We start from the raw sequence: 57,671 nt of genomic DNA, 5'->3' as shown, positions 1-57,671 counted from the left end.
GGCTGTGGCAGGTTTTTAGGTTTAAAAAGCAAAAAAAGGCGCCTGCCGCAGCAGGTGCCTTTTTATTAAGTAGTTGGTTTTAACCCGTTTTATTTAGTCAGCATAGACACAATGCTGGTGTATTCCTGGCCGCGTGCATAATCCATCGCGGTATAACCCAGGTTGTCTTTTGTATTGCGGTTGGCGTTGTATTGAACCAGCAGGGCAACAATATCGTTGTGGCCGAACGTAGCAGCGAAAATCAGGGCTGTTGCGTGCATGCAGTTGGTTTTGTCGGTATCGGCACCGGCAGCCAGCAGCATTTTAACCGCAGCAGTATTGCCTTTCAGGCTGGCGAGCATCATGGCTGTATTGCCTGCTGCATCCTGTGCGTCGGGGTTGGCGCGGTACTGTAACAGCATTTTTACGGTAGCAGTGTCGTTTTTCAGTGCAGCAGCTGCCAACAGGGAGTTGCCGTTGCTGGTAATGGTGTTCGCATTCAAACCAGTGCTCAGTTCGTAACGCAGGTTGCTGGTATTGCTGTCTTCTGCAGATTCGAGCAGAACACTCTGGGCAGATGCAGCTTTGATAGCGGTAACTGAAACAAAGAGGATGAAGAGCTTTTTCATTGTAAATGTTTTTTATGTTGTTATAGTGTTTTCGGAAGAACCAGCCTTGTTGTTGTTTGACGACGTAAAATTGCAACCTGCGCTGCTTCTTTTTTCTCCCCAATCTTCGCGGGATATACCCCCCAATTTTAGGGGGGATACAGCCGGTACGGGAGCGCAACTCCTTATTTTATTGACTATTTATCCTTTTATATGAAGATTGCGCTGATTGATGATCACAGAATGTTAACCGATTCTGTCAGGAATGTGCTCTCCCTCGACCCGGCGATAGAAGAGGTGAGAACCTTTATCAGCGCAGCCGTATACGTAAAAAACAAAGACAGCTTCTGGAACCCCGATATTATTATTACCGACCTGCTGATGCCCGGTATCACCGGCATAGAACTGATTGAAGCGGTTAACCGCGGGGCTGGCAAAGCACCGCTGCCGAAGTTTATTGTGCTTAGCTCCATTACCGATGTGCAAACCATTAAACAGGCCATACGCGCCGGCGCCATCGGTTACCTGTCGAAAGACACATCTATCGAAGAACTTACCGAAGCCATACATGCCGTGCACAGCGGGGAACAATACATTGCAGCCAAGCTCAAAAACAGTCTTATCAGCAATGTATTTACCGAAGAGCAGGTGGTATTGCATTTATCACCCCGTGAAAAAGATGTGCTGGAGCTGATGTGCTCGGGCAATACCGTAAAAGAAGCGGCTTTTAAGCTTAACCTGAGTGTACACACGGTACAGAGTTACCATAAAAACATCATGAAAAAATTCAAGGTAAACCGTACAGCCGATCTCATTGTATTCGCCATGCAGAAGGGGCTGTACAATCCTACACTGAAATAGACCCGGATAAACCAAGCAATTGCAATGATTACCAGTAACGTGCATGCCAACAATCCTTTACTCAGGGGTGTCTCCATCCTTGTGGCAGACGACAGTTACCTGAACATTCGTGTGGCAGGCAAGTTTCTGCAGCAATGGGGTGTGCAAATGGACTATGCGCTGAGCGGTAAGGAAGCAGTTGAAAAAGTGCGCGATCATGCGTATGCACTGGTGTTTATGGATCTGCAGATGCCCGGCATGAGCGGACTGGAGGCCTGCTCTGCCATACGCCGGTTGCCGGGTAAGGCGCATGTGCCCATTGTGGCACTTACGGCCGATAATGCCTGGGAAACGCAGGCCGAGGCGCTTGCCGCAGGCATGAATGCCTGCCTGGTAAAACCTTTTGAACCGGATGAATTGTTCAATATGATCTCCATGTATATGTAAAACCACTTTCCCGATTGTATTCACCATTTAACCGAACTGCTTTGAACAACCACAGTACCCCTGCTGCCCCCGCGGCCCTGTCCGCAGCTTCAGAAGGCATACCTACACCCGGCGATGCGCTGGGCGAAGAATTGCTGCTCAACAACCGCGACCTGGCCATTACCTGCACCATCGCCGGTTTTGTACTGGCGGTTATCAGCGTATTGTTTGTGCATTTTCAGCCGCAGGCAATGGCTTCGCAGGTACAGCAATGGTACCTGTACCTGCTGTATGCGCTGCTATTGTTGTTTACCACAGGGTGGCTGCTGCTGAAATTCCTGCTGGGCAGCGACGATACGCCGGAGCAGAAAAACAAACGTACCCGGCGCTTCTTTATTTATGGCTATGTAGCCGTGCTGCTGGCTGCCGACCTGTTGATTGCCACGCTTGCCACAGACATCACGGGTATGTGGCTGTTTGCCTGCTGGTATATATTTACCCTTATTACCCTGCCTTTTTTCCAGGTGGTAAAACCGCTGGTGCACCTGCTGCTGGCGCTGTTGCTGCAGGCCCTGTCGGTACTGGTATTGCGGCAGGCAGGCATGCAAAGCTGGCTTGTTCCCTGGCTGGCTGGCAGTTCGGTGCTAATGGGTGCTGCCTACCTGCTGGGCAGCAGGGTGCACCTTGCCATTACCCGCCAGGTAATAGCCGCCCGGTTAATGCGCGAAGAATATGTAGATATACAGTTCAAACTGCTGCAGAATAACCAGCTCATCCGCAAAACCGTGCACGACCTGCGCAATCCTGTAGCCAGCATACAGCTGCTTACCGAATACATGCTTAAATATTCCGCTACCGGCGATGATGAACTGAGCGGTAACCTGCAGTCTATTCTCGAATGCTGCCAGCAAATGAACGGCGCACTTACCGATACCATCAAACAGCGGCACGAAGCAGGTACCCCCTAAAATTGGGGGTGTTAAACCGGGGTAATAGGGGTGAGGCGGGCAACTGCGGGGATATTACTTTTACAGCATACCCAATCCGCAAATCCCAAAGCCTTAAAGTATGAGAAAGATCAAAGCCGCTATTGTTGATGATGAGATACATAACATTGCCATTATCCGCAATATCCTGGAAACACAGTGCGAAAACGTCAGCATCGTTTTTACTGCCGATAATCTCGAAGAAGCCCGCGAATTTCTTACCGCTAAAGAAGTGGATGTGCTGTTTGTGGATATAGAACTGCCAGAAGGCAGCTCGTTTGAATTGCTCGCCACCATCCCCAATCCCAAATTCGAAGTGATTTTTGTTACCGCTCACCAGGAGTATGCACTCAACGCCATTAAAATGGCAGCGATGGATTATATCCTGAAACCGGTAAATGCCGGCGATATTGTAAAGGCCATTCAAAAGCTGCAGGAGAAAGAAGAATTTGGCGGTCTGACCAAGATGTTCAGGAACCTGATGCAAACCCAGAACGCCTTCTCTAAAATAGTAGTGCATGTAACAGATGGGTACGATGTGGTAAACGTAGAAGATATCGTATACGTAGAGGCGCTGGACAGCTACAGCAAACTGCGGCTCATGAAAAACGAATCGTACGTCACATCCCGTTCGCTGAAAGAGTTTGAAGAGTTGCTGACGGAAAAAGGTTTTTACCGCATCCACAAATCGCACCTCGTTAACCTGCGCCACATCATGAAAATTATAAAAGGTATTGCACCTGCAGTAGTAATGGCCAATGGTGCCTGTATACCCATCTCAACCAGGAAAAAAGAACAGTTTTTTGCTGAGCTGAAGGGAATTATCGCTTTCTAGCTATAACCCCGGTTTTTCTTGCAGGCCTGCAACCCCTGTCCGGTTGCGGGCTTTCTTTTTTGGATGGTTCGATTGTTTGATGGTTAAATGGCTCAATGTCCTTTGGACTGATAGTCTCGACTGTCGACTGTCGATTCTCGATGGCTTTCTGCCTCACTGTCGACTGTCGATTCCCGATGCATTTGGGGACAAACTGTCTTTTTTTTATTTTTGCCTTACCAAAACACCTGCAAGCGCCCGTGGCATCGGCGGTTAGCAACCATCAACCGGCGGCCCTGGGGCTTCGTAATGGCATAATATTCAGGAACGTACAATTGATATTTATTAAGGATTATGGATGTAGCGCGTTATTTAGACAGGATCAATTTCAGGGGAGAGATTAAACCGGATATAGCTACCTTAACAAAATTGCACCAGCACCACGTTTTTCATATACCTTTTGAAGCACTGGATGTATACTATGGTATACCGGTAATTTTAAACGAACAGCATCTTTTCTGTAAAATTGTTGAACACCGGCGGGGTGGGTACTGCTACGAGGTAAACGAACTGTTCGCCCGCCTGTTGCAGAAACTCGGTTTTGCCGTGCACCGCATTTCGGGCCGCCTTGCCTCGGGCAATAAATTCGGCCGCGAATTTGAACACATGGCCCTGCTTGTTGAAATTGACCGGCAGCAATGGCTGGTAGATGTAGGCTATGGTGATTTTGCCCTGCAACCCCTGCTCATAACGCACGGCCACATACAAAACGATGGCCACAACGAATACCGCATACAGCACGGCGTAGTAGCAGATGGCGCCACCTACTGGCAGACCGGTAAATGGAACAGTATCAAACTGTGTTTTGTAACCGATTATATTTTTACCACCACTCCCCGCAGCATCACGCATTTCGAAGAAATGAACCGCTGGAAGCAAACCTCCGGCGAATCTAAATTCAGGCGTACTGCTATTTGTAGTATTCCCACGCAAAGTGGCCGCGTAAGCCTGGTAGGTAACCGCCTTATCATTACAAACAATAAAGAAAAAGAAGTACAGCTATTGCATAGTGAAATCAGCAAACGTGTTGCCCTGCAGCGGTACTTCAACATCCATTTCCCGGTAGATGAAATGACGCATCCCGGCGGGCTGGCCAATGTGCGGCAGGCCGTATAACTGCGGAAGGATATAAAAGCAAAAGCCACTTCAAAACGAAGTAGCTTTTGTTTACCAAACAACCAATGAACTATATGCTTGGTAAAGGCGGCAGGCATGCATTACCGGGTCAATGCGGATGATATGTACAACAAGTTCACTGTTTTGTCAATTGCTTACTGTGCTGCTTGTGAATAGTTTTGAGGTAGATAAACAATCATCTATTTTGTACTGGTAGCCGTTCATCGCAGTAGATAACATTGCGTTGACCGGCATTTATTTATTTTAGCGCACTCAACCAACCAAACACTTAAGTATGAAGACCAGGCTAATCCTGCTTTTTGTTTTCGCCACCGCCGGTAAATTGCTGTACGCACAGGATAGTATAACCGTAAGGGCGCACCCGAGGTATGACAGTGTAAGCAGGGCACACCGGCACTTCTTCGGCGAGAATTACCGTAAAGAATATGCAGCACTCACCACCGTACCTGTTATACATCTTTCTACAATCAAAGGTGGCTTAACCGTAGTAAAACAGGGTGGCGGGCACCAGTCACGTTCGCTGCGCCTGGTTGATAAAAATGGAAAGGAATGGGTACTGCGCAGTGTAGACAAATACCCGGAGGTATTATTGCCCGAGGTATTGCGTCAAACCTTTGCCAAAGACCTGCTTACCGATAATATGTCTTCGCAGCATCCTTTTGCTGCATTGGTAGTACCGCCGCTGGCAGCAGCAGCAGGCGTACCGCACAGCAACCCGATGATCGGGTATGTGGCTGCCGATCCTGTACTGGGCGAATATGCCCCCACGTTTGAAGGTACTTTGTGTTTGCTGGAAGAAAGAGAGCCTGATGGCAATTCAGACGATACAGACAAAATGTATGCAAAGCTGCAGGCCGATAATACGATCGGGTTCGACAGCTCCCTGTTTTTACGCGCACGCCTGCTCGATTTGTTTATCGGCGACTGGGACAGGCATGAAGACCAGTGGCGCTGGGTGGCAAAGAAAACACCGGATGGTAAAAAGTATATCGCTGTGCCGCGCGACCGTGACCAGGTGTTTTACATTAACAGCGGCGTAGTGCCCGGCATTGCAGATGCGAAATGGCTGTTGCCCTTTTTACAGGGCTATGGTCCGCAGATAAAAAATCCTGCCGGCTTTATGTGGGAAAGCCGCAACATGAACGGCCAGTTCCTGTGCCAGTTTACAGAAGCAGACTTTATGCGCATCACGCACGAGTTTCAGGCTGCCATGACCGATTCGCTGATAGAAGCTGCCCTGCGCAGGTTGCCTGCCAGCGCGTATAACCTGCGCCACGACCAGTTTGCACGCGACATGAAAGCAAGAAGGGAAAATTTGACTGCTGCCATGCAAAGCTATTATCGTTTTTTAAACAGAATTGTAGACATCCGCCTGTCAGATAAAAACGAAATGGTGGCCGTTACTGATGCAGGCAGCAAAGGCATGCAGGTAACCATTTACCGTTTAAATGCAAAAGACCAGCAGAAAGAGCAGTTGTTCTCCCGCGCATTCGACCCGGCTGTAACACAGGAAGTGCGCCTGTTTTTAAGCGGTGGCGACGACAGTGTATATTTCAACCGCAGCACCAATGCCATTAAACTGCGCGTTGTGGGTGGCCCGGGTGAAAAGAAATACAATGTCGCTGCACTGGACGGTCGCACCAGCTTATACGATACCAGGCAGGATGCCTTTTTTTACGGCAAACCCAACGAACTGCACAAGCACCTGCATGGTGATACCAGCTTTCGCCACACAGATCTGTATAACTTTACCATGCCGCTTGCACTGGCAGGTATCAATGCCGATGATGGCTTTTTGCTGGGCCTTGGTTTCAGGCATATACAGAAAGACGGCTTCCGGAAAACACCTTATTCCGGCTTGCAGCAACTGCTGGTGTCGCACTCTTTTTCAACAAGAGCCTACAGCGTAAACTACCGCGGTGAATGGATGCAGGCCATTGGTAAAGCAGATATCGTGCTGCAGGCTGTAATAAAAGCGCCCAACAATACCATCAACTTTTTTGGCCAGGGTAATGAGACAGATTTTGTCAAGTTCAGTGGTTACAGAACGTTTTACCGCGCCAGGTTTAATACCTATGCCTTTGCACCTGCACTGCGCTGGCGCCTGGGCAAGGGAACTTCCATCAGTGCCGGCCCTGCGGTACAGTACTATCACATGAATACCGACGAGAACAAGTACCGTTCGGTATATGTACCTGGTTTAATTCATTCCTACGACAGTTCAACTGTTGGGGCAGACAGGTGGCATGTAGGCGGTATCGTAGCGTTTGAGCGCGATAAACGCAACAGCGTGTTGCTGGCTAAAAGCGGTACCTTATTGCATATAGCCGCTGCCGGTTATGGCGGCGCCAACGATGCTTCAAAAGCATATGGCCAGGCTACGGCAGATTTCTCTTTTTATGTGCCGCTCGGCACACAATCGCTGGTACTGGCCAACCGCACCGGCGGTGGCGTAACCGTAGGCAATGCTGCTTTTTACCAGTCCCTGTTCCTGGGCGGACAAGGCAATTTGCTGGGCTACCGCCAGTATCGTTTTGCCGGTCAGCACAACATATACAACAACCTGGAGCTGCGCTGGAAACTGGCGAATGTAGGCAGTTATATATTGCCGGGTGAATTTGGTTTAACCGGCTTTTATGATGTTGGCCGCGTATGGGAAAAAGAAGATCATTCCGATAAATGGCACAACGGCCTGGGCGGCGGTGTGTACTTCTCGCCCCTGCAAATGGCCATGGTGAAACTCGTGGCAGGTCATTCAGACGAAGGATGGTACCCTTATTTTACATTGGGAATGCGGTTTTAGGCGCTACAGGTTGAACGTTTCTGGTTTAATGTTTAACGTTTTCCTTGGCGTAACCCCGGTTTGGCGGCATGCACAATGGAGTGTATGCCGCTTTTCTTTGCACGATAAATGCGCTAAGATTGTCTAAACGGCCGATTCCCGATGTTCTCCAAATACGCACGACTGATGTCTCAATGTCGTTTAGTTAACAGCTCTTTGTGACCTTTGCGGGTTTTCCCTCTGTGTTTCTTTGTCTATAGGACTCCTTCGGAGCAGTAAAAAATGTCTGCCACGCTTAACTAAACAAGATCGGCTAACGTATGCCGGCGCACGTTGCTCCCGGCTCTCCGAAAATGACTACTTTTGCCCTTTAAATGAATTTGCGTTGAGTGCGTCCGTATTATTAATCACACCGCCTTTTACCCAGCTGAATACCCCTTACCCGGCTACAGCTTACTTAAAAGGCTTTCTGAATACCAAAAACATTACTTCCTTCCAGAGCGACCTTGGCATTGAAGTGACCTTGTCTTTGTTCTCGAAACAGGGACTGGCGCAGCTGTTTGCCGGTATCAACGGTAAGGAAGCGCCTGAGGGCGGGTATTCAGACAACGCCAAACGCATGCTCGCCTTGCAGGATGATTACATTCATACCATTGATGGTGTGATACTTTTTCTGCAGGGCAAAAATCCCACACTGGCACACCTTATTGCCAAACGTGATTATTTACCCGAAGCATCCCGCTTTGCGCAGCTCGATGATTTAAACTGGGCTTTTGGCTCAATGGGTATGCAAGACAGGGCCAAGCACCTGGCTACCATGTACCTGGAAGACCTGAGTGATTTGATGACCGAATGCGTGGACAAACACTTTGGCTTTAGCCGTTACGCAGAAAAGCTTGCACGCAGTGCCAACAGCTTTGATGAGCTGCACCAGGCCCTGCAGCAGCCTTACACTTATATTGATGAAATCATGCTGCAATTGCTCGCCAATCACATGAGCAGCGTACAACCCATGATGGTGGCCATTTCTGTGCCCTTTCCCGGTAACCTGTATGCAGCCCTGCGTTGCGGGCAATGGATAAAACAACAGTATCCCGGTGTGAAAGTGGCCATGGGTGGCGGTTTTGCCAACACCGAACTCCGTTCACTGAAAGATGAGCGCGTGTTTGCCTGTTTTGATTTTATCACACTTGATGATGGGGAAGCACCCATTGAAAACCTGCTGCAATACCTTATGGGTACTAAAACGCAGGATGAGCTGAAACGCACGTTTGCCCTGGTTGATGGCAGGGTTACCTATATCAATAACGCAGCCTGCAGCGATTACAAACAAGGCCAGGTAGGCACACCTGATTATGGTGATTTTTTGCTGGACAAATATATATCAGCCATTGAAGTGGTGAACCCTATGCACAGCCTGTGGAGTGATGGCCGCTGGAACAAGCTTACCATGGCGCATGGTTGTTACTGGGGTAAATGTACTTTCTGTGATATTTCGCTCGATTATATCCGCCTGTACGAGCCGATTGCAGCGCAGCTGCTCTGCGACAGGATGGAAACCATTATTGCGCAAACTGGTCAGAATGGTTTTCACTTTGTAGATGAAGCTGCACCACCTGCGCTGATGCGTGCACTGGCACTTGAAATTATACGCCGCAAACTCACCGTGACCTGGTGGACGAATATCCGTTTTGAAAAAAGCTTTACACGCGATTTATGCCTGCTGTTAAAAGCATCCGGCTGTATCGCTGTCTCCGGCGGACTGGAAGTAGCGTCAGACCGCTTGCTGGGATTGATAAAAAAAGGGATCACTGTTGCGCAGGTAGCACGGGTTAACCGCCATTTTACCGAAGCTGGTATTATGGTGCATGCTTACCTTATGTACGGTTTCCCTACACAAACTGCCCAGGAAACCATCGACTCGCTGGAAATGGTGCGCCAGATGTTTGAAGCAGGCATCCTGCAATCAGCTTACTGGCACCAGTTTACCATGACGGCGCACAGCCCTGTAGGACTGGAACCGGAAAGGTTTGACGTAGTGCGTGAAACGCCTACCGATGGCCCGTTTGCAAACAACGACCTGGAACACAGCGACCCAACAGGCGCAGACCATGCCAGCTTTGGCTATGGCTTAAAGAAGTCATTGCTGAACTACATGCACAATGCCTGTTTTGATTTTCCATTACAGAAATGGTTTGACTTTAAAGTGCCCAAAACAAGCGTACCGCCTGACTTTATTGTAAAAGCGCTCTCCGAAGAAGAATATGCGCAAGCCAAACCTGCTACCAAAATGGTATGGCTGGGCAATCAGCCGCAGGTAGAACATTATACCAAATCGAAAAAAGGCAATCACTGGGAAATGACTTCACTCACTTTCCAGGGCAGAACCAAATCGGTAAACATCAGCGTAAACCAGCCGCAGGGCATCTGGTTGTGTGATATGTTGCAGAAGCTCGCAGCATCCAATCTTAAAACCTACACCTGGCAGGAGGTAAAAGAAAACTACGAAGCCGCAGGCCTGGAAGATTTTGAATTGTTCTGGGACAATAAACCGGTGAATTCGCTGGTGAAATTCGGCCTGCTGCGTTTATAAAATAAAAACCGGGTTCAATAACAGTTCAATTGTTCCACTGTTCAATAGTTTCAAAGTTCAATAGTTCCAGCATGCCAAATTGAACACTGGAACTTTTTAAACGCACGAAGTGCATGAAACTTTTAAACCTTTGGAACGCGCGCAGCGCATGGAACGAGTAGCTGTTAAGGCAACTTCTTAAGTGTTGCAGTTTCTGTGTCTGTGTAGGCAGTAACACCTGTCACTGCACCATTTGCGTCACGTATAAATGCCCATTCAATAGCGGCATAATCCCAATCAAACACATCCTTTTTGCGGTAGCCAAGTTCACTGAGCGGTATACCGCCATCTTTTGATTCCAGCAACAACCGGTTGTTCTTTGTGCTGAACTGAAACATTTTTTGTTTGTCTGTTACATACTTCCCTGCATATTGCTGTAATGCATCGCCAGCCAATGGCTGCGGTGCTGCAACGCCGCTTATGCGGGCATTGATAAAGAATCGCTCCTGTCCTTTTACATGGAAGTCATCAGGCTGCATGCCTGGTACAAAACGCGTTTGCCAGCTGCTGTCAGGATAAATAAAATCGTATTGGTGAGGCGCCAGCGTAACCTGCACCGGCATATGAAACGAAGGCTCTTCTGCCTGCCAGCGATAATGAAGCGTGATGCCGTTTGGCTGAGCGGTTACCTGCACCTGCAGCTCGGGTAAATCGGTATGCAGCAGGTATTCGTTAAAGAAATACGTGTAATCGGTATGTGTGGCGTTGTTAATGTACCGGATAATGTCATCCGCAGTTACGGTTTGATACCGGAACTGTGTTTGCAGTCCACGCATAAGGTTAAACCAGCTACTGTCGTTGTTGATCACATGACGCAGGGTATTCAGCATTAAATTTCCTCTTGTGTAAATATGATCAAGGTCGTAGAAGAAATGGTTTACATCACGCACACCCGTAACCGGTTCCTTGCGGCCAAATTTTTGCTGCCGGTAGTAAATGGCGGTAAAGGTTGGGCTGTAATGCTGAGCGCTCATCAGCACGGCCGCGAAATCTGCAAAGCCTTCGTGCACCCAGAAATCTGCAAAATCTTTCACACTGATATTGTTGCCCCACCATTCATGTGCAGTTTCGTGCCACATGGCTTCAATATGCTCGTGTGGATTAAAATGTTTTGTCTCTAATGCGCCAACACTAACAGCGCCCTGGTGTTCCATGGGGTATACCGATTCCATTAATGTAAAGCCATCGCGCGCAAAAGGGTAAGGACCGAATGCTTTTTCATAAAAGCGCAGCATGGGTTTTACATAGCCAAACAGCTGCTCCGCATTTTTACGGTGCTGCCGCAGGCAGTAAAACTGCAGGGGAAGAACAGTGCCGTCGCTGTGTTGCAGGGTATCTGTCCAGCCAACATAGTCACCGATGTTCACCACCACATTATAATTATTGATAGGGTAACTTACTGCCCAGTTGTACTGTACCTGGTTACCTGCTACCGTTTGCTTGGATAACAACCGGCCATTGGATACTTCGGGCAGTCCTGCCGGCAGGGTTACGGAAATATGCATGCTGTCCGGCTCATCGCTGAGGTGATCTTTATTGGGCCACCATAAGCTGGCGCCTGATCCCTGGCAAACGGTTTCCATCCACAGCAGGCCATTTTCATCATGTTTCCAGAAAATACCGCCGGTCATGGGAATACTGGAATCCGGCACTTGTGGTTTGCCGTGGTAAAACACGGTAATACTGCCCGTATCGCCGTGGTTTACGTTCTGCGGAAACTGTACATACACGGCATCGTATGCTCTAGTGTAAGTCAGCGGCTTTTCTTCAAACAATATTTTTTCAATGGTCATATTGGCGAACAGGTCAATCTGCAGCCTGTTGAATGTGGTTACTGCTTTATAACGCATCAGCACGTATCCGCCAACAGTATGTGCACCCGTATCAATACGAACATTGAGGTGGTAGAAGGTAACATCATAACAGCTGCGCAGGGGAGTTAACATGCCGCGGAGCGTGTCGCTGTAGCTAAAGCCATTGTCCCTGTTGCCATAGCGGGTAATCAATGAAGCATCATCGGTTAAACCGGTTTGTTTAATCCAAAGTGTTGTATCTGCGCTGGTCTGCAAGCCGCGGATACTGCCGTCAGCTGCGCGTACAAATTGCAACGCTGCGCCGGTGGTTGAATCGGCGATAGCAAACCGGTCTGTTGTAACCGGCGCCAGGAAATGTGCACGGCTGCCATCAACCGCACAGCGCAGCCGGGTGTTAAACAGGCCAACCCTGATAGTATGGCCTGCGCTTTTTGAGGCGTAGGTGCCCAGGTATTCGTTCGGCTGGGTAAAGGCGGTAATGGTGCAGAAAAACAGGAAAAAAACGGGGAACAGGTACTTTGGCATATGGTGTTGTTTTGCCCGGTGAAGTACGTGCGGCGGTGGTTGCTAACCTATGCAAATCCGGATTTGCATACTAATTTTCCTGTTTTTGCAGGTGGTTTTGGACGAATTCCTTGGGGGTACACCCGGTGTGCAGCTTAAATGCACGCTGGAAAGTAGCCTGTGAATTAAAGCCGCAATCAAAGGCAATACCCGAAATGCTGAGGTGTTTGTTGGCGGGATCGAGCAATCGTTTTTGCGCTTCACCGGTGCGGCAGCTGTTGACAAATTCGTTGAAGCCCTTTTGCATGCGCTGGTTTAACACGGCGGAGATGATTTTAGGATTGAACTGGATTTTTTGTGCCAGGCTTTGCAGGGTGAGATCCGGATCGAGGTACAGCTTGTCCTGTTCCATCGCATATTCCAGGGCCGTCATGCAACGTTGAATGTCGGCTTCGGGAATACTATCAATAAAGGTAGTTGCCGCCGCTTTTTGCTGTACGATGTATACAATTTTAATTTGCTGGTACCCGGCAAATGCAATCCAGTAGATAAAAAAGGCGAGGTATATTTCTATCGGGTAGTATTGCCAGTAGTAGACTGCCGGCCAAAACCGCGGCATTACTATCGTACCTAACCACATTACACCCAGCACTGCCATATTCCACACAAAAGCGGTGAGCCACCGGCGGGCCATGGTAAATTCAGTTGCAGGCAAATGAGTATTGGCAGGAGTGAACCGCCTGAATAATAACAGCGTGCGTACCATGAATATCCAGAAATACACTACGCTCAGCGGTTCTGCGAAAGCGCCATACCAGGTATCCAGTGCCATGGGATGCATGCGCAGACCATGCCCGTGCAGAAAAAGCCATACATCTGTCCAAAGCAATACCCGCAATGCCAGCATGATCCATACCGGCAGAAAGTACCATTTAATGCGGGCAGGCTTTTGAGGGTATATAAAACTGTAAATGTAGAGATATACGCAGGGGCCCAGGCCAAAGATGGGCACAAACGTAAAGAACTGGAATGCGATGCTGTTGGTATTGGTGCTCCAGTTCAATGTTTCAAAACCATTATAGGCGAGAATGAGCATAAAAAACGCCAGGGCGTATTGCTGTAAGCGGCTGTGCGCCCTGCTGAACAGCAGTGTGATACCCAGCAGCAGTGCCTGTATGGCACCAAGTAAAACAATCAGCGAAAACAGGCTAAGCGACATAAGTGTTCCGGTTGCTGCTGTAAGATAACTAAATCCGGGTTCAATACAGTTCCGGCGTTCAATAGTTTCAAAGTTCAATAGTTCAATGTTCAATAGTTTCAATGTTCAAAAGTTTCAGCGTTCTCCGAAGGGAAAAAAGGCAAAGTGAACGCTGAAACCTTGAACGCGCGCAAAGCGCATGGAACGCACGAAGTGCATGGAACGCGCAAAGCGCATGGAACGCACGAAGTGCATGGAACGCGCAAAGCACATTGAACGCACAAAGTGCATGGAACACGCAAAGCGCATTGAACGCGCAAAGCGCATTGAACGCACGAGGTGCATGGAACACGCAAAGCGCATTGAACGCACAAAGTGCATGGAACGCGCAGAGCGCATGGAACGCACAAAGTGCATGAAACGCGCAAAGCACATTGAACGCACGAAGTGCATGGAACACGCAAAGCGCATGGAACGCGCAAAGCGCATTGAACGCACGAAGTGCATGGAACGCACAAAGTGCCTGAAACGCGCAAAGCGCTAAAGCGGCATCCTGATGACCCGGGCCGCATTGCCTCTCTGCGTATGCGTGTGCTGTTCCCATTGTTGTTGCGCGCTGGCCAGTTGCTGCTCCAGTTGCCAGGCCGCGAGCTTTTGCAGCAGGCGTTCTGTGGCCAGTTTTTTATTCTGGTGTTGTGAACGTGTGTCACTTGCCAGCACGCTGATGCCCGATGCCACATGTATGGCCCATACGGCCGATTCGGTTTTGTTTACATGCTGGCCACCCGGCCCGGAGGCGCGGCATGTGGTATAAACGATGGTGCCGGGTGGCACTTGCTGTGCTGCGGGTTTAAACACCTGCAGACTTACAAACCAGTTTTTGCGCTTGTGCATGCGGCGGTAGGGGCTTTGCGCCACCCATTGCACGCTGCCTTCCCAGCTGGCTGCAAAAGCTGCTGCGGCGCTGCCTTCCAGCCGCAGCAAAACAGACTGCAGGGTGCCGTTGAGCTCTCCGGGTGTTTGTTCTGTTACAGTAGCGGTAATGCCCTGTTTATCTGCGTCTTTTATCAATAGCGGCACCAGCCTGGCAACAGCCCTGCAGCATTCTGCAGGGCCGCGGCCGGCCGATACCTGGATAAGGATTGAATTGTGCATTGTTATATGTTTTAATCTTTGTTCATGCGCACAATACGTGGCATAAATTTCCCCTGAACAGTTACCAGCTGCTGTTGCTGCTGCATTACCTGTTCAATGTTTTTATAGGCTGCCGGTGCTTCTTCCGTGCTGCCGCCGATCAGCGTTACCTGCTGTTGCGACAACAGTTTATTGAGCGCAGAACGGGTAAAGTTTGCTTTGGCGCTCTGCCGCGACATGGCCCTGCCTGCACCATGCGATGCAGAGTACAATGATTGCGGATCGCCTTTGCCGCAAACAAGATAACCGGCTGTGGTCATGCTGCCGGGTATAATGCCTGGTTCATTTTCATGTGCAGGCGTAGCTCCTTTGCGGTGCACAATGGCATTGCTGCCATTGATGGTTTCCTGCCAGGCAAAATTGTGGTGGTTGCTGATGCTGTTCATCACCTGCAGGCCCAGTGTTTTAGCCATGCTGGCGTGTATGCGTTCATGACAGGCAGCGGCATAATCGCCTGCCAGGTTCATGCTCAGCCAGTATTCCTGTCCGGCTTCGCTGTTCATATCAAGCCATGCCAGGTGCTGCGCATACGAAGGCAATTTGCAGGTGTCGCGCGCCAGTTTTGAATAATGCATGGCAATGGCTGCGCCCAGTCCGCGCGAGCCCGAATGCGAAAGCAACGCCGTATACTGCCCCGGTGTAATACCCAGCTGGTTGCCTGCGTAAATTTCGATGGTGCCGAACTCTACAAAATGATTGCCGCCCCCTGAACTGCCGAGCTGCCGTGCAGCTTTACCGTGCAGGCTTTTAAGCAGGGGCGTGGCTGAAAACGCATTGCTGTCGAGTACGGCATGCTGCTGTTTTGTTTCAAGTCCGCCTTCCATACCAAAATGCGTGTGTGCACGTATGGCTTCTTTCACCTGGTACGCATAGCGCTGTACATATTTTTCATTTTCACTAAAAATAGTAAGCGCCATACGGCAGCCGATGTCAACACCTACAGCATAGGGTATCACTGCATTTTGTGTGGCCAGCACACCGCCAATGGGCAGTCCGTAGCCGCCATGTGCATCAGGCATCAGTGCACCCTGTATGGCAACCGGCAATTGCAATGCGGTATGCATCTGTTGCTTGGCGCTGCTTTCTATGTTTACGCCGCCGTATACCTTGCAGGGTACCATGTCGTTTTCGTTGCGCAGTGCATATACGGTGAACTTTTTTTCTGTTGCATCACCGCAAAAATGCTGCGCCAGTTTACCCCAGATCATATCGGTTGTATAAAGCGCGGGTTGCGCCAGTATCTCCTGCAAACGTTGTACAATGTGTGTTTTGCTTTCGTGTTTGCAGTGTTTGGCAATAATGCCGAGTGCAATGCTGCGGCCAATATTGGATGTATAGCCGAGCTTGCTCAATTCTTTGAGTTGTATTACAGTTTTCATATACTGTGCTGCATACAATGGCGCATGCGTATTGCAACGCCGTGTACGCGGTTTACAGGCAGGGCATAGCCCAATTATGCGCATGCAGTCAGTGCATTGCCATACCTGTTCTGTTACGTAAAATGGATGAAAATTTCCGGCGTGAAGTAAATGCGGTTACTGTGCGTAACCTGGCCGGCTTAGATGATATGTGTGTATTGTTCCAGCATATATAATACCCTCCGCTTGCAGTTAAGGGTTATTGAATAATGTGCCGCAAAGATGGAATAATTTTTCTTTTCACCAAATTATAAAATAATGTAGCTTTAATCACTCCCCGTGTAAAGCTGTTTTATTAACCCCTAAATCTACGCAAATGCGAAAAGTACTTGCTCTGGCGCAATTTTTTTTTCGATGATAAGGATTGTCACATGGCAGACAATATCTGCAAACTTTTTTTAAAGAAGATGACATTGACTGGGGTCATGCCCAAAGCAAGTTCGTGATGTTTGCATCCGCATTTAAACAGATGCAGGAAAAGATCAGGAAACGTGCAGGCAGTACAGCCCTTGCCGCAAAATAGACTTAGTTCCGGATTTCTCCACTACAGCGCACCCGTTAATGCGGGGGCGCTTTTTTATGTATTCAACTGCGTTTCTTCTGTAGCTGCATCGTTTAAATAAGCAGCCGGTATCTGCCTGGCAGATTTGATGTGCAGCTGTTTCATCTGCTCTGCCTGTTGCACCACATTGCCGCGGCCTGTAGCCAGCTGCCGGAACGCATCATCATAAGTGCCCTGCAATGTGCCCAGCACTTTGCCTATCTTCTCAAAGTTGTCGATAAAGCCCGCAAGTTTATCATACAGCTTACCTGCACGCTCTGCTATTGCTTCTGCATTTTTATCAATGGCGTCGCGTTTCCACATATCGTAGATCAGTTTCATGGCCAGTGTAAGATTGGCCGGACTGATCAGCAGTACTTGTTTTTTATAGGCGTAATGCTGCAGTTCAGGATCGTGCTGTAATGCCGTGATATAAGCCGCTTCAACTGGCATAAACATAATCACCATATCCAGCGAATCATTGATCTGGCTATAATTTTTGCTGTGCAGCCCGTCAATATGATTGCGGATAGATTGCTGCATGTTCCTGAGATGTATGGGCATCAGTGTTTCGTCCTGCTCGCGGCATAACTGGTCATAATGCACCAGTGATACTTTTGAATCGATAATGATGATGCGGTTGTCAGGATATTTGACTAAAACATCCGGCCGTATGCGGTTGCCCTGTTCATCCTGCGATGTTTCCTGTGTAAAATAATGAATGCCTTTCTGCAGGCCGGAGTAGGAGAGTATGGATTCAAGAATCAGTTCACCCCAGTCACCCTGTTTCTTGGTGTTGCCGGTTAATGCAGCCGTCAGTGCGCGTGCTTCTTTGGATAAGGTTTCATTCAATGTCATCATGTGCTTTACCTGCTCGCGCAATGAAATCCTGTCGTCAGATTCTGTTTTGTAGGTCTTCTCCACCTGCTCTTTAAAAGCAGTGAGATTGGCCTTCAGCGGCGCCAGTAAGGTGTCGAGTTCTTTCTGTTGTGTTTCGTTAAACCGCTGCGTTTTTTCGTCAAGGATATTATTGGCCAGCAGCGAAAAATCTTTTTTAAGTGTAGTGCCCAGCTGTTCCAGGTCCTGTTTTTGTTGCTGGTACAATTGCCGCTGGTAATGCAGCTTTTCTTCAAGGGCGGCCAGCTGGCGGTGTGTTTCATGAAGGGAGGTATTGCTTGCATCGAGCTGATGCTGCAGGTGTTGTTTGTCCTGCTGCAGGGTTGCTTTTTCGCGTTCCAGCACAGCGGCAGTTGTGGAAAGTTGTATGTTCAGTTGCTGCTGCGTTTGCTGCTCTGCTGCATGTATTTGCGCCTGCTGTCGCAGTTTGTTGTAAAAAATAAACCAGGTAAGCAATATGCCGGCCAGCAGTGCGGCTGCTGCGGCAAGTACAGTGATCATCATAGCGTGGGCATTAATAGGGCAATATACTTAAAATGGCGCTAGCTGCGAAAGCGACACCATATACACATAAAACGCTGCCATTTATGCGAGTAACCGTTACAGTTTATTTGCATAAAAGCTTTTGCATACTTTTATCTCATACAGTACAATTTTCAATCGTTGTTTCGTTCGGCATTTTAGTTTTGGTTCCTTTTAAAGAAATGCGCCCCGCCTCTTCAGGCGGGGCCTTTTGCAAAAAACAGCGTATTTTAGAACAGGCCTAACAGGCTGCACAACAAATCTTGCCGCAATGAAACATCTATTCTTCCTGCTGCTGTTATTGCAGCTGCTACAGGCGAATGCCCAGGACAATATGCCAACCTACCGGCCGCTTTTTCATTTTTCTACTGATTCCAACTGGATCAATGATCCCAATGGTCTCGTATACCACAACGGGCAGTATCACCTGTTTTGCCAGTACAATCCCTTTGGCGACAAATGGGGGCACATGAGCTGGGCGCATGCGGTGAGCAACGATTTGTTCCACTGGCAGCAACAACCGCTGGCCATCCCTGAGTTCACCAATCCGGATGGCAGCACCACTATGATTTTCAGCGGCTGTGCCGTAGCGGACAGTCTTAATACTTCCGGCTTTGGCACAGCGGCACAGCCGCCCCTGGTGGCCATGTATACTGCGCACATTGAAAAAGGCGGCAAGGTGCAGTCGCAACAGCAGCAGCTGGCTTACAGCACCGATGATGGCAAAACCTGGACGCGTTATGCAGGCAACCCGGTGCTCGACATTAAAAGCACCGAGTTCAGGGATCCCAAGATATTTTGGTACACGCCAGGCAAACAATGGATACTGGTACTGGCCAAACCCGATGAATACAAAGTGCGTTTTTACAGCTCTCCCGATTTAAAGCAATGGACCTATCTCAGCGATTTCGGCGGTATCGGTGACATCAGTGAAGTATGGGAATGCCCCGATATTACGGAAGTGCCGGTGGAAGGCACTGCAGAAAAAAGATGGCTGCTTACCTTGTCCGCCGGTCACGAAGTAAAAGGCTACCGCGCCATGCAATACTTCACCGGTGTATTCAATGGCAAACAGTTCATCGCCGACCAGGCACCATATCCTTTGTATGTTGATTTTGGTAAGGATTATTATGCAGGCATTACCTGGAACAATATACCTGCCGCAGACGGGCGTGTTATTATGCTTGGCTGGGCCAATGACTGGCGTTATGCCAATGATATACCCACCAAAGGCTTCAGGGGGCAGTACGCAACGCCGCGCGTGCTGCAGCTGCGCAAAAAAGACAATGGGCAGTACCGCCTGCTGCAATGGCCCGTGGCCGAACTGGATAAACAGGTAAAGCAATCACACACGCTGCCCGGCTTTACGGTTACCAGTGGTGAACATCCCTTGTACGAAAGCGTCATACCTGCACTGGACATATCGTTCGATGTTACCCTGCCGTACGCCACCTCTGCAGGCATAGCACTGCAGCAGGACAGTGCGCACACCACCATCATCTCGTACAACAATGCCACCGGTAACCTTGAAATAGACCGCTCCAATGCCGGGCTGCACAATTTCAGCACCCTGTACACCGGCCTGGATACATTGCATGCACCCGGACTGGAAAAAGCCAGTTTTAGAATTGTATTCGATGTGTGTATGCTGGAGGTGTTCGTGAACAACGGCGAATACGTACTTACCGACCTGGTATTTCCCCTGCAGCCGCAAACCGGTGTTGTAGCCTTTGCCAATAAGGGTACAGCGGCGTTCTCCAATATTGTGGTGAAGGAAATAAATAAAACAGTGCATGAACGTTAATGTGCGTAAACCCTGGTACCGGCATGGCAGGTTATTACTGCCGGTATTCGACTTTATACGGCAATTGAGATGAACGAGGGTCGAACGATGGTTGGACGGTAGACGGACGATGGCCGGGCGAACAAAGAAAATACTGTTTTTTAGACTTTTTCCGGTGCCTCACCAGCTTAAACCGTCATCGGGCTACGGATTAAAAAAGGGCGTATCTGCATAAGATACGCCCTTTTTTAAGCTATTGCTGGATGGGTTAGTTCGGATTCTGGATCGCGATTTTAACCGCGATGTCACCATTGAAAGGAGCCACATCGGGATTCAGATTTTGCGCATACGGATCAGATGCAACAATGGTTACCGTACCAAGCGTATGCAGGGCAACAAAGCTGTAACCCGCTACTACATCAGGAATGGCTTCCCATACATCAGGGCTGGTAGTGTTACTGGCATTGGTGGTAAGGTATACCGACACCGCACCATAGTCTACCGTTGCCTGTGTTACTTCCGGTACCGGGATATCCACTTTAAAACCATTGCCATAGTCGCCCGAAGTAGCTACCCACTGGTTGGGGTGAATGGTGTACTGTACCGTAGTGATGGGGTTAATGGTAGTGTATTCTTTCTTACACGACGTCATAAACAGTGTGCTCAGCAAAAGAAACGAAAGCAGTAAATACTTCATGTTAGCCTGTTTGATTTTGAAAACGAAGATGGTAAATTATAGCATATCCCGTACCAGTTTTAGGGAAAACAGCCTTGTTCATCGGTTATAATGTGCTGAACAGCCTTGTTTTCCTTTCCGGGATACCGGTATAAGACTGCTATTTTCTTATTACGTTTAAAGCCCGTTTTTGTTACACCATACTGCTGTGACCGTTACAAATTGTTATTGCAGCAGGCATATTTTACTTTTATGCTACAAACAATTTTCAAGGGGGAGGATACTATGCACGGTAATGTGCACAAAGATTTCAACACCCGGCTTTTCGAGGCCGGGTGTTGTATTTAACGTTATTCAGTATTGTTCATTGTATAAGGGCTTAATTATTTCTTAAATACCTGGAAATATTGCCGCTATTGATCGTTCAATTCGTGTAATACTTATTATTGTGCGCTGCGGGATTGCAAAGTCCCGCCTTTTATTATACCGATACGATGATCAAACAACTGTGTACGATTGCTTTTGCCGGCTGCTCATTGCAACTGGCTGCCCAGCGGGTGAACTGGCAAAACCTCGATCTGAACAAAGACAGCGTTTTTGGCGCCAGCACCGAAAAGGCCTACCGTGAACTGCTGCAAAACAGGCAGGCAGCCCCTGTGCTGGTTGCAGTAATAGACGGCGGCTCTGATACCGCACATGAAGATTTAAAAGACATACTGTGGACCAATACCCGCGAAATTCCCGGCAATGGTATAGATGATGACCACAATGGTTATGCAGATGACATACATGGCTGGGATTTTATCGGCTCTGCCAAAGGTGATGTAAACCAGGACAATACCGAACTGGTGCGCCTGTTGCGCCTGCTGCAGCCGCGTTTCAGCCATTTAACCAGTGCCGGCGGGAAAAGTACCGATACTACCGGCTACAGCGAATACCTGCGCCTGCAGAACGAATACAACCAGAAACTGCAGGAAGCCACCATGGCACTGCGCAATACGCAACGTTTCGGCGATATCATTGATGCCATTGTAAAACGTATTGGCATAGATGCCCCTGCTGTGGCTGATTTTAATGCTTACAAACCGGCCAACGGCATCGAGAAAAAGGTGGTGGAAATCATTGTGCAGCAAATGCAGGATGGCAAGTCATATGCAGCTATCCGCAAGGATGACATTGGCGGTACCATCGACCATTTTAAGCAGGAGCTGGATTATCACCTCAATCTTTCCTTCGACCCGCGCGATATGGTGGGCGACGATTACAACAACGCCCGTGAACGCTACTATGGCAACCCGGATGTTACCGGCCCTTCTGCAGACCATGGCACGCATGTGGCCGGCATTATTGCTGCCAGCCGCACCAATAATAAAGGTATCATGGGCGTGTGCAATGCGGCAAAAGTAATGGTCGTACGCGTGGTGCCCGATGGGGATGAGCGTGACAAAGACGTTGCCAACGGTATTCGTTATGCAGTTGACAATGGCGCAAAAGTGATCAACATGAGCTTTGGTAAGTCGTATTCGCCAGGCAAAAGCGTGATAGATGAAGCGGTGAAATATGCCATGAAAAAAGACGTGCTGCTGGTACATGCAGCCGGTAACGATGCCAGCAATAACGACAGCGTTACCAATTTTCCCAACCGTGTATATGCTGATGGCAGTGGTGTTGCAGCTGCCTGGATTGAAGTAGGTGCATCGGGTATTAAAGATGATGAACACCTCGCGGCCAACTTCTCGAACTATGGCGCCCGCAGTGTAGATGTGTTTGCACCCGGTGTGGATATTTACAGCACCACACCCGGCTCCCAATATGGTACGCACAGCGGCACCAGCATGGCTGCACCGGTGGTTACAGGCATTGCGGCCACCATCAGGGCTTACTATCCCAAATTAACGGCTGTACAGGTGAAAGATATTATCATGCGGTCTGCCGTAAAAATAACACACCCTGTTTCCATCAAAATCAACGGTGCAGAAAAACAGGTGCCTTTTTCGGCATTGTGTTTATCAGGCGGGATAGTGAATACTTACGCGGCACTGCAGCTTGCAGCAACAGAGTAACAACGTTCCATACAGGTAAATACGCCTGCGGCAATGGCCGCAGGCATATTTTTTTATGTTAGTTAATCACGCTGTAACCCGTGTAAATAAAGCGGCTCAGCTCACGCGTAACCATACCGGCCATCGTGTTTACACTGTTTTCGTTCCGGTGCTGTTCAAAACGCTGCGCCCACAACTGTATGCCATTGCCTGCAGAAACCAGTTGTACGTTGAGATAATAATAATCCAGTTTAAAACGTACGCTGCCGGTGATAATCATGTTGGCACCCAGTTGCAAACCGGCATCGCGCAGGTCGGCAGTTTGCTGTGCACACTTGCGTGCGCTGAAATAAGATATGACGGCAAAGCGCGAAGAACAGGAGAGATCGGTACTGATTTGCTCACACAGGTCGTCAATCAAATAACGGTGTGCATTGTTGGGACTGATATCAAGAAAAGGGAATACTGCAATAGGTGTGTTTGTGGCATGTATCATTGGCTGAATGGGAGAGGCTGCAATATGCGGTGGCATATTGGGTTCAAAATGCGGGATATAGGAGCCTTTGGGAACACTGATACGGATATTGTCGTGTTTGCCATCGCTGTTGTAATAAGCCTGAAGGGTTTTGCGAAGCCTGAGTGCGTAAATGCGTATCACCGCTTCGTGCTGCGGGTTAAAACTGGAGGTGCGGCCCAATCCTTTTACTGCAATGGTATATTCTTTCAGGTCATTGCCACGGCCGGCAATCTTTTCTTCCACAATAAAATGCAGGAAAGCAGATAATACTTTTGAAGCAGTGAACTCGTGAAACAACAACACTTTATGCAACTGCGTAAAAATTTGCTGGTCGCTAAATGAAGCGCTCGGGTAGAGGTTCCTCATATGTTCAATTTTGACAGGTTATTCAATGCAATACTGTACATCCCGGTTTATAACCGGTTAGGATATGGTTTTTCCTTACGGGACTGACAGGGAGCATCCCGGTGATTGTTAGTATTTAGTGCAGTTTCCCAGGGTAGATAATCTTACGAATTAATGACTGCTAAAACTGATTGGAGGTTATGCTTGCGGGGGCTTAGGGAGGCAAACGTTTACTATAGGAAATTACTCTTAATGTTTTAATGTTGCAAACTTTGTTTAACGTATTTCGACAAATTAACATGACTGCGTAACAAAAACAATCAAACGTCCGTTACAAAAGTTCTTGCTGTAAACAGTTACCTTTGCGCTCTATTTTCATTCATAACCATGGGCAGCAGCAGATGATGGGTAGATCAGCAGGGTTAGTAACAGCAATGCTTTTGCTGGTTTTAATGGTGCACGCGCAACAGGCAGTACGCATCAGTAATAAAGAGGAACAGCATATTTTCACCTATCATGAAATTGATGTGCTGGAAGACAGCACCGCTCGCATGCGCTTTGAACAGCTGGATACAGCCGCATTTGGCATAAACACCACCGGAACCCCGCAAACACATCGGCCTGCCGCTGCTTATTGGTACCGCATTAAAATACACCACGACACATCGGTTAAGCAATCCTTCCTGCTGGAGTTTTTTGACCAAACCATTGATGCCATAAGTGCTTATGTGCCAGATAAAAATGGCCGCTACGATTCAGTACAACTGGGCGATAGCAGGCCTTTTAAACAGCGCCTCTTCAACCATAAGAACTTTGAGCTGAACATTCACAACGACAGCACGCGCGACCTGGTGTATTATTTCCGGGTTCAATCATCCCAAACTGCAGACATTATTATTGTGCTGCGCACCGTGCACAAGTTCATTGGTTATGCGCTGGATGAATACTTCTCTTTCGGCATTTTCTATGGCATGATTCTCATCTTCAGCTTTTACAACCTGATTATGTTTATCGCCATGCGGCAGCGTCAATACTTATGGTATATTTTATATATATTAAGTGTTGGTCTTTTTGAAATGAGCACCGATGGCATTGCCTACCAATACCTGTGGCCCCGTTCTCCGCGGTTTAACCAGTACGGTTTTGCGCTTCCTTTAATGGGAATGAGCATTTTTGCCCTGCTGTTCACCCGTGCCTTATTATATGTAAAAGCCCGCGCCCCGCGGCTTAACCGGGTTATCAGCTGGGTAATAGGTGCCCGGGTTTTGTTGTTTGCCGGTGCGGTTTGCTTTGCGCCGCAATGGCTCAATTATAAGTTTATTGATGTAGTGCCGCTGTTCCTCGCGTTCTGTACCGGTATTTACATCTGGCTCAACGGCTACCGGCCTGCACGCTTTTTTGTGCTGGGCTACAGTTTCCTGTTTGTGGGTTGCGTGCTTAAGTTGCTGATAATGCTGGGTTTTACCTGGCTTAACAGCAGTATTATATCCTATTACAGCCTGGGTTTTTGCTTTGTAATGGAAATGTTCTTCCTGTCGTTTGCCATTGGCGATAAACTACGCCTGCTGAAAAAGAAAAAAGAGCTGGCACACCGGGAAATCATCAAACAAATGACCCTGCGGGCCGAACTGAAAGATTCCCTGAATGCCGAACTGGAACGCCAGGTGCAGGAGCGTACACAGGAGCTGGTAGATAAAAACGAACTGATTGCCAGCCAGAACGAAGAACTGAGCGGGGCCAATGAATTGTTGCAGCAGCAGGCAGAAGAAATTTCCCGCATCAACGCCCTGTTGCAGCACGATAACGAAGAACTGCAAACCAGCGTAAAAAAAGTAAGCCGGGCGCGCGTGCTTTCTGCCCAGGTTGATTTTGAAGAATTCAGCCGCATATACCCCGACCGTGACAGTTGTTTCGAGTTTCTCGCGCAGCTGAAATGGAAAGAGGCCTATGCCTGCCGCAAGTGCCGGCACGACCAGTATTTTGCCGGTCACCTGCCTTTCAGCCGCCGTTGCACCAAATGCGATTATGAAGAATCGGTAATGGCAAATACCATTTTTCAGAACACAAAAATACCTATTAATAAAGCTTTCTATATGATCTTTCTCATCTACACATCCAAGGGAAAGATCTCTTCACACAAGCTCGCAACCCTGCTCGACATACGCCAAAGTACCTGCTGGGCTTACCTCAACCGCGTACGCACACTTATGGAAGAACGGAAAAAAGAGCTCCGGGACGCCGGTGATGAAGGCTGGAGTAAGCTGGTACTGTAAAATTTCTTCATACGGCACGGAACCGTATCACAAAAAAAATCCTTTCACCTCCTGTAAAACAATAAACGATTGTTACAGAATTATTTCTGTAACGCGTAGGTGTGGTAGCGAACCGTATCAATTAGATTGCAATAGTCTATAAATCAATAAGTTGTGTTAAATAATTTTGTTTTTCAAAATGAATTGCTGCTAATTTTGTCTTGTTAAGATTGTTCTAAAATCAACCTTCAATGAAGAATTTGCTTGCTTTACCGCCACCGGTGTAAAACCGCGCCTGTAACGGACAATGGCTCAGAATTACTACTCCTATCTGTAGCTGCCGGCAAATTTCCTCACATTTATTTTTTACTTATTTAAACACATTATGAGACAACGACTATTGCTATTGATGTCTTTTTTGCTGATGTGCTGTGCTTCATGGGCGCAGAATATCACAGTAAAAGGTACCGTTACCGATTCACTCGGTAAAGCCATGCCAGGTGTATCCGTTCACATACCCGGTACTACCAAAGGGGTAACCAGCGGTATAAGTGGCGACTACGCCATCTCTGTCCCTAAAGATGGGCTGCTTGAATTCTCTTACATAGGCTACAAAACGGTAACCGAACCAGTAAGCGGCCGCGAACAGATCAATATTACCCTCATTGCCGGTAATGCCCAGTTGGAGCAGGTGGTAGTGGTGGGCTATGGTGCACAACGTAAAAAAGACCTCACCGGATCTGTTGCTGTGGTAACTGCAGCCGATATTGCCAACCGTCCCATTGTTAATGCCGGTGAAGCTTTACAGGGTAAGGCGGCAGGTGTGCAGGTAACATCCAATTCAGGTAAGCCAGGCGCAGGATTATCTATCCGTGTACGCGGTTCTACCTCTATCAGTGCTTCAAACGATCCCCTGTATATTGTAGATGGTATCCAGACAACCGATATCTCTGCCTATAACCCCAACGATATCGAATCTATTTCTATCCTGAAAGATGCGGCTTCTACGGCTATCTACGGTACACGTGGTGCCAACGGTGTAGTGATCATCACTACCAAAAAAGGCGCAAACGGTAAATCAAGGGTAGAAGCAAATATGTACTACGGCACCACATCGCCTACCAAAAGGCTCGATGTGCTTAATGGCCAGCAGTACCAGCAGTACATGAATGAATCGTATGGTCCGGGCACTATTACCGATTCCATGGTTAAAGCCAACAATGTAAACTGGCCCGATGAAGTGTTTCGTCACGGCAACCAGCAAAACTATCAGCTGGCAGAATCTGGCGGTAACGATAAAACCACGCATTATGTGTCGCTGAACTACAACAAACAGAAAGGCATGATTCTGCCTACCGAGTTTGACAGGGTTACTGCACGTGCCAATCTTACTTCAAAAGCCACCAACTGGTTAACACTTACTACATCCAACATCCTGTCGCGCGTAAACAGCAATGATATCACCGATAACCAGGGCGTTGCACGTGGTGGTGTTGTATTGTCTGCCCTGGGCACACCGCCCACGGTAGGTCATTATACTGCCAACGGGCAGATTGCACAAAACCCCTTATCCGGTTGGGAAAACCCGCTGGGTGCCATTGAAGGCCAAACTACCCGCAACCGCACAGACAGGCTGATCAGCAGCATGGGTGCAGATGTGAAATTCTTCAAAGACCTGGTGTTTAACTCGCGTTTTGGTATTGATTATACCAACTACCGCAACCAGTATGCGGTAGATCCGCTGTTAACGCAGAATGGGCGCAACCAGCAGGGTTTCTTCAGCCAAACAAGCAGCACACAGCTGGTATGGCTGAGCGAGCAAACACTGAACTATTCGCATGCCTGGGAGCAGCACCATTTTTCTGCACTCGCAGGCTGGACAGCACAGGAAAGCAAATGGGATCAAACCTATATCTCTGCCTCAAAACTGCCAGTGGCTTACAGGCTGCAGGGATTTGACCAGAAATTCGACCTGTCTACCAATAAAAACCCTTCGTCTAAATCCATTGATGAATGGGCTATGATCTCTTACCTGGGCCGTATTAACTACGACTTCGCAGGCAAGTACCTGTTCCAGGCCAATGTGCGTATGGACAAGTCTTCCAAATTTGCACCCGGTAACAGGAATGCAACCTTCCCATCATTATCCGCCGGCTGGAGAATTTCGCAGGAAGATTTTATGCGCGATGTAAAGGTGATCAACGACCTGAAACTGCGTGCCGGCTGGGGTAAAGTGGGTAACCAGGAAGGTATTCCAAGCTATGCGCGTTATACCACATCATCTATCAACGCCAACGACGGAAGCCTGAGTTATAACAATATTGCACCGCTGAACCTTGGTTGGGAAAACACCACCCAAACCAATATCGGTGTAGACATTACCCTGCTGGACAGGCGCCTGACTGCTACTGCAGACTTCTACGTGAAGAAAACAAAAGACCTGCTGGTAAACGTACCGGTGGGTGGCGAAATTGTTTCCAGCTTTTTGCTGAACAGTGCGAAAATGACCAATATTGGTGAAGAGTTTTCTTTATCGAGCAAAAACATTGTAGGCAAAAACTTTAACTGGAATACCGACTTCAATATCTCCTTCAATAAAAACAAGGTAGATTATATCGTTTCCGGTGTTAAAGCCATGCCTTCCTTCGGTTCTATTTATGAAAGAGGTAATGCCGTTGCCCTTGCAACCGGTTATGGCCTGGGCGAATTTTATGGTTATAAAGCTGCAGGTGTTGACCCCAATACCGGTAACCAGCTGTACCTGAGAAGAGATGGCAAAGCTGTTCCGTATTCGCAGACCAGCCCCGACGACCGCCAGTATCTGGGAAGCGCACAGCCTGATTTCATTTACGGTATGAACAACACGTTCTCTTACAAAAACTTTGACCTCACTGTGTTTGTACAGGGTTCACAGGGCAACAAGATCTTCAATGGTCTGCGTGTTGAAACAGAAGGCATGAAAGATTCCCGCAACCAGAGCACCGCTATCCTGAGCAGGTGGCAGAAACCGGGTGATGCTACCGATATGCCTGGTGTTAGTCCTGGCAACAACGATAACTCACAAATCTCTACCAGGTTCCTGGAAAACGGTTCTTACCTGCGTTTCAAAACCATTACACTGGCTTACAGGTTTAACCCTTCATTGCTGAACAAAATCGGCCTGGGATCTGCATCGCTGTATGTATCTGCGCAGAACCTGTTTACCATAACCAAATACAAAGGATTTGATCCGGAAGTGAACACTTATGGTAACGATGGCAATTTGTCAAACAAAAACGTAGCGCTGGGTGTGGACTATGGTGCATATCCCCAGCCTAAAGTGATACTCGTTGGTTTAAACCTGAGTTTAAAATAAGATCTCCCTCATTTTAAACAACAAAACTCAGTTCAAATGAAAAATAAGATAATTACCGGTGGTGCTGTTTTGATGAGCATAGCCGTTTTCAATAGCAGTTGTTCAAAATTACTGGACAAACAACCGCAAACAAATGTGATCAGTTCAGTAGATACCACTGCACAGATTTCTGCTACAGATGCAGAAGCCTCTATAAAAGGCTTGTATACCTATTATAAAAACAATGCGCTGGAATGGTCGGCCTTTGACAGGATTACCAATGGTGATGTGCTGGCAGACAATGCTTATGCGGGTGGCGACAACAGCGATAATATTACGATCGACAATTTCACTTTCAACTCGCTTAACGGCAATATTAACCGCGACTGGGCCGATGCCTATGCGGTAATTGGCCGGGCAAACATTTTGATTGATAACGTAGCACACAGCAAAGACGCGGCTTTCACAGCTACGAGAAAAGCACAGATCACCGGTGAGGCAAAGTTTTTCCGCGCATGGAATTATTTTGACCTGGTAAAATTGTATGGACGTTTACCATTAAAGCTGAAACCTTCTGATGCCACTTCTTCAGAATCGTTGTTCAATTCATCACTGGTAGCACAGTCCTCAACAGACAGTGTATACGATGCCATTCTGAGCGATCTGTGGTATGCAAAAGACAATGTGCAGGATGTGGGCGCCAATGCTTCAAAATACATTGTGTCAAAAGGCGCTGTATACGCCACGCTGGCTAAAGTGTACGCTACAATGGCTACACCCAAATGGGATTCTGTGAAGTACTACAGTGATTTAACTATCCCGCAGTACAGCATGCTGAGCGATTATACCTACCTCTGGGATAACGCGCATAAAAACAACAGCGAAGCCATCTGGGAAATTAACTACGATGGTTATAATACCGGTGATAAAATCGGTAACTGGTTTCCTTCTATTCTTGTTGGTTTTGACAACGGTCACTTTGCAGGCGGCGGCTGGAAAAAATTCAGTACGCCGGCGAACGACCTGGTCAATGTTTTCAACGCAGAAAATGATCTTATACGTTTGAATGCATCCATCACTTTCCTGGATATCAGCGGCCAGTGGACGGATAAAAACTGGCCTGTTACACACTATCCTTTTATTACCAAATACAACGATCCGCAAAACGGTACCAATGACTTTTACCTGATACGCCTGCCGGATGTGTTGCTGCTGAAAGCGGAAGCACTGGCGCAAACAGGAGATGTTTCAGGCGCCATGAACCTGGTTAACCAGGTAAGGGCAAGGGTAAACCTCGGTGCAAAAACTGCAGCCAGCGCCGCTGAAGCCCTGGATGCTGTTTTACTGGAAAGAAGGCTGGAACTGGCATTTGAAGGACATCGCTGGTTCGATCTGCTGCGCACAGGAAAAGCACTGCAGGTAATGAATGCAGTAAAAGATGGTAACGGTCAAAGCCTGAACTACAATGTGCCTGCTTACCGCCTGCTGTATCCTATACCGCAGAACCAAATTGATCTGAATCCCAAGCTCACACAAACGAGCGGTTACTAATCTATACAACAAGGAAGGCGGAAATAAATTTTCCGTCTTCTTTTGTTTAACTTTCTATGATGAAACATACAAAATACTACAGCATAGCCCTGCTTAGTCTGTTGGTTTTGGGTGTAAAGGCCCAAACCTGGCAGCCAATATCCGCAGCTGCACTGCAACAGAAAAAAGTGGTGGTATATGTTACCGCCGACAGTTCTGACAAAAAACTTGCCATCACTGACACTCTGCATTTCACCGATTTTGGTCAGCCCCTCGAAACACAACCCTGTGTGTTTATCGATGCCACACATCGCTTTCAAACCATGGTGGGTATGGGTGCTGCCTTAACCGATGCCTCGGCTGAAACCTTTTACAAACTGCCTGCAAACAAACAGCAGGAATTGATGAAGGCCTTTTTTGACAAGAAAAACGGCCTGGGTTACACATTGGCACGTACGCATATTGCGAGCTGCGATTTCTCCAGCGATACCTACAGCTATGTGCAGGAAAATGATACGGCATTGAAAACATTCAATATCGATCATGACCGTAAATACCGCATTCCGTTTATTAAAGCCGCCATCGCTGCTGCAGGCGGCAGCTTAACAACTTTCGCTACGCCATGGTCGCCCTATGCCTGGATGAAAGACAACCATGACGTGCTGCATGGTGGCAAATTACTGCCACAGTACCGCCAGGCATGGGCCAATCACTATATCAGATTCATTAAAGCCTACGAGAAAGAAGGCATACCTATCTGGGGGCTTAGTGTACAGAACGAACCCATGGCCAAACAAACCTGGGAATCTTGCGTGTTTACCGCAGAAGATGAAGTGGATTTTGTAAAAAATTATCTCGGCCCAACCCTGCACAAACAAGGCATGGCCGGTAAAAAACTGATGGTATGGGATCACAACCGTGACCTGCTGTACCAGCGTGCTGCTGCCATACTCAACGATCCACAGGCTGCGAAATATGTATGGGGCGTGGCTTTTCACTGGTATGAAGACTGGACAGGTGGTGGTAAAATATTCGAGAATGTGAAACGCGTACACGAAGCCTTCCCCAATACCAACCTGATGTTTACCGAAGGCTGCAATGAGAAATTTGAGTTTAAAAAGATCAGCGAATGGAAATATGGTGAAACCTATGGCCGTTCTATACTCAACGATTTTAACAATGGCACAGTTGGCTGGACAGACTGGAACATCCTGCTCGATGAGAAAGGTGGTCCCAACCATGCAGGCAATTTTTGCCTGGCACCTGTACATGCCAACGTACAAACAGGTGAAGTGTACTACACCAGTGCTTTCTATTACATCGGTCATTTCTCGCGCTTCATCCATCCGGGTGCGCAGCGCATCAGCAGTGCATCGAGCAGGGGACAATTGCAAACAACTGCCTTTATCAACAAAGACGGTTCTGTTGCAGTGGTGGTGCTGAATGAAACCAAAGACCGTTTACCCTTCCGCCTGTGGATACAGGGCAAAGCTGCCGAAACAGTAAGCCTGCCGCATTCTATTATGACATTGGTGTTTTAAAAGATCAGTTTACAGACGACCGCATTATTTTTTGAACAGGATTGTATGATGATGAATAAAAGATATATGCAGGCTGCTGCCGCAGTGCTTTTGCTGGCAGGAACAGCAGCTTGTACAAGTGTAAAGAAAAACAGCAGCGCGCAGCAAACGCAAACAGGTGTTACGGCGTGGGTAACCGATGCCGACAACAGCCTGTTTTTTGAGCCGCAAACCATTAACGGTAGCAAGGCCGCAGCAAACATGCCGGTCATTACAATCGATGAGCAGCAAACCTTCCAGCAAATGGACGGTTTTGGCTGCACACTTACGGGGGGCAGTGCACAGCTTATTCAGCGCATGACGCCGGCTGCACGTACTGCCTTATTGAAGGAATTGTTTGACACCACCGGCCGTAATATTGGTATGAGCTACCTGCGTGTAAGCATCGGCGCGTCTGACTTGAATGACCGCATTTTCAGCTACGACGATATGCCCGCAGGTGAAACCGATTTTGACCTGGAGCATTTTAGCCTGGCCCCTGATGAAGCAGATGTTATCCCGGTATTACAGCAAATACTGGCCATCAATCCGCGTATCAAAATACTTGGTTCGCCATGGTCGGCGCCTGTATGGATGAAGAACAATGGCGATACCCGCGGCGGTAGTTTGTTACCGCGTTACCAGCCTGCTTATGCGCAGTATTTTGTAAAATACATCAAAGGCATGCAGCAGCACGGTATTAACATTGATGCCATTACCATACAGAACGAACCGCTGCATCCCGGCAATAACCCCAGCATGCTGATGCTGCCCGCGCAACAGGCAGATTTTATCAAAAACAACCTGGGGCCCTTGTTTGCATCGGAACACATCAGTACAAAAATTATTTTGTACGATCACAATGCAGACAGGCCTGATTATCCCTTGTCTATCCTGAACGATCCTGGAGCCAGGAAATATGTGGATGGCTCGGCATTTCACCTGTATGGCGGCCATATTGATACACTGGCATCAGTGCATGCAGCTTATCCTGACAAGAACCTGTACTTTACAGAACAATGGGTGGGTGCACCGGGTAATTTGAAAAAAGACCTGGATGAGCATGTGCGCAAACTGAGCATTGGTGCAGCACGCAACTGGTGCCGTACCGTACTGGAATGGAACCTGGCAGCTGATCCCAAACAAAACCCGCATACAGACCGTGGCGGTTGCAATGGCTGCCTGGGTGCAGTAACCATTGCAGGTGATACCGTAAGCCGTAACCCTGCGTATTATATTATTGCGCAGAGCGCCAAACTGGTGCGCCCGGGTTCGGTGCGTATTGCCTCAAACGAGCCGGAAGGTTTGAAAAACGTGGCCTACCGCACACCGCAGGGTAAAAAAGTATTGCTGGTATTGAACACAGGCAGTACAGCTAAACAGTTTTATATTAAAGACAGTCATCAGCAGGTGGCTGTATCGCTCAGTCCCGGGGCGGTAGCTACGTATACGTGGTAACAGGGAAACAGTATCGTTGTTGTACAACCGGCAGTGTCATTGAGCGCTGCCGGTTTTTTTATAACAAATTAAACACCCACAACCGCCCGTTTACATCGGGTAGGGATACGGGTTGTGTAAATACGCTGTATTGTTGTGTGCTGCTGTTGTTGCCGAAGGTCCACAGCCAGTTGGTAATGGTTTGATTGGACAAGGTAAAAAGTTGTGAAGCCTGCCGGTTAATGTCTTCGCGGTTGATAGCGCTGTTGCGCAGTTTTGCCATGGCTTCGCCGAGTATATTGGGCGGCTGTTCGCCGGTGCTGCTGAGTTGCAGCAGTGCTGCAGCCTGGCTGTTTACCCAACCTGTATAAGTGGTTTCATCAATAAAAATAACTGCCTGCGGCATTTGTTGCAAAATGGCAGTAAAGCGGGATACAGATTGCTGCAGCTGCTGCTGTTTCCAGCTTTGCTGCAGCACGTTTCTTACGCGGGCGCCGGCACTGTCAATAAAGTTCCTGAAATGTTCATCACATACCTGTACTTCACTCCAGCCAAGCACAATTATACTGGTGCTGCTTTCGCCGGTAACAGGGATCATAACTGCCGATGATAAAGCAGTTAATATTTCTGTGAACGTATCGTCGTTATAGGGAATCTGCTGCCAGTATACATTGTCGTAATGATTGGCTTCAAGAAACTGGCTGATAGGGGCGGGGTGCAGTACCAGCTCGTTTAAATATTCAGGAATGGCATCGCTGATGCGTGCGGTAAAGGCATCTTCCAACACTACCTGCAGCGCCATATAGGCGCCGGTAAGCTCTTTCAGCAGTGAAATGCTGAAAGCTGTAAAACCGGTCATGTCCTTTTCTTTATCCCACCTGCCGGTTTCGCTGTAAAAGTAAAGTAGTTTGTTCTGCCAGTGCTGCACGCTGTTTGTTTGATGCGGTTAAAGAAAACCGGCAATTGCCTGGTATACTTCCCCGGGGGCACTCATGTGCGGGAAATGCCCGTGTGTATTCACCTGTACCAGTTTACTGCCCTGCAGGTGCCTGTGCAGGTAGTCGCCTACCACAACAGGAACTGCAATGTCGTTGGCTGTTTGCACTACCAGTGCAGGTATGGTGTTTTTGGCAAGATCGGCCCTGTGATCTGATTCAAAGATAACTTTGGCTACAGCCAGCGCTATATCAGGGCGTATGGCCTGCAGGCCTGCTGCAAAAGTTTCAGCAAGCTGCGGGCGCTCCGGGTTGGCCATAGCCAGTGCAGAAAAGCCGCTGGCCCATGCCTGGTAATTGGTGCGCATGGCATCGTACAACGCTGCAAGGTCTTCCGGGTTGAAACCACCGGTATAGTTTTGGGCAGGGTCGTTGAGGTACCGCGGACTGGCACCCAGCATTACCAGCCTGCTGAAAAAAGCAGGATACTGGATGGCGGTAAGCATGCCAATCATGCTGCTTACCGAATGCCCTACAAAAATGGCGTCTTGTATATCAAGGAGCGTAAATATGTCTTTAAGATCTGCCACATAACCATGTAAGGAGTTGTAGCGTACCTGGCTGTAAGCACTCATGTCTGATTTGCCGCCGCCCACATTATCGTACATAACAATGCGGTAGTCTTGTTCAAAATTGGCGGCCAGTTGTGTAAAGGTCGTCTGGTCAATCCCAAACCCATGCCCGAATACGATGGTGCGGTTAGCGCTGGTGTTACCGGAAACGGTAACATTGTTTTTCTGTACCAGTTTATCCACTTGGTAAATATATTAAACTGTAAACATACAATGTTGGCCGGTTTATTTACTAAAAAAGGGCTTAAATTACCCTTCAAAATCAAAACTTTGGCTTCGCCGGTATGGTAATGTCCCGGTATATTTCAACCAAACTGTCATGCGTACTTTTTCTATCATCTTTTTATCATTTTGCAGTTGTATGGGTTTTAGTCAGCCGAAACCATCGCTGGACAGTGTTGCCGCTCATATCGGGCAGTTGCTGTTGCAGCACAAGGGAAATTTTGCCGTAGCGTTTAAAGATCCAGCATCCGGTAAAACGCTTTTTATAAATGAACATGCCTTGTTTCATGCTGCCAGTACCATGAAAACACCTGTTATGATGGAAGTGTATCAACAGGCTGCAGCAGGTTTGCTTTCCATGAATGATGCTGTCCCGGTGCACAATCATTTCAAAAGTATTGCAGACAGCAGTGTGTACACACTTGATTCGGCAGACGACAGTGAGCATGAACTCTACACTAAAATAGGCACCAATATGCGGCTGTACGACCTGGTATATGCCATGATCATCCGCAGCAGTAATCTTGCCACCAATATTGTTATCGAAAAAGTAGGAGCGCCCAACGTAATGCGTACCATGCGCCATATGGGAGCACAGCAAATACAGGTGCTGCGCGGGGTAGAAGACAACAAGGCTTTTGCCGCAGGTTTGAACAACAAAGTTACTGCCTACGACCTGATGTTGTTATACGAGGCGCTGGCAAACGGCAGGGCCGTGAATGCAGCTGCGTCAACTGATATGATTGATATCCTGCTGCACCAGGAATTCAATGATATTATACCCGCCAGGTTACCGGCAGGTGTGAAGGTGGCGCACAAAACAGGCAATATTACAGGTGTTCACCACGACAGCGGCATTGTATACCTGCCTGATGGCCGAAAATATGTATTGGTACTGCTTTCCAGCGGCTGGGATGATGAAGGGGATGCTATTGCAGCAATGGCGGAAGTATCAAGGCTGCTGTACAGCTGGATGATAACATCGTGAATCAAATCAAACCATTAAACCATTTTCTTCAACGACGATCCCCGCACAATCAAATCACTCTGCAATGTAATGGTGGTATCAATCGGGCTTTGGCCTGGGTGCAGCAGGCGGTCGATCATGTTTTTGCCAACGATTTTGCCCATTTCAAAACCTGCGTAGTGGATGGTGGTGAGGCCGGGTTCCACAATCTTGGCTACACTGTCGTTGTTGAAGCCAACGAACGCAATATCCTGCGGAATGCGAATGCCTTTTTCCTTCAGGGTTTGCATGCAGATAGCTGCACAGAAATCATTGGTTACAAAAGCGGCATCCGGCATGGGTTGCATGGCAGCAATGGCATGTGCTGCGTCGATAGAGGCTTGTTCACTCAAGTCATTTTCCATCAGCAGCGACTGATTCCAATTAATGCCTGCTGCTGCCAATGCCCGCTGGTGCCCCTTTAAGCGGTCGGCATATACATTGCGCTTCAGGTTACCCGTTACATGGGCAATGCGCTTACAACCCTGCTGCAGCAAATGTTCTACGGCTTTAAAGCCTGCTTCTTCATTGTCAATCACCACCTTGGTGCCTGCTATGCCTGTTTCTACCCTGTCAAAATAAATCACCGGTATGCCCTTTCTTTCAAAGGGGGTGAAATGTGTAAAATCAGTGGTGTCGTAGGCCAGTGAAGCAATCAGGCCATCTACACGTTTGTGAAAAAGGTTGCGTGCATTGGCTGCTTCCTTGATATAACTTTCCGAGGAGTGGGCAATAATCAAATCGTATTGCGCTGCGGTGGTAACGCTTTCAATACCTGCTATCACAGAGGTGATAAAGTTGCTGTTCAGTTCATGCACCATAATGCCAATGGTATGGGTACGCTGCATGCGCAGGTTGCTGGCAAAATTATTGGCGCGGTAGCCCAATTCAGCCGCCAGTTTAGTAACTTTATCCTTGGTCTTTTTACTGATAGCCGGGTGATCTTTTAATGCCCGGCTTACCGTTGCCGGCGATAGGTCAACGGCTTTGGCAATATCATAAATAGTGATATCTTTTGTTTGCTCCATGTTGCAGTTTGGCAGATTTTAACGGGGTGGGGTGCAATCGGTTACCTCCTTATCAGCTATTAAAAATAGGGAATTTTTTAAAAAAAGTCATGCAATCGGTTGCATCTGTCCCGAAGATGCCTATATTCGGGCAGCCGAATTGCTTGCCCTGTTTTTCCCTTGTTATGGGCAGGCAATAAGGTGTTCACTTTTTTATTGCAAACGATATGCTTTTACTGGGAATAGATCTCGGAACCTCTTCAATTAAAGTGTCGGTAGTAGATGCCGCAACACAGCAATGCATCGCTGCTGCGCAATATCCCGATTATGAAACACCTGTTATTGTGGCAGAACATGGCTGGGCAGAGCAATCACCCGATACCTGGTGGGAGCATGTTCAGCAGGCTATCTTAAAGGCACACGCCACTAAAAAATACAATCCACACGATATTGCCGCCATCGGTATTGCTTACCAGATGCATGGCCTGGTGATCGTAAACAAACAGCAGCAGGTATTGCGCAATGCCATTATCTGGTGCGATAGCCGCGCGGTAACCTATGGCAATGCTGCATTTGATGCATTGGGTGCCGATTACTGCCTGCCGCATTTACTCAATTCCCCCGGTAATTTTACCGCAGCCAAACTGGCCTGGGTAAAAGCCAACGAACCCGCGGTGTACGACCAGGTTGCGCAATTGATGCTGCCGGGCGATTTTATTGCCCTGCGTTTAACAGGCGCAGCCACTACCAGTGCCTCCGCTTTATCAGAAGGCATTTTCTGGGATTTTACAACCAATAGTGTTTCCGGCGAACTGATGCAATATTTCGGGTTCAGCAACAGTATGATTCCCGTACAGAAAAATGTATTTGCCGAACACGGTCTGCTCAGTGCCGATGTGGCTGCTACATTGCAGCTGAAGCCCGGCATACCGGTGGCTTACAAAGCAGGCGATCAGCCTAACAACGCATTGTCGTTAAACGTGCTGCAACCCGGTGAAGTAGCAGCTACCGCAGGCACTTCGGGTGTAATTTATGGTGTAAGCGATGCGTTGACCTACGATCCTTTGTCGCGCGTGAATACGTTTGCGCATGTGAATCATACGGCACAGGCGCAAAGACTGGGCGTGCTGCTTTGCATTAATGGTACAGGCATCCTCAACCGTTGGGTGAGGGACAATTGGAAAACAAGTTATACAGAGATGAACGAACAGGCAGCCGCTATACCTGCAGGCAGCAATGGTTTGCTTGTAATGCCTTTTGGCAACGGCGCAGAACGCATGCTGGAGAACAGGCTGCCGGGCGCGCAGTTCAACAACATTGATTTAAATACACATACACCGGCACACATATTCCGCGCAGCACAGGAAGGCATTGCATTTGCGTTCCGGTACGGGCTGGATATTATGCGTGCCTCGGGCATGAACCCCTCTGTAATACGTGCAGGCAAGGCCAATATGTTTTTAAGCAGTGTATTTACCGAAGCATTTGTAAATGCCACCAATGTGCCGGTAGAGCTGTACAACAGCGATGGCAGTGTTGGTGCAGCCCTGGGTGCAGGTATTGGCGCCGGCATATTTGCCAGTGAAAAGGAAGCATTTGCCATGGCCCAACCGCTCGCGTTGATAGAACCCAATGCACAAGAGGTTTACGGCGATTTATACAATAGCTGGAAAAGCCTGCTGGAAAAGCAATTATAAAAAGAAGTAATAACATCAGTGAACGTATAAAAAATAAAATTATGTCAGTTTTAATTGGTGAAAAAGAATATTTCAAAGGTATAGGCCAGGTAAAATACGAAGGCCCCGATAGTGATAACCCGCTTGCTTTTCGCTGGTACGATGCGAATAAAGTAGTGGTCGGCAAAACCATGAAAGATCACCTGCGTTTTGCCTGTGCTTACTGGCACAGCTTTGTGGGTAATGGCGCAGATCCTTTCGGCGAACCTACACACCTGTATCCCTGGAACAACCATACAGATGCCATACAGCGTGCGAAAGATAAAATGGATGCGGCATTTGAGTTTATTACCAAAATGGGCATGCCTTATTATTGCTTTCATGATGTAGACGTAGTGGATTATACCAACGATATTGCGGAGAATGAAAGAAGGCTGCAGGCGCTGGTTGAATATGCCAAACAAAAACAAACCGCTACCGGCGTTAAGCTGCTGTGGGGTACAGCCAACCTGTTTTCGCACCGCAGGTATATGAATGGCGCTGCCACCAACCCCGATTTTCATGTACTGGCCCATGCAGGCGCACAGGTAAAAGCAGCACTGGATGCTACAATTGCGCTGGATGGAGAAAACTATGTGTTCTGGGGCGGCCGCGAAGGTTATATGAGTTTGCTGAATACCAACATGAAAAAGGAGCAGGAACACCTTGCCCGTTTTCTGCATACCGCAAAAGACTATGCACGCAAACAGGGCTTTAAAGGAACGTTCTTTATTGAACCCAAACCCTGCGAGCCTACCAAACACCAGTATGATTATGATTCAGCAACGGTAATCGGTTTCCTGCGCCAGTTTGATTTGCTGAATGATTTTAAACTGAACATTGAAGTAAACCATGCAACCCTGGCCGGTCATACTTTCCAGCACGAGCTGCAGGTGGCTGCCGATGCAGGTGTACTCGGTTCTATGGATGCCAACCGCGGTGATTACCAGAACGGCTGGGATACAGACCAGTTTCCCAATAACATTGGTGAATTAACCGAAGCCATGCTGGTAATACTCGAAGCCAATGGTTTTGGCGGTGGCGGTATTAATTTTGACGCTAAACGCAGGCGCAATTCAACCGATGATGCAGACCTGTTTTATGCACACATCGGTGGTATGGATAATTTTGCGCGTGCGCTCGTTATCGCCGATAATATCCTGCAACATTCTGAATACAAAAAAATACGTGCAGACCGTTATGCATCGTTCGACAGCGGTAAAGGAAAAGATTTCGAAGCAGGCAAACTGTCGCTCGAAGACCTGCGCAATTTCGCAGCTGAAAATGGTGAGCCTGCAGTGAAAAGCGGCAAACAGGAGTACCTGGAGAATTTACTGAACCGTTATCTCTAGCAACAAGTGTGTTCTATACAAGTTTATTCAAGCGCCGGGTTTCGACCCGGCGTTTTGTTTAGCCGTAACACGTCAGCCGCAAAGGCATCGGGAATCGACAGCCGGGATGATTTCAGCGGGTATTAAATTTTTCATACCGCAAATGAAAAAGGGCTATTCCATACCGGTGAAGTATGGAATAGCCCTGCGGATGCATTAGTTGCAAGTGGTATACTTGATATCGCCTGGGATAACCAGTGTGCCGCTGTTGCAAATCTGGTTGTCGGTATTGTAGGTGGCAAAGGTTTCGTAAAAACGCACGTTTTTATCGGTGTTGCTGCCCAGTTTGTTGTTTTTGATGATCAGGGTTGATTTAACCACGGGGTCTGTACGGCGGGTATCTACCATAATGCTGGCCATGCCCGGTGTAACCTTGCCATTGAGGTTGCCGCTGTTGTCAACGGTGTTGTTTTCAATATCAATTTTGCCTGCGCCCAGTACCAGGATGCCGAGTGCAAAGCTGTGATTGATGCTGTTGTCGTGTACATTGGCGTGTGTGTAACCACCCAGGCTTATGCCGTTACCCTGTGCAGTATTGTATTCAAAGCCGCTGTTGCTAACGGTGTTGCTGTAAATTTCATTCGTGCCCTGGTCAGCGCCTGAAAGCTGGATACCGCTTCTGTTGGTGCTGTCGATGATCATATTGTTTACAGTAATATTGCCAAGACGCAATGGCCGGGGATAAATAACCGAACCGCTGCAATTCACTGCACGTGTGCCATTGGGGTCTGTACTGCCGAGGTACATGCCTTCCTGGGTTACATTGTGAATGCGGCCATCGTGAATATGAATATCTGAAATGGTAAAGTTGGGATACTGCAGGCTGTCAACACAGCTGCCTTCCTGTTTTACCCAGTAGCCATAAGTTTTCCTGGTAATGTCAATGCGTTCTACTTCAATATTGGATGAATGGCCGTGAATGTCAACACCCACGCCGCCTTTCACTGCATCGGAAATCAGGAAACCATATTTGTCGCTTGTACCGCTGCCGGTTAATTTGATGTATTTACAGCTGGAGAATGCAAAACCTGCTGATAAACGGATCTGTGCCGCTTCATTAACAATTACCAGCGGATCGCTTTTGGTGCCATAAAAATTCTCGAACGAACAATAGCTCCAGTCATTTTCTTTTAATACCAGTGTATCACCGGCTTCATAGCTGAAATCTTTACCGTTTGAGTAAAAGCCTTTGTCACCGCCCTGTTTCAGGTAAATACGTTTGTGTTTTACACCGGATGGAGGTGTTACCGGTGTAGAGGGGGTAGATGGTTTACCCGGTGTTGCAGGTGTTTGATCATTAGCTTTCTGGCACGCACACCATGTCACCAATGACGCCATGGCTCCAATTACAATAGTTCTTTTCATGAGATGGAATAAATCAATAAATGGTTTAAAACGGATGTATACGTATGGTTTTTTAAGGTTGGGAGGGCTCATGCGCAGGGGAGTTTTGGCTTGGTTGTCGAATGCGCACCTAAAAACAAAAAGCATACCGCTGGTATAAGAAATATTTATCGGGAAAGATATTTCTTTAATTACGTATATAAAACCGCCTTAACAATCACAATAAATGATTGAATTTAAAATGTCAAAATCTGCTGTTTTTTTTATTTAGCGCGTTTTTCTGCGATATAGCCATTGTAAGAAATAGACTGCCTGGAGGTGCTGGTTACCTGTAGCGATGCATACCCGTCGGAAGAAATACGCAGGTTCATCTGCTGTACGGCGTTGTAGTCTTTCGGTATTATCGTTACATCCCAGCCACCTTTCTTCTTTGGTGTGAGGGTGTAGGTGAAGTTCACTGAAGTAAACTGTATGCCGTTGTCGGACGAGTTGTAACCGGCAGAATAAGCCCTGCCGAAGTAAGGCAGGTAACTAACCAATGTATCTTTTGTAATGGAGAGATCATAATCGCTGGTCAGTGTTCTTGAGCGCCCGCTCATCGGGAGCATGGTCTGGGCTTTAAAAACATATCGCTGGTTGTTTACCAGTTGTTGTACACGGGCTATCCTGGCTTCTTTCTTAGACTGGCTATTCTGTGCAGATACTACGGAAAAACTGCAGGTGGCGGTTACCATCAGTAACGCGTAAACAGCACGTAAGCTACTCATACACTGTGTTTTGATAAATTTACATCATTAACCGCTTTTTTAAAAGCTTTTGCATTTTATGCAGGCGGATTTCCTGACCTTTACGCCGCTTTTAACAAAATACCTTTCATTTAAAACAGTCACCCGGCGATGCATCGTATAGTTATTCCCTTTTTAACGGCCATGTTGTTTTTCGTGTCAGCAGCCCGTGCGCAACAGGTAAATTATGCTTTCAGTGTGGTACCGCTGGGCGTAAAAGGCGGTATGGATGAAAGTAATCTTTCGGCATACATGCTGGCACCTGCAGGCAGTAACAATTATGTATGTCTTGATGCTGGTACGCTGCGCGCCGGTATTGATAAGGCGGTGCAGGCCGGTGTGTTTACGGTACCCACGGGCAATGTACTGCGTCAATATATTAAGGGATACCTTATTTCACATGGTCACCTGGATCATCTTGCCGGTATGATCATCAATTCTCCGGATGATACGGCCAAAAATATATATGGCATGCGTTATTGCCTGGATATATTAAAGGACAAATACTTTACCTGGACAAGCTGGGCCAATTTTGCCAATGAAGGTGAAAAACCGGCTATCGGCAAATACCATTATGTTACGCTGGAAGAAGGTGAAGAACAGCCGCTGGCAAACACGGATATGCTGGTGCAGGCTTTTCCTTTAAGCCATGTAAACCCTTACCAGAGCACGGCCTTCCTGGTGCGTAAAGACAGCAACTATATTTTATACCTTGGGGATACCGGTGCAGATTCAGCAGAGAACAGCGACAAGCTGCAACTGCTCTGGAATAAAGTAGCACCGCTGGTAGCTGATGGCCGGTTAAAGGCCATCATGATTGAAGTCTCTTTCCCCGACGAACAGCCGGTAAAACAATTGTTCGGTCATCTTACACCAAGATTGCTGATGCAGGAATTAAGCAGGCTGCAGGCCATTGCAGGCACATCCCTGCGCAATTTCCCGGTTGTGATTACACACATTAAACCATCGGGTGCGCAGGAAACAGCCATTCACAATGAATTGCAACAGCAGAATGCAACAGGTGTTAAACTGGTATTCCCGAAACAAGGCACCAGGCTCCGTTTTTAATTACTGTTATACTTTGGGCAGCTGGTAACCGTTGTGGTAAGGTTTCAGCAGGTATTCCTTATTTACTGCATCGTCTGTAAACTGGCCTGCGCCTGTATCCCAGGTTAGTTTTTTGCCGGTGCGGTAAGCGATATTGCCCATTTGTGCCATGGTGGCGATATGCGCGCCATCCTGTATGCTGCAATGCAGGTTTGCCGCTTTGCGTGAGCGTACAGCTGCAATAAAGTTTTCCCAGTGTTTGTTCAAACCATTGTCTGCCGGTGTTACCAGTGGCTTGCTTACTTTCTGTTTGCTGTTCTTTTCTTCAATTACTTCCCAGCCGCCGCGGTTCAGTATCAGCGTGCCATTGTTGCCGATATAGGCAATGCCGTGATCGCGGTTGTACGAGCCATTGTCGATACCCATGGCCGAATCCCACACCACGTTAAAGCCATCAAATTCGTAAAGGGTGGTTAAGGTGTCCGGTGTTTCTTCTGCCAGTTCAGGATAGGCAAACCGGCCGCCCAATGCTGCTACTGATTTGGGCGTGGTAGCTTTCATGCCAATGAGTGCATAATCGAGCAGGTGTACCCCCCAGTCGGTCATTAAGCCGCCCGCATAATCCCAGAACCAGCGAAAATGAAAATGGAAACGGCTGGCGTTGAAAGGCCGTGTAGGTGCAGGGCCCAGCCATTGTTTGTAGTCCACGCCGGGAGGTGGTGCACTGTCTGGCCGTACCGGTTCAGGATGCATCCATCCCTGGTAACACCATACCTTAACGGTACGTATATTACCGAGCTGGCCGCTTTGCACAAAGCTCACTGCATCCCTGAAATGCTGCTGGCTGCGCTGCCACTGGCCTGCCTGTACAATGCGGTTGTAACGTTGCTGTGCTGCCACCATGGTGCGGCATTCTATAATGGAATTGCCAACCGGCTTTTCCACGTATACATCTTTACCTGCTTCGCAGGCATGTATCATCATTAATGCATGCCAGTGGTCGGGCACGCCGATAATGACGGCATCTATGTCTTTACGGTCAAGCACTGCGCGGTAATCTTTGTATGTTTTCACCTGTGCAGCATCCACATTTAGTGCAGGCAGTTCGCCCATGCGTTTGGCCAGTACGGCATCATCAATATCACACAGGGCAACCAGCTGTACACCCGGTTGTTTCAGCGCTGCGGTTACATTGGCCCAGCCCATGCCATTGATGCCGATGGCACCGATGCGAATGGTATCTGAAGGCATCAACCGGTTGTTGAAAACAGCAAAGGCAGGCTGACTGATAACTGAAGCGGCCATACCACTGGCCAGCAGGGTAGTGCCTTGTTGTAAAAAACGTCTGCGTGAAGACATGGCAATAATTTAGATTAAACAAGCAATAACGGAAAATACGAAACAATCGTGAAATCATCGGGAATCGAGACATCGACAGTCGGGATGAACTAAACGGGTGCTTTTCGTCAGTCGTGCGTGGAAGATGCAACGAGAATCGACGATCGGGACTACCGTAGCGGGGGCGATTTGTACGCTTTACCCGCCGCCGCAGGCGGATGATGAACCAGGCAGGCTATCCGCTATTTGCTTAACGCTATCCGCTGTTTTTCTATCTTTACTTTTCAAGCAACATGCATGCAACAGGAATTTGCAAAATACCATGTGCCACATGAAGCAGCAGGACTGGAATGTTTTGAAGGGGCTTTTACCCAACAATGCTTTCCCTGGCATTATCATGAAACCTACACCGTGGTAATGGTGCATGCAGGTGCAGCGGTGTATGATTTTAACCGGCTGCAGCTGCAGGTAAATGCAGGTGAAGTGCTCGTGGTAAATCCCCTGGAGCCGCATTGCAATTATGCAGCAGCCGAACCGGGGTGGACGTACAGCGTGTTCTTTTTACCTGTTCATGCTTTTGCACATACTAACTGTGCCGTTCCTTTGTTTAACCGCTCTGTTGTTTGTACACCGCAGGCATATACTGAATTAGCGAAACTGCATACGCAACTGAAACATACCGCAGATGCAACGCTTGTGCAAACAGGCATGCAGCAGGTAGCAGATTGCCTGTTGCAATTTGCAGCTTATACAAAAGGAAACCAGCACAGCGATGAACGTTTGCTGCCGGCGCTTAGCCTTATGGAAAAAGAGCTGTACCGCAAACTATCCATAAACGAACTGGCCGCCTCCTGTTTTATGAGTGTATCGCATTTTCAGCGTGTATTTAAAAAATGCATGGGTTTAACTGTACATGCTTTTCTGCATATGAAGCGTATGGATGCAGGACGCAGGTTATTAAACCAGCGCCTGGAAATAGCGGCCGCTGCACAGGAAGCGGGCTTTTTTGATCAGAGCCATTTTCATCATTCCTTTAAAAAAATGTGGGGACTAACCCCGGGCAGCTACCTGGCAGAATAGCATTATTTTACAAAGCAGCATGCCGGTTGCAGGATAATTTTGCACAAAAACAAATATGCATACACACCAGTATACCGCAGGCATTGAATGGACAGGCAACCAGGGCTCCGGCACCTCTGGTTACAAGGCTTACAGCCGCAACCACACCATACAGGTGCCCGGCAAACCGGAAATTCCCGGCTCATCTGATCCCGCTTTCCTGGGTGACAAAACCAGGTATAATCCCGAAGAAATGTTGCTGATTTCGTTGTCTGCCTGCCATATGCTTTGGTACCTGCACGAATGTGCAGTAGCAGGGGTTGTGGTTACTGCCTATACCGATGCAGCCACCGGCACCATGCAGGAGGATGCCAATGGCAGCGGGCGTTTTACGGGCGTAATACTGCACCCGAAAGTGACGGTGGCAGAAGGGCATATGACGGAAAAAGCCTTACAACTGCATGAAGTGGCCCACCACAAATGTTTTATTGCCAATTCGGTGAACTTCCCGGTAAGTCATGAAGCGGTAATAATTTGAAATGTACTAAGGTGAGAGCGGATAGAAACGGGCGCTTGTCACATTGGATATGGATCGGGATAGTGGTGGGTACTACACGAGCGGTGTTTGCCTTATCTTTGCGGCGATGGATATTAAGTGTACGGACAGGGAACTGTTTCTTTTTAAAAAAATTGCGACGGCGAGCCAGGAGTTGGGGGTAGCCAGCTACCTGATTGGAGGTTTTGTGCGTGATAAAATCATTGGCCGCCCTACAAAAGATGCAGATATTGTTTGCCTGGGCGATGGCATTGAGCTGGCCCATGCAGTGGCCAACCGCTTTAACCCCGTGCCCACAGTCGCTTTTTTCAAAACTTTTGGTACCGCTCAAATCAAATTGTCCGACCTGGAAGTGGAGTTTGTAGGCGCGCGCAAAGAAAGCTACAGCCGCGACAGCCGCAAACCCGAGGTAGCACCCGGTTCACTGGAAGATGACCAGAACCGCCGCGATTTTACCATCAACGCGCTGGCAATCAGTTTGAACAGGGAAAATTACGGTACCCTTATCGATCCATTCAACGGCTTGGGGGATATTGAGGCGAAAATTATACAAACCCCGCTGGCGCCCGACCAAACTTTCAGCGACGACCCGCTGCGCATGATGCGGGCCATCCGTTTTGCCACGCAACTCAACTTTACCATTGCAGAAGCCACGTTTACCTCTATCTGCAACAATGCGCAGCGTATTAAAATAGTATCGCAGGAACGCATTACTGATGAACTGAACAAAATAATGCTCAGCCCAAAACCATCTCTGGGCTGGGATTTGTTGTATAAAAGCGGCCTGCTGCAAATCATTTTCCCGCAAATGGTGGATTTGCAGGGGGCTGAGTATATTGACGGGATGGGGCATAAAGACAATTTTTACCATACCCTGCAGGTAATTGACAATGTGGCCGAACACAGTAACGACCTGTGGTTGCGCTGGGCTGCACTGCTGCACGATATCGGTAAGCCGCCAACGAAACGTTTCGAGGAAGGCCATGGGTGGACTTTCCATGGCCATGAAGTGGTGGGGGGCAGGATGGTACCGAAAATATTCAGCCGGCTGAAACTGCCCATGAATGAGAAAATGCGTTTTGTGCAGAAACTGGTCGAGTTGCATTTGCGGCCTATCAGTTTAACAAAAGAGAACATCACCGACAGCGCCATTCGCCGCCTGCTGTTTGATGCGGGCGAAGACATAGAAGCGCTGATGATATTGTGCAAGGCTGATATTACCAGCAAGAATAAATACAAAGTGCGCCGCTTTCTGCAGAATTACGAACTGGTAGCAGCAAGGCTGGAGCAGGTGGAAGAGAGCGACCGCATACGCAACTGGCAACCGCCGATAACAGGCGAGATTATTATGCAGACCTTTGGATTAACACCCGGCAAACAGGTGGGAATTATCAAAGATGCGATCAGGGAGGCGATACTCGATGGGGTAATTGCCAACAACTATGAGGCAGCGCATGCGTACATGGTAGAACAGGCTGCCGCACTCAACCTTAAACCGTTACAATAACCGGCGGGTGAACGGTATATTTTTTTTTTCGACTGTTATCCATATTTTAGAGCAATAATTGATCAGAAACTAATGGCCGTACTAAAGTTCAGAGTGTATTTTGAAGAAGACGATGCTGTTTATCGTGATATTTCGATCCTGCATACGCAGAACTTCATGGAGCTGCATTTCGCAATCCTGAAGGCGTATGAGTTTGACAACAAACATGCAGCAACCTTTTACCGCAGCAACGACAGCTGGCAGCGTGGCCGTGAAATAAGCATACAAAAATACGATAAGCCTTACCGCGCCGAACCCCTGCTGATGGTGGATACCATGATTGGCAGTGAAATCATTGATCCCAACCAGAAATTTGTGTACGTGTATGATTTTGTACGCAACTGGACTTTCCTGGTAGAGCTGATCAATGTTTCAAAAGATGTAAGCACGCGCATTACTTACCCCGCTATTATCCGTGTAGAAGGCATCGGGCCGCAGCAATACGGCACCAAAAGCCTGCTGGGCGATAAATTTGTAGACATCGAAGAGAAATACGACCTCAACAAGGGCGCCGAAGGTTTTGGTACCGAGGGCGACAGCGATAGTGATGATGAGAGTGACGATGATGGCATGGATGAGGAACTGGGAGAAGACCATGAGGAATAGTCACCAGCTGGTTCTATAACTGGATGGTTGTATGGTTTATACAATTCACGATTGACATAATTGAATAGAGCAGGCAGTTTTTATTGCCTGCTTTTTTATTTTGCGGTGAGGGCTGCGGTAGTTACTACGAGGGCGTCTTCTGCCAGCCCGCAGGCTGCATCGGGCACGCGGCAGTTTTCACCAATGGCCTTACGCAGGTAAAAACTGGCAAAAGTGGCTGCTATTGCTGCTGCGCCGCCAATCAGGGCGCCGGTGAATGCTTTTTGGCCTGCGGCTGTGTATAAAGTGGCGCCTGCTATACCGCCGGCAACGGCGCGGCCTGCCAGGCCCGGGGCATCGGTGCGGTTGGGTATGCCGGGTATTTTGTCGCCGCACATTTCGCCTGCGGCCAGTGCAGTAAAGGCAATGGCGGTCCTGGACGAACAGAAAAAGTGTACCAGCTTGCTGTTGGGATCTTTTTTACCCTTCATGGCATAACAAAGGGCGGCAGGGGCCGAAAATGCGCGCATGCCTGCAATAATGCCCATTGCCAGGGCTTTGGCCAGTGGTGGTTTCATATGAATGGTTTATGTATGAAGTGAAAAAAACATGCCAGTGCAGCATACCCGGTTGGCACCGTACTTGCCGGGGTTGTAAAAAACGATTCGCCATGATAATTTGTGAAAACCTGCCTGCAAACTTTGATATCCTGTACAATGAAGCAATGGTAAAAGTAGAATCGAAATGTGATACAGACCAGATGCGGTTTGTGGTGCATTTGCCCGAGGGAGAGAAGGAAATATACCTGATTGCCGATCATCTTAAAAATGAATCCTGGCACGAAGCCTACAAAGGCGAAACACCCATGGCCGAAACATTGGGCAAACTGATTGAACGTTATAACAATTCATTATAAACGCCATTCGCAAATGCGTGCGTTGAAATTGAAATATTATATATCCTGGAAATTATTGTGCTGCCTGCCGTTGAACAAACGGGGAGCCCAGTTGCGCCAGCCTGTGCTGCGGGCCATTTTGTACTGCTGGATGGCATCCAGTATCTGCTGTTTAAACTGCCTGTATTCCTGCAACAGGGAAGGTTTTACAATATAGGCTGCAATATTGGGTGCAGCGGCTTCTGTTTTATAATAACTGGGCATAGTGCCAGACATCAATACAAAGGGTACCTGCTCAAAAGCGGGAATGTGTTTGCATTTTTCGCTCATTTCCCAGCCTGTGCTTCCCGGCAGGCGTATATCGCATAAAATACCGTCGGGCAGGGTGCGCTGGTGGTTCAGTATATCGGCTAACTCATCGAAGTTTTCCGCAAAACCCACAATATCAATTTCCCCGGTTTCTTCCAATGCACCGCTGATAAACAAACGGTCATCAATATCATCTTCTACTACAACTATTTTAATCGGCATGCTTGCTGGTATTGTTACACAATTCTTTCCTTTCTGGATACAAACAATAGTCCACAATTTTATCAATGTAAACCAGGCTTCGTATGTGGCAATTTTCCCCAATTCAGGCGATTTCTGCTGTAGTAAAACAACAACGGGGCGCCTTTCAGCACCCCGTGTCCCTTGAATCATCTCCTGTCTGTCGTATTTGTCCGGCCGATGCTGATTACCAATACTGGTAGCCCATTAATCTCGCCAGTTCAATCTTAGCCATACACAGCTGGTATTGGTACTGCAGCTGTGTTAATAAAGCCCGCTGAAAGTTGGCGCTTGCATTGGTGAGGTCCAGGTTGGTGCCTGCACCGTTCAAAAAGCGGCTGGCCGCAATTTGTTCTGCTGCGCGTGTTTGTTCTATCTGGGTGTATGTATGTTCAATGCTCTGTTCGTTGGTGTGAATATCGGTGAGGGCCTGCATAATGTCTTTATGCGTGGTGTTGTTCAGTGTTTCAACGGCCAGCTGGTTTTGCCTTACAATATTCTGCGCCAGTTTTACCTGCTTGTTCTTTTTACCGCCATTGTAAATAGGAATGTTCAGGCTGATGCCTGCCGCATAATTGAAGCGGATATTGTTTACTTCAGGCACGTACCCGTTTTTCCAGCCGCTGCTGGCGTTCAGGTTAATGGTGGGTTTATCGCCCAGTTTGGCCACGTTTACATCACTTTCGGCCTGTTTAATTTTATCATTGGCCAGGGTAAATTCCAGGTTCTGTGTTTGCGCCTGTGTAAGGGCTGCGGCTGCATCGCGCTGTGCAATATCGAAGTCAAATGCGCTGCCGCTGCTCTGTTGTATGCCGGTGGTATAACTTAACAGGTTAAACTGTTTCTGCAGCTGGTTTTGCAGGGTTATTTTGGTGTTCTGCTCTGCATCAATGTTGGCCTGTATGTTCAGCAGGTCAATTTTAATGGCATCACCGTTTTTCAGCTTGCTTTCTACCACGCGTTTGTTCTCGTTTAAAAAGTTCAGCACGCTGTCCTGTATGCTGATGGCTTTCTGGAAATAAACCAGGTTGTAGTAAATGTTCGATACCTGGTATGCCAGCTGTGTGCGTGCATAGGCTACATTGTCTTTTGCATACTGCAGATCGGTCTTTGCTTTCTCTACATTCATTTTAATGCGGCCGAAATCAACCAGCTGGTAACTGGCGTTTACGCTTGCATCTACGTTATGCACCGGTGCAAACTGGAAATCTTCCAGCTCGCCATTGGGGCCGATGGGGAAGGGCAGTACGATTTTCGGTTTTACATAATTGTAACCGGCATCTGCAGTGATTTCAGGCACACGTATACCTGCAATATCAACCTTCTGCGATGCAGTGGTGACGCTGTTTTCAGCTTCCTTCAGTTTGGGGAAATAACCGAACGACTGGTTAATCAGTCCTTTCAGTTCGCTGTTCACCTGTACCTGCGCAAAGCCGGCATGTGCGAGTAAAACAGCGGTGGAGAGTATCAGTAACTTTTTCATTGTTTATCTTTTCTAATAATCAAAACCTGTGTACCTGCTGCCAGGCGTAACGGGTATTAATGCGCCTCGGCCATGGCTTCTTTTTCGGCTGCCAGTTCTGCCTTGCTTTTTTTCTTCACCTTTAACAGGAATACAAAGGGCAATGCTGCGATAAAGAAAATCGCGATAAGCCTGAATGTATCCATGTAAGCCAGGTAGTATGATTGTGTTTCTATTTTAGCATCGATAATACCATAGGCCTGGTGGGTGGCAGTTACGAGGTCGCCAGTTTTGGCGGCCAAGCCTTTGGAAAGCGTGTTCACCTGGTCTATCAGTTTGGTTGAATTAGCGGGAACAGCGCCTACCAGGTCGTTACGGTGCTGGAAGTATTGCTGGCGTACATAAATGTTGGCGAGTGCAATGCCTACGGCACCACCCAGCTGCCGCAGCATGTTGTTGAGCGCAATACCCGAACCGTAATCCTTTGGCTGCAAGCCTGCTACTGCCTGGTTGGTCAGCGGCAGCATCATGCACGAAATACCGATAGAGCGTATACAAAGCGGGATGAAGAAATCCCATTTGCCTACATCGGGACTTACCAGTGAAGACTGGTACTGGTACAAACCAAACATGAGAAAGCCGATGACCACAAACGGAATGGGCGATACGCCTTTGGCCAATATTTTACCCATCACCGGCATTAATACAATGGTGATTAAACTTGGTGGAAGCAGCGATACGCCTGTTTCGTAGGCCGTAAAGCCCAGTACTCTTTGTGCCAGCAGCGGGTATACAAACACCGAAGTATTTAACCCGATACCTGCGATGAAGGTGAAGGTGGCCGTGGTAGCAAGGTTGCGGTTACCCAATACACTTATTTTTACAGCCGGGTTCTTCTGCTTCAGCTCCCACAGTATAAACAGGATAACGCCCACTACGGCAATGGCACTGCAGATGCGGATATTGGTACTGGCAAACCAGTCTTCTGTTTCACCGCGTTCCAGTACATACTGCAAACACCCGATGCCGGCCATGAGCAGTAAGATGCCTGTATAATCGATGTGTACATTCTTCCTGTTTTTACCCTCGTTCGGTTTTTTAGGCACGTAGGCGTAAGCCAGGATAGTGGCGATAATACCGATGGGAATGTTGATGAGGAAGATGGAAGGCCAGCTGGAGTGCTCGATGAGGTAACCACCCAATGTGGGCCCCAGCGTTGGGCCAAGTACCACACCCATACCAAACAAACCGGATGCAATGGGGCGCTCTTCGGGTTCAAATGCATCGAACAAAATGCCCTGCGATGTACTCAGCAACGCACCGCCGCCCAAACCCTGCATAAAGCGCCAGATAATAATTTCAACCAGCCCTGTTGACTGTGCACACATGTACGAGGTCACTGTAAACAAGATCATGGAGGCTATGTAATAATTTTTTCGTCCAAATAACTCAGCCATAAACCCGGTAAGCGGGATGATGATTACGTTGGCAATGCCGTAAGACGTAATCACCCAGCTGATATCATCAATGCTAACCCCCAGTCCGCCGGCCATGTCACTGATCGCCACGTTCACAATCGACGTGTCAATCAGTTCCATGATAGCCGCAGTAACCGTGGTAACCACGATGATTGCTCTAGCAAATCCTTTAACTGACATATCTTTAGTTTATCGGTACATTCACGTCCACGCTTAAACCTGCGCGCAGTATGCGGCGGTATTGTTCTATATCCTTGATCGCAATCTTAACGGGTACACGCTGGGTTACTTTTACAAAATTGCCGCTGGCGTTATCGGGAGGTAATAAAGAGAATCTTGCTCCTGTTGCTTCACTAAGGCTGGTAATGGTACCGGCAATAGGCTGACCGGGGTAAGCATCCAGTTCCATATCTACTTCCATGCCTTCATGAAATTTCTTGATCTGTGTTTCCTTGAAGTTAGCTACCACCCAGTAGGTAGTATCGTTTACAATAGAAAACAGGGGAGTGCCTGCCTGTACAAACTGGCCTGCGGTAATGTTTCTTTTGCCTATTTTACCGGCAGCAGGCGCATAAATTTTAGAGTAGGATATTTTGAGCTTCTGCTGTTCAATGGTTGCTTTTTTCGCATCCAGTGCGGCTTCTGCCTTGGTGATGCTGGCTTTGATAACAGAGATGCGGCTTTCGGCGCTGCCAAGCCCGGTTTGGCTGTTGCTTACTTCCTGTTGTGCCTTTTCGTACGCAAAACGGCTGTCATCGAGTTGTTTTTTGGTGATCGCCTGGTCTGCAAACAGGTTTTTGTTACGGTTGTAATCTTCCAGCGCCTGTTGTGCTTTTACCTTATTAAGGTCAATATCGCCGTGGTTAACACCCAGTGAAACCATGGTGCTGTTGAGCGATGCTTTTGCGTTGGCAATGTCTGCTTCAGAAGCTTTAACGTCTGCTTCCATCTGCAGCAATTGTGTTTGCAGTTCGTCGGTGTCCAGCTCAACCAGCAACTGGCCGGCTTTTACACTGTCGTAGTCATTCACTGCAATGGTTTTTACATAGCCCGATACCCTGGGTAATACAGGGGTTAACTGTGTTTCAACCTGCGCATTGTCTGTTGATTCGTGGGCCAGTGCGAAGGAAATTTTCTTGAATCCGTAGAAGCCGCCTGCAATAACCAGAACAGCGATCACTGCCAGTCTAACCGGTGATTTCTTTTTCTTTGCTTCGTGTTGATGATGTTGATTCGCTTCCATAACGCGTATTTGTATGTGTGTACTTTTTATTTGATCAAATTGGTTTGCACCATGGCACGCAGGTGCGCTTTTACACGGTGCCTGAACTGTTCATCTTCATATGGTATGTAAGCGTCGTCGCGGTTTAACATGCGGTTGCAGAACCTGCGGGAAGAAACGAGGTAGTTCACGGTGCCGAAGAAAGTGGCCACCAGCAGGTCTACATCTGCGTCTTTAAAATCCCCTTTCTGAATGCCCTCCCTGATCAGGTTTTTCACGGCCAGGCTGTTGGGAGCGAGGCTGCTCACGATCATATCCTGGAGGTGTGTGCGTTTGCTGAGCATCAGCTCCTGGTGAATTACGCGGTGAAAATGACGGTTGGCAAACAGTCTTTCCACGTGCATATACAGCAGCTGTTCCAGCTTATCCCGGTGACTGAGCAGGACGTTGTTCAATATTTCATCTATCGAAGAGCGGATAGTATGGGCCTTGTGCAAAATGATCTGTTCAAACAGCTTTTCCTTCGACCCGAAATAGTAGTTAATCATAGCCAGGTTAACGCCGGCAGACTGGGCTATTTCACGGATAGAGCTGCCTTCAAAACCTTTTATGGCAAAAAGCTCGATGGCTGCATCTATAATGATCTCCCGCTTATCCGTATGCATGGTGAAATAGATTGATGACGTCGCAAAGTTAAACAAACGTTTGAATCAATCAAATGATTGTTTGATTAATTTGGCTAGCTAAAAGGGCGGATTATGTCAATTGATTGATTTTTAATTTCTTATTTGGAAAGATTTTTTTTCAACCTGCGGACAGAAAGGGTGCCAGTTGAACAATTGTGCGCTATGGCAAGCGTACGCTACCTACAGGGAAAGCTTACCCGGCCGGTCGAGGTGGCCTGACGATGTTGGTGTGGCTGGTGCCGGGAAGGATAAATGCCGCAATGTTGCTATTTTGCATTTAACTGTACACCCATGCCTACAAAGCCGATGACTGAAGCCAATACCGAAGAAAAAATCAAACGCGCCGCCCGGCGCATATTTATAGAAAAGGGATATGCGGCCACCCGCACCCGGGATATTGCCGGTGAGGCCAATATCAACCTGTCGATGCTGAATTACTATTTCCGCAGCAAGGAAAACCTGTTTGAAACGGTGATGGTGGAGAGTTTTGCGAGTTTTATTGCCGGCCTGAAGGAGAACCTCGACGATCGCGCCACTTCGCTGGAAGATAAGATTACTGCTTTTGCGAGCAATTATATTGACCTGATGCTGGAAGAACCGGGTTTGTACCTTTTCCTGGTGAATGAAATACGGCATAACCCCTCGCTGCTGCACCGGTTAAGTTTGAGCCAGGCCATTAAACAAACCTATTTTATGCAGCAGCTGACCGAAGCCATGGCCCGCAACCCGCTGTATGCACACATGGAGCCAACACAATTTATCCTGAACGTATACGCACTCACCATTTTCCCATTTGCCACGAACTATATTTTCCTGGTGCAGGGAGAAGAAAAGGTGAGCTTTCACAACCAGGTGCTCGAACGCAAGGCATGGATTGCGCGCTGGGTGAAGGCGATGCTGGAGATGGGTGAGGGAAGTTTGAATGTTTGATTGTTTGAAAGTTTAATGTTTAACGTTGAGGCTTGAACTTCAATAGTTCAATGGTTCAATAGTTCAATTGTTCAATTGTTCAATGTGTAAAGTTGAGCCTTGAACTTTTGAACGTATGAACTTTTTTGAACCTGGCTCTCCAGGGGTTCAGATGTTCAATTGTTCAATGTGTAAAGTTGAGGCTTGAACTTTTGAACGTATGAACTTTTTTGAACCTGGCTCTCCAGGGGTTCAAATGTTCAAATGTTCAATGTGTAAAGTTGAGCCTTGAACTTTTGAACGTATGAACTTTTTTGAACCTGGCTCTCCAGGGGTTCAAATGTTCAATTGTTCAATGTGTAAAGTTGAGCCTTGAACTTTTGAACGTATGAACTTTTTTGAACCTGGCTCTCCAGGGATTCAGATGTTCAATTGTTCAGTGTGTAAAGTTGAGCCTTGAACTTTTGAACGTATGAACTTTTTTGAACCTGGCTCTCCAGGGGTTCAGATGTTCAATTGTTCAATGTGTAAAGTTGGGGTTTGAACTTTTGAACGCATGAACTTTTTGAACTTTGGCTCTCCTGGTGATTGCGCTGTTTGTGCTGGGCTAGCACATTCTTTGCGTGGTAATGGACATGAGTTTAACCAGGTATCATCAGAAACGCAGTTTTAAGGCTACGCCGGAGCCGAAGGGGCGTGTGAACAGGCAGGAAACGGGATTGCGGTTTGTGATTCAGCAACATGCTGCCTCGCACCTGCATTATGATTTCAGGCTGGAGATGGAAGGTGTGCTGAAAAGCTGGGCTGTACCTAAAGGGCCGTCGACAGACCCTGATGTAAAAAGACTGGCTATGATGGTGGAAGACCATCCTTACGACTACCGTGATTTTGAAGGCGTAATACCGGAAGGCAATTACGGTGCAGGTACGGTGATTGTGTGGGATGAAGGCACTTATGAGCCTACACCTGATAAAAAGACCGGCACCAAAAAAGCGCAGGAAAAACTATTGCTGCAGGAGCTGAATGCAGGCAGACTAAAATTTGTACTGCATGGTCATAAACTGAAAGGCAGCTTTGCCCTGGTGAAGTCTGGCGGCAGGGGCGAAAATGCCTGGCTGCTGATGAAGCTGCAGGATAAGTATGCGACAACGGATGATATAACCCTTAAAGATAAATCGGTACTGAGCGGTAAAAATCTTGCCGGAGTGGCAAAGTCACCACAACACCTGTGGACAAGCAACCGCAAAAAAGCGGCTTCTCCCAAACAAGTGGCAAATACAGTAATGAAAGCAGCCACGCAGCCGGCTGTAACTGCCTTAAAAAAGAAAGCGCCTCACAATACTGCTGCTGCAATTACAGCCTTACTCAAAAAAGGAACCCGCACTGCTTTCCCGGAACAAATAAAGCCCATGCTGGCCACACGGGTAGACCAGCCATTTGACCATGCAGACTGGCTGTATGAAATAAAGTGGGAT

At 47.9% G+C, this 57,671-nt stretch carries 46 protein-coding genes (1 of these 46 only partly in view); 26 read left to right on the top strand and 20 right to left on the bottom strand.

Going from position 1 to position 57,671, the window contains the following annotated elements; translation table 11 throughout:
* Positions 1-89 precede the first annotated feature (89 nt).
* Positions 90-608 carry an ankyrin repeat domain-containing protein gene (locus DXN05_RS20955; protein ID WP_116849253.1) on the bottom strand — a complete coding sequence of 173 codons (519 nt, stop codon included), beginning with the start codon at positions 606-608 and terminating at the stop codon, positions 90-92.
* Between the two features lie 192 nt (positions 609-800).
* Between DXN05_RS20955 and DXN05_RS20950 the strand changes: the two genes are divergently transcribed.
* The 7 genes from DXN05_RS20950 to DXN05_RS20920 all read left to right on the top strand — a co-directional run bounded on the left by DXN05_RS20950 (position 801) and on the right by DXN05_RS20920 (position 10,225).
* Entirely contained in the window at positions 801-1,448 is a 648-nt protein-coding gene (locus DXN05_RS20950) for a response regulator (RefSeq protein ID WP_116849252.1), read from the top strand.
* Positions 1,449-1,472: 24 nt separating this feature from the next.
* A complete protein-coding gene (locus tag DXN05_RS20945; protein ID WP_116849251.1) occupies positions 1,473-1,874 on the top strand; it encodes a response regulator in 402 nt (133 codons plus the stop codon).
* A gap of 41 nt (positions 1,875-1,915) precedes the next feature.
* On the top strand, positions 1,916-2,821 hold the full coding sequence (locus tag DXN05_RS20940) for a histidine kinase dimerization/phospho-acceptor domain-containing protein (protein ID WP_116849250.1): 906 nt from the start codon (positions 1,916-1,918) through the stop codon (positions 2,819-2,821).
* A 100-nt stretch (positions 2,822-2,921) separates the two neighbouring features.
* Positions 2,922-3,674, top strand: a complete 753-nt coding sequence (locus DXN05_RS20935; RefSeq protein ID WP_116849249.1) for a LytR/AlgR family response regulator transcription factor — start codon at positions 2,922-2,924, stop codon at positions 3,672-3,674.
* A 333-nt stretch (positions 3,675-4,007) separates the two neighbouring features.
* Positions 4,008-4,829 carry an arylamine N-acetyltransferase family protein gene (locus DXN05_RS20930; protein ID WP_116849248.1) on the top strand — a complete coding sequence of 274 codons (822 nt, stop codon included), beginning with the start codon at positions 4,008-4,010 and terminating at the stop codon, positions 4,827-4,829.
* Between the two features lie 295 nt (positions 4,830-5,124).
* The gene (locus DXN05_RS20925) at positions 5,125-7,653 is read left to right on the top strand and encodes a BamA/TamA family outer membrane protein (RefSeq protein ID WP_116849247.1); all 2,529 of its coding nucleotides are present in this window, start codon (positions 5,125-5,127) and stop codon (positions 7,651-7,653) included.
* Positions 7,654-8,017: 364 nt separating this feature from the next.
* Positions 8,018-10,225: a B12-binding domain-containing radical SAM protein gene (locus DXN05_RS20920; protein ID WP_116849246.1), complete on the top strand. Its 2,208-nt coding sequence runs from the start codon at positions 8,018-8,020 to the stop codon at positions 10,223-10,225.
* A gap of 164 nt (positions 10,226-10,389) precedes the next feature.
* Here DXN05_RS20920 and DXN05_RS20915 read toward each other — a convergent pair whose 3' ends face one another.
* From DXN05_RS20915 to rmuC, 5 genes are all read right to left on the bottom strand, one after another.
* The gene (locus tag DXN05_RS20915) at positions 10,390-12,603 is read right to left on the bottom strand and encodes a M1 family metallopeptidase (RefSeq protein WP_116849245.1); all 2,214 of its coding nucleotides are present in this window, start codon (positions 12,601-12,603) and stop codon (positions 10,390-10,392) included.
* Between the two features lie 70 nt (positions 12,604-12,673).
* The gene (locus DXN05_RS20910) at positions 12,674-13,801 is read right to left on the bottom strand and encodes a helix-turn-helix domain-containing protein (RefSeq protein ID WP_147314019.1); all 1,128 of its coding nucleotides are present in this window, start codon (positions 13,799-13,801) and stop codon (positions 12,674-12,676) included.
* Positions 13,802-14,320: 519 nt separating this feature from the next.
* Positions 14,321-14,935, bottom strand: a complete 615-nt coding sequence (gene prfH, locus DXN05_RS20900; protein ID WP_116849242.1) for a peptide chain release factor H — start codon at positions 14,933-14,935, stop codon at positions 14,321-14,323.
* Between the two features lie 11 nt (positions 14,936-14,946).
* Positions 14,947-16,353: an RtcB family protein gene (locus tag DXN05_RS20895; protein ID WP_116849270.1), complete on the bottom strand. Its 1,407-nt coding sequence runs from the start codon at positions 16,351-16,353 to the stop codon at positions 14,947-14,949.
* Positions 16,354-16,969: 616 nt separating this feature from the next.
* A complete protein-coding gene (rmuC, locus tag DXN05_RS20885; RefSeq protein ID WP_116849240.1) occupies positions 16,970-18,334 on the bottom strand; it encodes a DNA recombination protein RmuC in 1,365 nt (454 codons plus the stop codon).
* 32 nt (positions 18,335-18,366) lie between these two features.
* Between rmuC and DXN05_RS24525 the strand changes: the two genes are divergently transcribed.
* Together DXN05_RS24525 and DXN05_RS20880 are read left to right on the top strand one after the other, a co-directional pair.
* Entirely contained in the window at positions 18,367-18,597 is a 231-nt protein-coding gene (locus DXN05_RS24525; RefSeq protein ID WP_147314017.1) for a hypothetical protein, read from the top strand.
* Positions 18,598-18,623: 26 nt separating this feature from the next.
* A complete protein-coding gene (locus tag DXN05_RS20880; RefSeq protein WP_116849239.1) occupies positions 18,624-20,156 on the top strand; it encodes a glycoside hydrolase family 32 protein in 1,533 nt (510 codons plus the stop codon).
* A gap of 247 nt (positions 20,157-20,403) precedes the next feature.
* Here the strand turns inward: DXN05_RS20880 and DXN05_RS20875 are convergent, their stop codons facing one another.
* On the bottom strand, positions 20,404-20,832 hold the full coding sequence (locus DXN05_RS20875) for a hypothetical protein (protein WP_116849238.1): 429 nt from the start codon (positions 20,830-20,832) through the stop codon (positions 20,404-20,406).
* Between the two features lie 473 nt (positions 20,833-21,305).
* On the opposite strand from DXN05_RS20875, the gene DXN05_RS20870 reads away from it, so the two are divergent.
* Positions 21,306-22,874, top strand: coding sequence for a S8 family peptidase (locus tag DXN05_RS20870; RefSeq protein WP_116849237.1), 1,569 nt, complete (start codon positions 21,306-21,308; stop codon positions 22,872-22,874).
* A 58-nt stretch (positions 22,875-22,932) separates the two neighbouring features.
* On the opposite strand, the gene DXN05_RS20865 is transcribed toward DXN05_RS20870, so the two are convergent.
* Positions 22,933-23,736, bottom strand: a complete 804-nt coding sequence (locus DXN05_RS20865; protein ID WP_116849236.1) for a hypothetical protein — start codon at positions 23,734-23,736, stop codon at positions 22,933-22,935.
* A gap of 413 nt (positions 23,737-24,149) precedes the next feature.
* On the opposite strand from DXN05_RS20865, the gene DXN05_RS20860 reads away from it, so the two are divergent.
* The 5 genes from DXN05_RS20860 to DXN05_RS20840 all read left to right on the top strand — a co-directional run bounded on the left by DXN05_RS20860 (position 24,150) and on the right by DXN05_RS20840 (position 33,848).
* Positions 24,150-25,988: a 7TM diverse intracellular signaling domain-containing protein gene (locus tag DXN05_RS20860; RefSeq protein ID WP_116849235.1), complete on the top strand. Its 1,839-nt coding sequence runs from the start codon at positions 24,150-24,152 to the stop codon at positions 25,986-25,988.
* A 364-nt stretch (positions 25,989-26,352) separates the two neighbouring features.
* Positions 26,353-29,322, top strand: a complete 2,970-nt coding sequence (locus DXN05_RS20855; protein WP_116849234.1) for a SusC/RagA family TonB-linked outer membrane protein — start codon at positions 26,353-26,355, stop codon at positions 29,320-29,322.
* A 36-nt stretch (positions 29,323-29,358) separates the two neighbouring features.
* Positions 29,359-30,852 (top strand): RagB/SusD family nutrient uptake outer membrane protein, encoded by a 1,494-nt coding sequence (locus DXN05_RS20850; RefSeq protein WP_116849233.1) that lies wholly within the window; start codon positions 29,359-29,361, stop codon positions 30,850-30,852.
* A gap of 59 nt (positions 30,853-30,911) precedes the next feature.
* Positions 30,912-32,372 carry a glycoside hydrolase family 30 protein gene (locus DXN05_RS20845; RefSeq protein WP_116849232.1) on the top strand — a complete coding sequence of 487 codons (1,461 nt, stop codon included), beginning with the start codon at positions 30,912-30,914 and terminating at the stop codon, positions 32,370-32,372.
* 45 nt (positions 32,373-32,417) lie between these two features.
* A complete protein-coding gene (locus tag DXN05_RS20840; RefSeq protein WP_211330112.1) occupies positions 32,418-33,848 on the top strand; it encodes a glycoside hydrolase family 30 protein in 1,431 nt (476 codons plus the stop codon).
* A gap of 58 nt (positions 33,849-33,906) precedes the next feature.
* On the opposite strand, the gene DXN05_RS20835 is transcribed toward DXN05_RS20840, so the two are convergent.
* Together DXN05_RS20835 and DXN05_RS20830 are read right to left on the bottom strand one after the other, a co-directional pair.
* On the bottom strand, positions 33,907-34,755 hold the full coding sequence (locus tag DXN05_RS20835) for a hypothetical protein (RefSeq protein ID WP_116849231.1): 849 nt from the start codon (positions 34,753-34,755) through the stop codon (positions 33,907-33,909).
* A gap of 18 nt (positions 34,756-34,773) precedes the next feature.
* Positions 34,774-35,577, bottom strand: a complete 804-nt coding sequence (locus DXN05_RS20830; protein ID WP_116849230.1) for an alpha/beta fold hydrolase — start codon at positions 35,575-35,577, stop codon at positions 34,774-34,776.
* Positions 35,578-35,713: 136 nt separating this feature from the next.
* Here DXN05_RS20830 and DXN05_RS20825 point away from each other — a divergent pair, with 136 nt between their 5' ends.
* Positions 35,714-36,604 (top strand): serine hydrolase, encoded by an 891-nt coding sequence (locus DXN05_RS20825; RefSeq protein ID WP_116849229.1) that lies wholly within the window; start codon positions 35,714-35,716, stop codon positions 36,602-36,604.
* Between the two features lie 14 nt (positions 36,605-36,618).
* Here the strand turns inward: DXN05_RS20825 and DXN05_RS20820 are convergent, their stop codons facing one another.
* Positions 36,619-37,650, bottom strand: a complete 1,032-nt coding sequence (locus tag DXN05_RS20820) for a LacI family DNA-binding transcriptional regulator (protein WP_116849228.1) — start codon at positions 37,648-37,650, stop codon at positions 36,619-36,621.
* 206 nt (positions 37,651-37,856) lie between these two features.
* Between DXN05_RS20820 and DXN05_RS20815 the strand changes: the two genes are divergently transcribed.
* Both DXN05_RS20815 and xylA read left to right on the top strand, forming a co-directional pair.
* Entirely contained in the window at positions 37,857-39,326 is a 1,470-nt protein-coding gene (locus DXN05_RS20815; RefSeq protein ID WP_116849227.1) for a xylulokinase, read from the top strand.
* 41 nt (positions 39,327-39,367) lie between these two features.
* A complete protein-coding gene (xylA, locus tag DXN05_RS20810) occupies positions 39,368-40,696 on the top strand; it encodes a xylose isomerase (RefSeq protein WP_116849226.1) in 1,329 nt (442 codons plus the stop codon).
* A gap of 195 nt (positions 40,697-40,891) precedes the next feature.
* On the opposite strand, the gene DXN05_RS20805 is transcribed toward xylA, so the two are convergent.
* A complete protein-coding gene (locus tag DXN05_RS20805; RefSeq protein ID WP_158559378.1) occupies positions 40,892-42,172 on the bottom strand; it encodes a right-handed parallel beta-helix repeat-containing protein in 1,281 nt (426 codons plus the stop codon).
* Positions 42,173-42,342: 170 nt separating this feature from the next.
* On the bottom strand, positions 42,343-42,846 hold the full coding sequence (locus DXN05_RS20800) for a DUF4251 domain-containing protein (protein ID WP_116849224.1): 504 nt from the start codon (positions 42,844-42,846) through the stop codon (positions 42,343-42,345).
* Positions 42,847-42,975: 129 nt separating this feature from the next.
* Between DXN05_RS20800 and DXN05_RS20795 the strand changes: the two genes are divergently transcribed.
* A complete protein-coding gene (locus DXN05_RS20795; RefSeq protein ID WP_116849223.1) occupies positions 42,976-43,932 on the top strand; it encodes an MBL fold metallo-hydrolase in 957 nt (318 codons plus the stop codon).
* 6 nt (positions 43,933-43,938) lie between these two features.
* Here DXN05_RS20795 and DXN05_RS20790 read toward each other — a convergent pair whose 3' ends face one another.
* The gene (locus DXN05_RS20790; RefSeq protein WP_116849222.1) at positions 43,939-45,270 is read right to left on the bottom strand and encodes a Gfo/Idh/MocA family protein; all 1,332 of its coding nucleotides are present in this window, start codon (positions 45,268-45,270) and stop codon (positions 43,939-43,941) included.
* A 276-nt stretch (positions 45,271-45,546) separates the two neighbouring features.
* Here DXN05_RS20790 and DXN05_RS20785 point away from each other — a divergent pair, with 276 nt between their 5' ends.
* The 4 genes from DXN05_RS20785 to DXN05_RS20770 all read left to right on the top strand — a co-directional run bounded on the left by DXN05_RS20785 (position 45,547) and on the right by DXN05_RS20770 (position 49,016).
* Positions 45,547-46,329, top strand: a complete 783-nt coding sequence (locus tag DXN05_RS20785; RefSeq protein WP_116849221.1) for a helix-turn-helix transcriptional regulator — start codon at positions 45,547-45,549, stop codon at positions 46,327-46,329.
* 55 nt (positions 46,330-46,384) lie between these two features.
* Positions 46,385-46,846: an OsmC family protein gene (locus tag DXN05_RS20780; protein WP_116849220.1), complete on the top strand. Its 462-nt coding sequence runs from the start codon at positions 46,385-46,387 to the stop codon at positions 46,844-46,846.
* A gap of 106 nt (positions 46,847-46,952) precedes the next feature.
* Positions 46,953-48,371: a CCA tRNA nucleotidyltransferase gene (locus DXN05_RS20775; RefSeq protein WP_116849219.1), complete on the top strand. Its 1,419-nt coding sequence runs from the start codon at positions 46,953-46,955 to the stop codon at positions 48,369-48,371.
* A 72-nt stretch (positions 48,372-48,443) separates the two neighbouring features.
* Positions 48,444-49,016, top strand: coding sequence for an IS1096 element passenger TnpR family protein (locus DXN05_RS20770; protein WP_116849218.1), 573 nt, complete (start codon positions 48,444-48,446; stop codon positions 49,014-49,016).
* Between the two features lie 95 nt (positions 49,017-49,111).
* Here DXN05_RS20770 and DXN05_RS20765 read toward each other — a convergent pair whose 3' ends face one another.
* Positions 49,112-49,573 (bottom strand): DUF4126 family protein, encoded by a 462-nt coding sequence (locus DXN05_RS20765; protein ID WP_116849217.1) that lies wholly within the window; start codon positions 49,571-49,573, stop codon positions 49,112-49,114.
* A 92-nt stretch (positions 49,574-49,665) separates the two neighbouring features.
* Between DXN05_RS20765 and DXN05_RS20760 the strand changes: the two genes are divergently transcribed.
* Entirely contained in the window at positions 49,666-49,911 is a 246-nt protein-coding gene (locus tag DXN05_RS20760; protein WP_116849216.1) for a hypothetical protein, read from the top strand.
* 36 nt (positions 49,912-49,947) lie between these two features.
* Here DXN05_RS20760 and DXN05_RS20755 read toward each other — a convergent pair whose 3' ends face one another.
* The 5 genes from DXN05_RS20755 to DXN05_RS20735 form a co-directional block, all read right to left on the bottom strand.
* Positions 49,948-50,421 (bottom strand): response regulator, encoded by a 474-nt coding sequence (locus DXN05_RS20755; RefSeq protein ID WP_158559377.1) that lies wholly within the window; start codon positions 50,419-50,421, stop codon positions 49,948-49,950.
* Between the two features lie 205 nt (positions 50,422-50,626).
* Positions 50,627-51,922 (bottom strand): TolC family protein, encoded by a 1,296-nt coding sequence (locus tag DXN05_RS20750; protein ID WP_116849214.1) that lies wholly within the window; start codon positions 51,920-51,922, stop codon positions 50,627-50,629.
* Between the two features lie 56 nt (positions 51,923-51,978).
* Positions 51,979-53,559 (bottom strand): DHA2 family efflux MFS transporter permease subunit, encoded by a 1,581-nt coding sequence (locus DXN05_RS20745; RefSeq protein ID WP_116849213.1) that lies wholly within the window; start codon positions 53,557-53,559, stop codon positions 51,979-51,981.
* A gap of 4 nt (positions 53,560-53,563) precedes the next feature.
* The gene (locus tag DXN05_RS20740; protein ID WP_116849212.1) at positions 53,564-54,622 is read right to left on the bottom strand and encodes an HlyD family secretion protein; all 1,059 of its coding nucleotides are present in this window, start codon (positions 54,620-54,622) and stop codon (positions 53,564-53,566) included.
* A gap of 26 nt (positions 54,623-54,648) precedes the next feature.
* The gene (locus DXN05_RS20735) at positions 54,649-55,266 is read right to left on the bottom strand and encodes a TetR/AcrR family transcriptional regulator (RefSeq protein ID WP_116849211.1); all 618 of its coding nucleotides are present in this window, start codon (positions 55,264-55,266) and stop codon (positions 54,649-54,651) included.
* Positions 55,267-55,578: 312 nt separating this feature from the next.
* On the opposite strand from DXN05_RS20735, the gene DXN05_RS20730 reads away from it, so the two are divergent.
* Positions 55,579-56,217, top strand: a complete 639-nt coding sequence (locus DXN05_RS20730; RefSeq protein ID WP_158559375.1) for a TetR/AcrR family transcriptional regulator — start codon at positions 55,579-55,581, stop codon at positions 56,215-56,217.
* 608 nt (positions 56,218-56,825) lie between these two features.
* A protein-coding gene (gene ligD, locus DXN05_RS20725) for a DNA ligase D (protein WP_245975265.1) crosses the window boundary here: on the top strand, positions 56,826-57,671 show its 5' portion. The gene runs 1,908 nt beyond the window's last position; 846 of the gene's 2,754 nt are visible here — the first part of the coding sequence; it begins with the start codon at positions 56,826-56,828; its stop codon lies beyond the right edge, outside the window.

This window comes from Deminuibacter soli (assembly GCF_003412455.1).
GTDB lineage: Bacteria > Bacteroidota > Bacteroidia > Chitinophagales > Chitinophagaceae > Deminuibacter > Deminuibacter soli.
The sequence above is the reverse complement of the archived record's forward strand: the minus strand, read 5'-3'. Positions and strand labels throughout refer to the sequence as shown.

Excerpts from the sequence above, each read along its gene's own strand:
- DXN05_RS20955 (WP_116849253.1), bottom strand. The coding sequence starts at position 608 with ATGAAAAAGCTCTTCATCCTCTTTGTTTCAGTTACCGCTATCAAAGCT.
- DXN05_RS20950 (WP_116849252.1), top strand. The coding sequence starts at position 801 with ATGAAGATTGCGCTGATTGATGATCACAGAATGTTAACCGATTCTGTC.
- DXN05_RS20945 (WP_116849251.1), top strand. The coding sequence starts at position 1,473 with ATGATTACCAGTAACGTGCATGCCAACAATCCTTTACTCAGGGGTGTC.
- DXN05_RS20935 (WP_116849249.1), top strand. The coding sequence starts at position 2,922 with ATGAGAAAGATCAAAGCCGCTATTGTTGATGATGAGATACATAACATT.
- DXN05_RS20930 (WP_116849248.1), top strand. The coding sequence starts at position 4,008 with ATGGATGTAGCGCGTTATTTAGACAGGATCAATTTCAGGGGAGAGATT.
- DXN05_RS20925 (WP_116849247.1), top strand. The coding sequence starts at position 5,125 with ATGAAGACCAGGCTAATCCTGCTTTTTGTTTTCGCCACCGCCGGTAAA.
- DXN05_RS20915 (WP_116849245.1), bottom strand. The coding sequence starts at position 12,603 with ATGCCAAAGTACCTGTTCCCCGTTTTTTTCCTGTTTTTCTGCACCATT.
- DXN05_RS20910 (WP_147314019.1), bottom strand. The coding sequence starts at position 13,801 with ATGTCGCTTAGCCTGTTTTCGCTGATTGTTTTACTTGGTGCCATACAG.
- prfH (WP_116849242.1), bottom strand. The coding sequence starts at position 14,935 with ATGCACAATTCAATCCTTATCCAGGTATCGGCCGGCCGCGGCCCTGCA.
- DXN05_RS20895 (WP_116849270.1), bottom strand. The coding sequence starts at position 16,353 with ATGAAAACTGTAATACAACTCAAAGAATTGAGCAAGCTCGGCTATACA.
- rmuC (WP_116849240.1), bottom strand. The coding sequence starts at position 18,334 with ATGATGATCACTGTACTTGCCGCAGCAGCCGCACTGCTGGCCGGCATA.
- DXN05_RS24525 (WP_147314017.1), top strand. The coding sequence starts at position 18,367 with ATGGCGCTAGCTGCGAAAGCGACACCATATACACATAAAACGCTGCCA.
- DXN05_RS20880 (WP_116849239.1), top strand. The coding sequence starts at position 18,624 with ATGAAACATCTATTCTTCCTGCTGCTGTTATTGCAGCTGCTACAGGCG.
- DXN05_RS20875 (WP_116849238.1), bottom strand. The coding sequence starts at position 20,832 with ATGAAGTATTTACTGCTTTCGTTTCTTTTGCTGAGCACACTGTTTATG.
- DXN05_RS20870 (WP_116849237.1), top strand. The coding sequence starts at position 21,306 with ATGATCAAACAACTGTGTACGATTGCTTTTGCCGGCTGCTCATTGCAA.
- DXN05_RS20865 (WP_116849236.1), bottom strand. The coding sequence starts at position 23,736 with ATGAGGAACCTCTACCCGAGCGCTTCATTTAGCGACCAGCAAATTTTT.
- DXN05_RS20860 (WP_116849235.1), top strand. The coding sequence starts at position 24,150 with ATGCTTTTGCTGGTTTTAATGGTGCACGCGCAACAGGCAGTACGCATC.
- DXN05_RS20855 (WP_116849234.1), top strand. The coding sequence starts at position 26,353 with ATGAGACAACGACTATTGCTATTGATGTCTTTTTTGCTGATGTGCTGT.
- DXN05_RS20850 (WP_116849233.1), top strand. The coding sequence starts at position 29,359 with ATGAAAAATAAGATAATTACCGGTGGTGCTGTTTTGATGAGCATAGCC.
- DXN05_RS20845 (WP_116849232.1), top strand. The coding sequence starts at position 30,912 with ATGAAACATACAAAATACTACAGCATAGCCCTGCTTAGTCTGTTGGTT.
- DXN05_RS20840 (WP_211330112.1), top strand. The coding sequence starts at position 32,418 with ATGATGATGAATAAAAGATATATGCAGGCTGCTGCCGCAGTGCTTTTG.
- DXN05_RS20825 (WP_116849229.1), top strand. The coding sequence starts at position 35,714 with ATGCGTACTTTTTCTATCATCTTTTTATCATTTTGCAGTTGTATGGGT.
- DXN05_RS20820 (WP_116849228.1), bottom strand. The coding sequence starts at position 37,650 with ATGGAGCAAACAAAAGATATCACTATTTATGATATTGCCAAAGCCGTT.
- DXN05_RS20815 (WP_116849227.1), top strand. The coding sequence starts at position 37,857 with ATGCTTTTACTGGGAATAGATCTCGGAACCTCTTCAATTAAAGTGTCG.
- xylA (WP_116849226.1), top strand. The coding sequence starts at position 39,368 with ATGTCAGTTTTAATTGGTGAAAAAGAATATTTCAAAGGTATAGGCCAG.
- DXN05_RS20805 (WP_158559378.1), bottom strand. The coding sequence starts at position 42,172 with ATGAGCCCTCCCAACCTTAAAAAACCATACGTATACATCCGTTTTAAA.
- DXN05_RS20800 (WP_116849224.1), bottom strand. The coding sequence starts at position 42,846 with ATGAGTAGCTTACGTGCTGTTTACGCGTTACTGATGGTAACCGCCACC.
- DXN05_RS20795 (WP_116849223.1), top strand. The coding sequence starts at position 42,976 with ATGCATCGTATAGTTATTCCCTTTTTAACGGCCATGTTGTTTTTCGTG.
- DXN05_RS20790 (WP_116849222.1), bottom strand. The coding sequence starts at position 45,270 with ATGTCTTCACGCAGACGTTTTTTACAACAAGGCACTACCCTGCTGGCC.
- DXN05_RS20785 (WP_116849221.1), top strand. The coding sequence starts at position 45,547 with ATGCAACAGGAATTTGCAAAATACCATGTGCCACATGAAGCAGCAGGA.
- DXN05_RS20780 (WP_116849220.1), top strand. The coding sequence starts at position 46,385 with ATGCATACACACCAGTATACCGCAGGCATTGAATGGACAGGCAACCAG.
- DXN05_RS20775 (WP_116849219.1), top strand. The coding sequence starts at position 46,953 with ATGGATATTAAGTGTACGGACAGGGAACTGTTTCTTTTTAAAAAAATT.
- DXN05_RS20770 (WP_116849218.1), top strand. The coding sequence starts at position 48,444 with ATGGCCGTACTAAAGTTCAGAGTGTATTTTGAAGAAGACGATGCTGTT.
- DXN05_RS20765 (WP_116849217.1), bottom strand. The coding sequence starts at position 49,573 with ATGAAACCACCACTGGCCAAAGCCCTGGCAATGGGCATTATTGCAGGC.
- DXN05_RS20760 (WP_116849216.1), top strand. The coding sequence starts at position 49,666 with ATGATAATTTGTGAAAACCTGCCTGCAAACTTTGATATCCTGTACAAT.
- DXN05_RS20755 (WP_158559377.1), bottom strand. The coding sequence starts at position 50,421 with ATGCCGATTAAAATAGTTGTAGTAGAAGATGATATTGATGACCGTTTG.
- DXN05_RS20750 (WP_116849214.1), bottom strand. The coding sequence starts at position 51,922 with ATGAAAAAGTTACTGATACTCTCCACCGCTGTTTTACTCGCACATGCC.
- DXN05_RS20745 (WP_116849213.1), bottom strand. The coding sequence starts at position 53,559 with ATGTCAGTTAAAGGATTTGCTAGAGCAATCATCGTGGTTACCACGGTT.
- DXN05_RS20740 (WP_116849212.1), bottom strand. The coding sequence starts at position 54,622 with ATGGAAGCGAATCAACATCATCAACACGAAGCAAAGAAAAAGAAATCA.
- DXN05_RS20735 (WP_116849211.1), bottom strand. The coding sequence starts at position 55,266 with ATGCATACGGATAAGCGGGAGATCATTATAGATGCAGCCATCGAGCTT.
- DXN05_RS20730 (WP_158559375.1), top strand. The coding sequence starts at position 55,579 with ATGCCTACAAAGCCGATGACTGAAGCCAATACCGAAGAAAAAATCAAA.